This is a genomic window from Halomonas organivorans, assembly GCF_014192055.1.
GTDB lineage: Bacteria > Pseudomonadota > Gammaproteobacteria > Pseudomonadales > Halomonadaceae > Halomonas > Halomonas organivorans.
Genome location: NZ_JACHXM010000031.1, coordinates 1 through 41,866, shown reverse-complemented (window position 1 = coordinate 41,866; position 41,866 = coordinate 1). Strand labels below are relative to the sequence as shown.

Below are 41,866 nucleotides of genomic sequence, written 5' to 3'. Positions count from 1 at the left end.
GCTTCCAGCTTCCAGCTTCCAGCTTCCAGCTTCCAGCTTCCAGCTTCCAGCTTCCAGCTTCCAGCTTCCAGCTTCCAGCTTCCAGCTTCCAGCTTGCGTCCCCGTCGCGCAGTCTTTAGAATACTGGCGCCCGTTCGTCTGACGAACGGGCGCCGTGTATTTCGATAATCACCTCCTTGCTTCCCCTGGGGCGCGCATGCTGTCTCCACTGGAAGCTGTCAAACCGCAAGGAGAATCCATGCGTCACTACGAAATCGTCTTCATGGTCCACCCGGACCAGAGCGAGCAGGTTCCGGCGATGGTCGAGCGCTACACCAGCGTCGTCACCGAGAACGGCGGTACCGTGCATCGCCTCGAGGATTGGGGTCGCCGTCACCTGGCCTACCCGATCAACAAGATCCACAAGGCTCACTACGTGCTGATGAACGTCGAGTGCCGCGGCGAGACCCTCGAGGAAATCGAGAACATCTTCCGCTTCAACGACGCCATCATCCGCAGCCTGGTTGTGCGCTGCAAGGAAGCCATCACCGAGGCTTCGCCGATGATGAAGCCGGCGGAAGACAAGCGCGCCCGTCGTGACGAGAAGCCGTCACGTCCCGCCCAGTCCGCCTAAGCCACACATCGCACGTCTAAGGAGTCTTCCCCATGGCACGCTTTTTCCGTCGCCGTAAGTTCTGCCGTTTCACCGCCGAGGGCGTGAAGCAGATCGATTACAAGGATCTGGACACCCTCAAGGCCTACATCACCGAGACCGGCAAGATCGTTCCCAGCCGCATCACCGGGACCAAGGCCCGTTACCAGCGCCAGCTGTCCACCGCCATCAAGCGGGCACGCTATCTGGCACTGCTGCCCTACACCGATAGCCACCAGTAAGACGCTGGCGTGATGCTGCCCGTTGCCCGCTGGATGATGCGCGGCACGCCCCAGTCGGTCATCGGGGCGGCCGCCGCCACCCTGGTGCCCTGGCTGTTCTGGCTGGGGGCCGCCATCGCCGGCCTGGTCGCCCTGCGTCGGGGCCTGTCGCCGGCGCTGCCGGTGATCGTCGCCGCCGCCGTGCCCGCGGGATGGTGGTGGACTCGGGGCGACGTCATTCCGCTGGCCTGCATCCTGCTGGTCACGCTGATGGCGGTGGTGCTGCGCGCCCGGCTGCGCTGGAGCGAGACGTTGATCGTCGGCGCCCTTGCCGGGGCGGCGATGATCCAGTTGGGGATCTTCCTGCCCCCGGGCGGGGCCGGCCCGCTGCTGGAACAGCTCCGCCAGAGCTCGCCCGAGATCGCCTCGATGCTCGACGAGTTCGCGCGACAGGGGCTCGAGACCGAGCACCTCGCCGAATTGCTGATCGGCGGTGTCACCGGGCTGGTGGTGCTGCTGGCGGCGGTGGCCTGCCTGGCCCTGGCCAGGAGCTGGCAGGCGGGGCTGTATAACCCGGGCGGCTTCCGCGAGGAGTTCCACGCCCTGCGCCTGGCGCCGCGCGAGCTGCTGGTGCTGATGGTGATTCTCGCCGTCGGTGCGGTGCTGGTGTTGCCCGGCCTGGGCTTGATGCTCTGGGTGCCGCTGCTGGTGGCCGGCATCGCGCTGGTACATGGTGTCATCGGATTGAAGGGAATGAACGGGCTGTGGCTGGTCGCCTTCTATGTGTTGCTGATCACCACCTGGCCCATGATTCTCATCGTGCTGCTTGCGGCCCTGATCGACTCGTTCGCGGACTTCCGCGCACGGCTCGGCCGCAGCGACTGACAAGAGGTTTACGAGATGGAAGTCATTCTGCTCGACAAGATTGGCAAGCTGGGCGGTCTGGGTGACCAGGTCACCGTCAAGCCCGGTTATGGCCGCAACTACCTGGTGCCCTACGGTCTCGCCGTGCCGGCCACCAAGGACAACATCGAGGCCTTCGAGGCCCAGCGCTCCGAGCTCGAGGCCGAGGCCGCCGAGCGCAAGGCCGAAGCCGAGGCTCGCGCCGAACAGCTCAACGACATCGAGCTGTCGCTGGTCGCCAAGGCCGGTGACGAGGGCAAGCTGTTCGGTTCCATCGGTCCGCGTGACCTGGCCGACGCGATTTCCTCTGCCGGTATCGAAGTGGCCAAGAGCGAAGTCCGCATGCCGGAAGGTCCGATTCGCCAGACCGGCGAGTACGACATCGAGCTGCACCTGCACGCCGAAGTCGACGCGACCGTGCGCGTGGTGGTCGTGGCCGAATAAGCCCGAGCCCACCGGCTGCCAGGGGCGCGAGGAGAAATCCTCGCGCCCCTTTTTGCTGCCCCGTTTCCGGGCTTAGGCCTGGCGCTACCTTCGGGTAGAATGTGCCGGTCCATCGATTGCCCCGGCCAGCCGGGGCAATCGATGGCGGTACAGGGACATGTCGTCGACGGCCATCATGCCGTCGAGAGCCCTTGCCACGCCAGCGGATTCACACCTTGTTGCCGGCGTGGCTTGGGCAATGATCAAAGGGATCAGGGCGATCGTCCTTGATGGCCAGGTGAATAGCGGAGGTGCCTGTCACCATGAATGAACCCCTCGAGCTCGACCAGGAGACCGCGGCGCTGAAGGTGCCGCCGCATTCGCTGGAAGCCGAGCAATCGGTGCTCGGTGGGCTGATGCTCGACAATCAGGCCTGGGACAGCGTGGCCGACCGCCTGGTGGCGGGCGACTTCTATCGCTACGAACACCGGCTGATCTTCAACGTCATGACCGCGCTGGCCGAACAGGGCCAGCCATTGGATGTGGTGACCCTCTCCGAGGCGCTCGAGGGTCGCGATCAGCTGGAAACCGTCGGCGGCCTGGCGACCCTGGCGGAGCTGGCCCGCAATACGCCGTCGGCCAGCAATATCCGCGCCTACGCCGACATCGTTCGCGAGCGGGCCACGCTGCGCAAGCTGATCCATGCCGCCAACCAGGTCGCCGAGAGCGCCTTTGCGCCCCAGGGGCGACCGGCCGACGAGCTGGTCAACGAGGCCGAGCGTCTGGTGTTCCAGATCAGCGAGGAGCGCCCCAAGGAGGGCGGGCCCGTCGGCATGAGCGATCTGCTGGCCAAGGCAGTGGATCGCATCGACGAGATGTTCAACATGCAGGGTGAGATGACCGGCCTGTCGACCGGCTTCCGCGACCTGGACGACATGACCTCCGGCCTGCAGCCCTCGGACCTGGTGATCGTCGCCGGGCGCCCCTCCATGGGCAAGACCACCTTCGCCATGAACCTGGTGGAGCATGCGGTGATCTCCAGCGACAAGCCGGTGATGGTGTTCTCCATGGAGATGCCCGGCGAGTCGATCATGCTGCGCATGCTCTCCTCGCTGGGGCGCATCGACCAGACCCGAGTGAGGACCGGCCAGCTCGAGGACGAGGACTGGCCGCGGCTGACTTCGGCGGTCAACCTGCTCAAGGACAAGCAGCTGTTCATCGATGACACCGCGGCGCTGTCGCCCAACGAGATGCGCTCGCGTATTCGTCGGGTCGTGCGCGAGCACGGCAACCTGGCGCTGATCATGATCGATTACCTGCAGCTGATGCAGATCCCAGGCTTCTCCGAGAACCGCACCGGCGAGATCTCGGAGATCTCGCGCTCCCTGAAGGGCCTGGCCAAGGAGTTCGGCTGTCCGGTGGTGGCGCTGTCGCAGCTCAACCGCTCGCTGGAGCAGCGACCCAACAAGCGCCCGGTGATGTCGGATCTGCGGGAATCCGGGGCCATCGAGCAGGACGCCGACCTGATCGGTTTCGTCTATCGTGACGAGGTCTACAATCCGGATAACCCCGACAATCAGGGGCTGGCCGAATTCATCATCGGCAAGCAGCGTAACGGCCCCATCGGCACGGTGCATATGGCCTTCATCGGCAAGTACACCCGCTTCGAGGATCTGGCGCCTGACAGCTACGGCGAGGCCTTCGGCGAGTGACCCCTTGAGTGAGACGGTCGGCACCGTATAATCCCATCCCCCTGAACAGCACACTGGAGGAGCACCATGGCAGGCGGATTTCGGCGCGGTAATCGGCGGCGCACCCCGAAACTCGAGGCACGCGGCGAGTTGCAGTCCGCGGAGCGGGAAGGTCCGTTCAAGGAGTGGTTGGGCATGCCGGACCTCTATCGCTATCAACTGGTGGTGGATGGCGAGAACTACAGCTATCAGACTGAAGATGCCGAGTTGCCGGTGGCGATCGGCGATCGCGTGGTGTTTCGCTACAAGGAAACCAAGGCCGGCAAGTGGGTCGATCGCAACTCCCTGGGCAAGGCGATCGATCCCTCCGACTACCAGTAGCTCTCGAACGCAAGGAACCCAGGGGCTCCTTCATCGGTCATACGGTCGACACGGATTCGTCATCCGAGTGTCATCGGGCAGCGTCAGGCTGTGCCCGATCCACCCAGTGATCCCGAGATGGAGGGACCCATGGACTTCAACGACCTCAAGGCCTTCGTGGCCCAGCACGACAACTTCGAGATCCGCGTGATCGGCCATGCCGGCAGCCATTGCTACCAGGTCGAACTCGAGGACGTGGAGGGACGACGCCACATGTTGACCCGCAGCGGCAAGCCGATGCTGTTTCGCGCCCTCGACGACGTCTACCTGGAACTCAAGCGGGCCGGCATTCATCGGGCCTATCTGGTCCAGCAGGTGCCACACGACGAGGTGATCGGCCGCGACACCCACTATCGTGACCCGCTGGCTTCACGCATGCCGCTGGTCTTCTAGGTTTCATCCGCGCTACTTCGTCCGCCTTCTCAAGGCGGCCTTGAACGCTGACTGCCCCACCCAGGCGCTCGTGCGGCCTTCGCTTTCCTTCCCTCCTTATATTGGCGGACCATGACTCCGCCTCTTGCCTCAGTCGCTTTCTGCAGCCTCGTAGCCTGCGCTGTGTGCTCCCTGGCCGTAGGCCGGTTCGGTGTCGAGTGTAGCGAGGAAGGCCTCGGCTCGCTTTCTCAGTGCCGTTCGCCGGGCATCGGACATGCGAGCCAGGTTACCCAGGATGGGTTTCATGCGTGGGTTGTCGGCCAGGCGATCGGCGTGGCGTTCGATGAAGCGCCAATAAAGGCTGTTGAGGGGGCAGGCATTCTCCTCGGTGGACCGCTTGGGATCATAGCGGCAGCGCTGGCAGTGGTCCGACATGCGGTCGAGGTACTTTCCCGAAGCACAGTAGGGCTTGGAGCCCATCAGGCCGCCATCGCCGTGCAGTACCATGCCCAGGGTATTGGGCAGTTCCACCCATTCGCAGGCGTCGGCATAGACCGCCAGGTACCAGTCGCACAGCGCCGCGGGGGCCACGTCGCACAGCAGCGCAAAATTGCCGGTCACCATCAGCCGCTGGATGTGATGGGCATAGGCGTTGTCGCGGGTCATCTCGATGGCCCGTTTCAGGCAGCGCAGCTCCGTGTCACCGCTCCAGTAGAAATCGGGCAGGCCGCGCTGTCCGTCGAGGTAATTGGCGCGCTTGTAGGACGGCATGCGCGTCCAGTAGAGGCCGCGCACATACTCTCGCCAGCCGAGGATCTGGCGAATGAACCCCTCCGCTGCGTTCAGCGGTGCCTTGCCGTCCTGATAGGCCGCTTCCACGGCGGCGCATACCTCCTGGGGAGCGAGGAGCCCGAGATTCAGGGCGGCAGAAAGGCGCGAGTGGAACAGGAAGGGCTGGTCGTCGCTGATGGCGTCCTGGTAGCGACCGAAGTGGGGCAGCAGGTTGGCGATGAAGTGGCGCAGGTCGACCAGCGACTGGCGGCGTGTCACCGGCCAGTGGAACCCCTCGAGAGCGCCGAAATGGTCGCCGAAATGCTCGGCGACCAGGACCAGTACTTCACGGGTGGTGGCATCCCGGCGGTGGCATGGCGGCTCCGGCGCCTCGAGATGCTCGGGCAGCGGCTCGCGGTTGTCGTGGTCGAAGTTCCAGCGGCCTCCAAGAGGTGAGTCCCCCTCCATCAGCAGGCCGGTGTGGCGGCGCATCTCGCGGTAGAAGCCCTCCAGGCGCAGCGTGCTGCGTCCCCTGGCCCAGTCGGCGAACGCGTCCGGCGTGACGTAGAAGCGATCGTCCTCCACGAGGCGCCAGGGCAGGGCGGCGTCACGACGCTCTTGCATCGCCTGCCACAGCCGCCACTCTCCGGGACGTGTGACGCGAACCTCATCGCAGCCGTAGAGTGCGGCGAGACGTTCGGCCTCGCCGATCAGCGTCTGGACGTTGTCGGGAGCATCCAGGGCACTGTAATGGACCCGCCAGCCCTTGGCTCGAAGTTCCCCGGCGAAATGGCGCATGGCGGCGAGGATCAGCGCGATCTTCTGCGGGTGATGGGGCACGTAGCGGCCTTCTTCGGCCACCTCGCACAGGGCCACGACGGCCCCGTCAGGGGCATCGCGCAGGCTCGACAGGCTGTGGCTGAGCTGGTCGCCGAGCACCAGGATCAGGGGACACGACATGTTTCACCAAGAATTATACAAATGGAGCTGATAGTATAACTATATTCCGCGTGCTTGCCCGGGATGATAGGCTAAGGGCTGGATCATCCGACTCACGCCGATCACGGGGAAAGCGCGTCATGGCCGTCTTCAAGCACTCTTCCGATTCCGCACTGGTCGCCCCGGGCGAGGGCCGGCTTGGCCATGCGCCGCGAGGGCATCCTGCACTGCCCGAGGGTAAGGTAGGTGTGGTGCTGGCCAACCTCGGGACCCCGGACGCCACCGACTACTGGTCGATGCGGCGTTATCTCGGTGAGTTTCTCTCCGACCGCAGAGTGGTGGACTACCCGCGCTGGCTTTGGCAGCCGCTGCTGCAGCTGGTGATCCTGATCCGGCGCCCCTTCGTCTCGGGCAAGGCCTACCGCAGTATCTGGAATCAGGGGCTCGATGAGAGTCCTCTGCTGACCATCACCCGCGAACAGACCGCCAAGCTGGCGACCCGGCTCGAATCGGCCTTCGGGGATCGGGTCGAAGTGGATTTCTGCATGCGCTACGGCAACCCTTCCACCGATAGCGTGCTGCGCCGGCTGCAGGCCCGGGGGTGTGAGCGAATCCTGTTCTTCCCGCTCTATCCCCAGTATGGTTCGCCGACGACCGCCACCGCCTGCGATCAGGTCTTCCGTACCCTGATGACGCTCAAGTGGCAGCCCTCGGTGCGCACGGTGCCTGCCTATTACCGACATCCGGACTATCTCGAGGCGCTGGCCGGCTCGGTTCGAGAAGCCTACGAGGCTGCCCAGACAGCACCGGAGGTCCTGGTGGCGTCGTATCATGGCGTGCCCAAGCGCTATCTCGATGCGGGAGATCCCTACTATTGCCATTGCCGCCAGACCACGCGCCTGCTCCAGGAGGCGCTGGGGATGTCGGACGAGGCCATCGAGACCACCTTCCAGTCGAAATTCGGGCCCGAGGAGTGGGTGGGGCCGGCCACCGTCGAGCGAGTCGCCGCCCTGGCCCGGGAGGGGCGCCGGCACATCGCGGTGATCTCGCCGGCCTTCGCCGCCGACTGCGTCGAGACCCTGGAGGAGATCCAGCAGGAGATCCGCGATGCCTTCCTGGCGGCCGGCGGCGAGACCTTCACCTATGTGCCCTGCCTGAATGCCCGCGACGACCACGTCGCGGCGTTGGAAGCCATCGCCCGCCAGGAGCTGGCGGGCTGGCTCTAGTGCCCCGTTTCAAAGGTGTGACGAAGGGATGGCGGCTCAAGGGCCGCCAGCGAGTGTCGTGCCTACCGACTCACGCCGCGTCTAGTGACGTGACGAGCGTTTCTCGAGAGTGATGGGCGCGCGCTCCTCGGGGGTGCCATGCGGAACTGGCGTTTCGCCGATCTCCTCCTTGTGCAGCTCGACGGGGCGGCCGCGAGTCTTGTTGATGTACTCGAGTCGCAGGTGCAGTCCGGTCTTGGCCAGCAGGTGGGCGCTCACCGGCGCGGTGATGAACAGGAACAGGGCGATCAATACTTCCTGGATCACCGGCTCGTTGTCGGCAATGCCGAAATAGCACATCGAGCCGACCAGGATGCAGCCGATACCCATGGTGGTGGCTTTCGTCGGTCCGTGCAGGCGCATGTAGAAGTCCCGCAGGTGGGCCATGCCCAGAGATCCAATGAAGGCAAAGGCGCCGCCGGCGATCAGGAACAGGGAGATGACTCCCTCGAGAATCACGTAGAACGTCATGCCGATCGCCTCCTATTCGATGATATCGCCGCGCAGCAGGTACTTGCAGACCGCGACGGTGCCGATGAAACCGAGCATGGCGATCAGCACCGCCGCCTCGAAGTAGGTCTTGGTATTGAGCCACAGGCCGAGCAGCACGATCAGCGCGATGGAGTTCACGTACATGGTGTCCAGCGCCAGGATGCGATCGGGGAGACTGGGCCCTACCGTCAAGCGGTAGGCGTTGAGCACCAGGGCCGTCATCACCAATGTCAGGCTGATCTTCAACGCAATGTCTAGCATTCGTAGATCTCCTTGAGCGGGCGCTCGTAGCGTTCGCGAATCTGCTCGATCAACTGCTCGTCGTCCTCGGCGTCGAGCGCATGGATCAGTAGCGTCTTGCCATCCATGCGCAGGTTGGCCGACACCGTCCCCGGGGTGAGACTGATGGTGCTCGCCAGCAGCGTGATGGTGAAGCGTTCCTCCAGCATCAAGGGGTATTCCACGAAGTGCGGCCGCGAGCGCTGGCGGGGGTTGAGAATCAGCCAGGCGACCTGGAAGTTGGCGACCACGATGTCGCCGAGCACCCGCAGTATGTAGCGCAGCAAGAGCCCCGGGCGCTTGATCTGTGGCTGGACATCCCAGAAGCGATAGGTGAACAGTGGGATCGCGACGGCCAGCAAGCCGCCCAGCAGGAAGTGGCCGAAGGACAGGCTACGCACCAGCAGCAGCCAGACCACCAGCAGCAGCAGCGACAGCAGCGGGATCGGAAGCCAGGAACGGGGGCGGATCATGAGGCGTCTCCAGCATCGGACAGCAGGGTGCGAACCACGGCGTCGGGGTTGGCCAACTGTTCGGCGGTGGCGTGGGTATAGTCGCTGATGGGACCAGCCAAGGCCACTAACAGGGGAGAGGCGGCCAGCAACAGGCTGACGCCGATCCAGTGTTGACGGGGCAATGGTTCGCCGTCGCGCTCGCCCTGCTGGCTGCGCCAGAACAGCGTCGAGCCGGCCCGCGACAGCGCGATCATGGCGCTCAGGCCGCTGGCCAGCAGCAGCGGCCATAGCCAGGGCTGCTGGGCATGGGTGGCGGCATCCAGCAGCAGTGCCTTGCCGATGGCGCCGGACAGCGGCGGCAGGCCCGCCACGGCAATGGCGCCGCCCAGGAACAGCAGCGCCAGGGCACCGCCCTGGGTCAGTGGCCTGCCCTTGACGATGCGGGTACCGGCCTTGCCGCGTTGCAATCCGATCATCTCGGCGAGCAGGAACAACCCCCCGGTGATCAGGGTCGTGTGGACCAGGTAGTAAAGCAGCGAGGCGGTGGCCTCGACCGAGCCCATGCCGACCCCGGCCAGCAGCGTGCCCACCGAGACCAGCACCAGATAGGCGACCAGCAAGCGCAGGTCGCGTGCCGCCAGTACGCCGAGGGTCGCCACCGCCAGCGTTGCCAGCGAAAGCCACCACACCCAGGGTTGCTGCAGGGCGGCCAGGTCCCCGGCCTGTTCGCCGAACACCAGTGAGTAGACTCGCAGGATGGCGTAGACGCCGACCTTGGTCATGATGGCGAACAGCGCCGCCACCGGGGCCGGCGCCGCAGAATAGGCCCGAGGCAGCCAGAAATACAGCGGCAGTATGGCGGACTTGAGGCCGAACACTACCAGCAGCAGCAGGGCGCCGGCAGTCACCAGGCCGGTGCGCTCGGCGGGCAGCTCGCCCAGGCGCACCGCCATGTCGGCCATGTTGAGGGTGCCGGTGGCGCCATACAGGGTGCCCACGGCGATCAGGAACAGCGCCGAGCCGGCCAGATTGAGCACGACGTAGTGAACCGCGGCCTGGGTGCGCGACTTGCCACCGCCGTGAAGCAGCAGGGCGTAGGAGGCCAGCAGCAGCACCTCGAAGAACACGAAGAGGTTGAACAGGTCGCCGGTCAGGAAGGCGCCGTTGATGCCCATCAGCTGCAACTGGAAGAGGCCGTGGAAGTTGCTGCCCTGCTCATCGTCGCCGCCGCAGGCGAAGATCACGCAACCCAGTGCCAGCACCGAGGTGAGCAGGACCAGCAGCGCAGAGAGTCGGTCCAGGACCAGCACGATGCCGAACGGGGGCTGCCAGTCTCCCAAGGCGTAGTAGGCGATCTCGCCATCTGCCGCACGGGCCAGCAGCAAGGCGGATACCAACACCAGCAGAAGGGTGGCGCCTACGCCAAGCCTGCGCTTGAGGCGGGTGCCCCCGAGTCGCGAGCGCAGCAGTATCACGCCGGCGAGCAGCGGCAGGACGATGGGCAGGACGATCAGGTGTTGACTCATCGACGCCCCTCCTCGCGATCTTCGCGGGTACGGCCGTCGACATGGTCGTTGCCCATGTCGCCGCGGGCCCGCATGGCCAGGATCACCGCGAAGGCGGTCATGGCGAAGCCGATGACGATGGCGGTCAGCACCAGCGCCTGGGGTAACGGGTCGGCATAGTGCCGGTCACCATCGATGATGGCCGCGCCATGGGTGGTCAGCCCGCCCATGGAAAACAGGAACAGGTTGACCGCGTAGGACAACAGGGTCAGGCCCACCACCACGGGAAAGGTGCGGCCCCGCAGCATCAGGTAGAGGCCGCAGGCGCTCAGCACGCCGGTGGTGATGGCATAGAGACTTTCCATCAGCGTTTCTCCTTGCCGGTGGCGGTGTCGGCAGAGTGGTCGTCCTTCACCGGACGGTGCGCGGTGGTCACCTTGCCGAGGTTGGCCAGAATCATCAGGGTTGCGCCCACCACGGCCAGGTAGACCCCCAGGTCGAAGAGCAGGGCGGTGGCCAGTTCGAAGTCACCGACCAGCGGCAGGTGGAAATGGCCGAAGGCCGAGGTCAGGAAGGGATGGCCGAACAGCCAGCTGCCAAGCCCGGTCAAGGCCGCCAGGCCCACGCCGGCGATGGCCACCGGCTGGTACTGGAAGTCGAGGCGCGACTGGGCCCATTCCACCCCCCGGGCCATGAGCAGCAGGATCAGCGCCACGGCGGTGATCAATCCGGCGATGAACCCCCCGCCAGGCAGGTTGTGGCCGCGCAGGAAGATGAAGGCGGAGACCAGCAGGGCCAGCGGCAGCAGGGCCTGGGAGATGGTGGTGAGGATCATCGGATAGCGATCCGGGCACCATAGCCGCCCCTCGGCGTCGCTGTGCGGCATGAACAGCCGCAGGCGGTTGAGCAGCTTGAAGATGGCCAGCCCGGCAATGGCCAGTACGGTGATCTCGCCCAGGGTATCGAAGCCTCGGAAGTCGACCAGGATGACGTTGACCACGTTGTGGCCGCCACCGCCGGTCACGCTGTTGTCGAGGAAGAAGCCCGAGATGCTGCTGATGTCGCGGGTCAGCACGGCGTAGTTGAGGCTGGCGATGGTCATGCCCAGGGCGCTGGCCAGGGCGGCGTCGCGTAGGCTGCGCGGCAGCGAGGACTCGCGGGGCGTCTTCTGCGGCAGGAAGAACAGTGCCAGCATCAGCAGGATGATGGTCACCACCTCTACCGAGAGCTGGGTCAGTGCCAGGTCCGGGGCGGAGAAGCGCGCGAAGGTCAGCGATACCAGCAGCCCCACCATGGACAGCATCAGCAGCGAGATGAGGCGGTGGCGGTGGGTGATCGCCGTGGCCAGCCCGCTGAAGATCAGCAGTGCCGCCCCGGTCAGCAGCACACCGTCCACCGGTTGCTGGGGTTGGTCGCCGGCCAGGCTCGGCATCTGGCCCAGCCCCAGGGCGACGAGCCCCAGGGCCGCCAGCAACAGCAGCCCCATGTAGCGTTGCAGAGAGGCGTTGTCGAGGTGCCCCAGCAGGCGTTCGGCGTGTCGTGCCGAGCGCTGCATGGCGGCCTCGAATACCAGTCGCGCATCCACCGGCCGAAAGCCGCGCAGGAAGCGGCGCAGGTGAGCGTGGAGCAGGTAGAGGCCCACCCCGGCGACCAGGGCCACGGCACTCATCGCCAGCGGCAGGTTGAAGCCGTGCCAGATCGCCAGGTGGAACTCCAGCGGCACCAGCAGGACGGCGCGGGTGGCCAGGTCGAGCAGGCCGCCGGCCAGCGCCGAGGGGAACAGGCCGACCAGCACGCACAGCGCCGTCAGCAGCGCCATCGGCGCGCTCATCATGCGAGGCGGATCGTGCGGTGCCTTGGGCGGGGCCTGGCGCGGCGCCTTGAAGAATACGGCGTGGACCAGGCGCAGCGAGTAGGCCACCGACAGCACGCCACCGGCGGTGGCCAGCGCTGGCATCAGCCAGCTCAGGCCGCCCAGGACCGGCGTTTCCAGGGTTTCGGTGAACAGCATCTCCTTGGACAGGAAGCCGTTGAGCAGCGGCACCCCGGCCATCGCCGCGCCGGCGATGGCCGTCAGCACGGCGGTGAGCGGCATGACGCGCGCCAGCCCACCCAGGCGGGCCAGCTCGCGAGTGCCGGTCTCGTGGTCGATGATCCCCGAGCCCATGAACAGCGCCGCCTTGAAGGTGGCGTGATTGAGGATGTGGAACAGCGCGGCCAGCACGGCCATGGGGCTGCCGATGCCCAGCAGGACCGTGATCAGGCCCAGGTGACTGACCGTGGAGAACGCCAGGATGCCCTTGAGGTCGGTCTTCATCAGCGCAAACCAGGCGCCATAGAGCAGGGTGGTCATGCCCACCAGCGAGACCACCAGGGTCCATAGCTCGCTGCCGGCCAGCGCGGGATGCAGGCGAGCCATCAGAAAGATACCGGCCTTGACCATGGTCGCCGAGTGCAGATAGGCCGAGACCGGCGTCGGTGCGGCCATGGCGTGGGGCAGCCAGAACTGGAAGGGAAACTGGGCCGACTTGGCGAAGGCGCCCAGCAGCACCAGGGCGAGGATCAGCGGATAGCGCGGATCGGCGAGGATCGCGTCGCCGCTGGTCAGCACCCGGTCCAGGTTGTAGCTGCCGACGACATCGCCGATCAGCAGGAAACCGGCCAGCAGCGCCAGTCCACCGGCACCGGTGACCGCCAACGCCATGCGCGCACCCTTGCGGGCATCGCTGCGGTGGGACCAGAAGCCGATCAGCAGGAAGGACGACAGGCTGGTGAGCTCCCAGAACAGCCACAGTAGCAGCAGGTTGTCGGCCATCACGATGCCGACCATGGAGGCCATGAACAGGATCAGGTAGGCATAGAAGCGTCCGTAGGGTTCTTCCGGCGCCAGATAGTAGTGGGCGTAGAGCAGGATCAGCAGGCCGATGCCCAGGATCAGCAAGTTGAACAAGAGTGTCAGGCCATCGAGGCGGAAGGCCAGCTCCAGGCCGAGCGCCGGGATCCAGTCGACGGCGAAACGCAGCGTCTCTCCGTCGAGCAGTGCCGGCACTTCGGCCAGCGTCAGTAGCAGCGCCAGGGCGGGCAGGGCGGCGGTGGCCAGGGAACATTCGCGGCGTCTCAGGCTGGCGCCGAGCGCCGGCACCAGCACACCGAGAAGGGGTAGCAGCGCTATCCACAGCAAGGTCATCGGTCGGTCATCCTGCACGGTTGCGTTGGCTCAGGGCGTCATCATGCCGAGGGTGCGGCCGAACGCAAGTGGCAGGCGTCGCATCCGTCCCTGGGCGAGTCGTGCCCCATGAAGGCAATCGCCCCACACTGTACCGTAACAGGGCAGTGTCCGCGCGCTTCTTGGTCGCCGGCGGCCAGTCTCGACTAGAGTGGAAGGGAGCGTCCGTCGAATGGCCCCATGCCCGGGGGCCGGGGAGCGCGTCATGCAGGCGCTGGTATTGGGGGGCTTCGTGGTGTCGGGGGTGGCGCCCTGGCTGCATCGCCTCATGGGGGGGCGTGCTGCGCTGCTGCTGGCACTGTGGCCCGCCGCTATCCTGGCCTGGCTGCTGGGGCAGTGGTCTGGCGTGGTGGCCGGTGAGGCTCTGGTCAGCGAGTGGGCCTGGATGCCCGCCCTCGACGTCAGCCTGACGTTCCGCCTCGACGGCCTGGCGCTGCTGTTTGCCCTGCTGATCGTCGGCATCGGTGGTCTGGTACTGGTCTATGCCGGGGGCTACCTGCGAGGACATTCTCAACTGCCGCGCTTTCTGGTGCTCTTTCTCGTCTTCATGACGGCGATGCTCGGCCTGGTCCTGGCCGATAACCTGGTGGCACTGTTCGTGTTCTGGGAGCTCACCGGGTTGAGTTCCTATCTGCTGATCGGCTTTCGCCACACCGACCCGCTGGCTCGCCAGGCCGCACGGCAGGCATTGTTGATCACCACCGGCGGCGGGCTGGCGCTGCTGGTGGGGTTGATTCTGCTGGCCCAGGCCGGCGACAGCTGGTCGCTGGCCACGCTGGTGACCCGCGGCGACACGCTTCGCGCCCATCCGCTCTATCCATGCCTGCTGGCCGGCATACTCCTCGGAGCCTTCACCAAGTCGGCCCAGTTCCCCTTCCAGTTCTGGCTGCCCAACGCCATGGTGGCGCCGACCCCGGTCTCGGCCTATCTGCACTCGGCGACCCTGGTCAAGGCCGGTATCTACCTCATGGCGCGCCTGCACCCAGCGTTGGGCGGCAGCGTCGCCTGGACGCTGACCCTGGTGCTGGTCGGCGGAGTGACCCTGGTGCTGGGGGCGGTGATGGCGCTGCGCCAGACCAATCTCAAGCTGATGCTGGCCCACTCCACGGTGATGGCGCTCGGTGTCATGACGCTGCTGCTGGGCGTCGGCACCCGAACGGCGTTGACGGCCTGCCTGGTGTTCCTGGTGGCCCACGCCTTCTACAAGGGCGCCTTGTTCCTGGTCGCCGGGATCCTCGACGTCTCCACCGGGACCCTGGACATCACCGCCATGGGTGGCCTGCGTCACGCGTTGCCCGGCACCGCCCTGGTCGCCGCCCTGGCCGCGCTGTCGCTGGCCGGGCTGCCTCCGACCCTGGGCTTCGTCGCCAAGGAGCAGGTGTGGGCGACATTACTGACGTCGGATCCTTGGGGCGGGGTGGCGCTGGCGGCGTTGGTCCCGGCGGCCGGGCTGATGGTGGCGGTGGCCGCCATCGTTGCCGTGCGGCCCTTCTTCGGCCCTCCGGTCGCCACGCCGCGGGCGCCGCGCAGCCGGCCGTCGTCGCTGCTGCTCGGCGCAGCGCCGTTGGCCACGCTCTCGCTGCTGGCCGGGCTTGGGCCCGGGGTGCTCGATGGCCTGTTGAGCGCCGCCCTGTCGGCGATCGGGGCGCCGGGCGAGGCGCCGCATCTGGCGCTGTGGCACGGTTTCGGCTGGCCCTTGGCGCTGTCGCTGGGCGGGCTGCTGCTGGGATGGCTGGCCTTCCGCCACTGGGACCGGCTGCGCGGCTGGCTGGAGGTTGGCCTGGCGCCGTGGGTGGCGCGCGGGCCTGAGGTCTGGCATGCGGCGCTGGGCTGGCGGACCCTGCAACTGGCGGAGTGGCAGACCCGATGGCTGCAGAACGGTCATCTGCGCTCCTACCTGGCGATCATCCTGATGAGCTGGATCGGCCTGGTCGGACAGGCGCTGGTCGTCCATCACGGCCTGCCAGGGTGGCCGTCATCGGGCATTCAGGCCTTCGAGGGGATGGTGGCAGGACTGATGGCCGTTGCCGCCGTGACGGCCTGTCTGGTGCGTTCGCGGCTGGCCGCCGTGGCGGCGCTCGGCAGCATGGGGTTCGCCATCGCCCTGACCTTCGTGCTGTTCTCCGCTCCCGACCTGGCGATCACCCAGCTGTTGGTGGAAACGCTCACCGTGGTGCTGCTGGCCCTGGTGCTGTTTCGCCTGCCGCACTTCACCCGGCTGTCATCGTTCCGGCAGCGGTGGCGCGACCTCGGTATAGCCGGACTGGCCGGTGGCCTGGTAACCGCCCTGATGCTGGCCGTGCTCGACGGCGAGCGACTGCCGCGCATTTCCGACTGGATGGTCAGCCAAGGCCAGCCCCTGGGGCATGGCCGCAATCTGGTCAACGTCATCCTGGTGGACATCCGCGCCCTGGATACCCTGGGCGAGGTGTTCGTGCTGGCCCTGGCCGCCACCGGGGTCTACGCCATGCTGTGCCTGCGCGCCGAGGAGTCGTCATGGTCAAGTCCGGCACCCTGATCCTCGGCGTGGCCGCCCAGCTGCTGTTGCCCCTGCAGCTGTTGTTCTCGGTGTTCCTGCTGCTGCGCGGACATGATACGCCCGGCGGCGGCTTCATCGCCGGCCTGGTCGCCGCCGGTGGTTTTGCTCTTTACCTCTTTGCCCACGGTCGCCGAGCCCTGACCGCCCTGCTGAGGATCGCTCCCCGCGACATGGTCGGCCTGGGATTGCTGCTCGGCGTGGCGTCCACCCTGCCGGCCTGGTGGCGAGGCGAGCCGTTCTTTACCGCCCAGTGGTGGACGCTGCCGCCGTTCGGCGTAGCGCTGTCGACGCCGCTGCTGTTCGACCTGGGCGTCTACCTGGTGGTGCTCGGTGCGCTGTTGACGGCCATTACGGCTCTGGTGGAGATCGATCAGGACGACGTGCCGTCCTGAAGGAGGTGTCATGGAAGCCCTGCTCGCCGTGATCGTCGGCATTCTTTTCGCTGCCGCCGTCTACATGCTGCTGCGCCGCTCCATCGTCAAGCTGGTGATCGGCCTGATGCTGCTGTCCAACGCGGCCAACCTGCTGGTCTTCGTCACCGCCGGGCTACGCCGTGGGGCTCCACCGCTGGTGCCCGAAGGACTCGCGGCGCCGCCAAGTGCCGTGGCCGATCCCTTGCCCCAGGCGCTGGTGCTGACCGCCATCGTCATCTCCTTCGGCGTGCTGTCCTTTGCCGTGGTGCTGGTGCGTCGTGCCTGGGAGCTGGTGCGCACCGACGACCTGGACCGGCTGCAGGATACCGACCGATGACGCCCTCCCTGGCCCTGCCGCTGCTGGTTCCGCTGCTGGCCGGTACCCTGTCGCTGGTGGCCTGGCGATGGCAGGCCCTGCAGCGAGCGATTGCGGTGCTGGGGACCTTGACGCTGCTGGCCTGCGGGCTCTGGCTGTTGGCCTCGGTCTGGCAGGACGGCATTCGGGTGCTGCAGGTGGGAGGCTGGCCTGCGCCCTTCGGTATCAGCCTGGTGGCCGATCTCCTGAGCGCCCTGATGGTGGTGATCACCGGCCTGATCGGCCTGGCCGTGGCGCTGTACTCGCTGGCCACGACCGGGAAGGGCCACGAGGCCTTCGGCTACTTTCCGCTGCTGCACTTGCTGCTGGCGGGGGTCGTCGGGGCCTTCCTCACCGGTGATATCTTCAACCTCTATGTGTGGTTCGAGGTGATGCTGGTGGCGTCCTTCGCCCTGCTGACCCTGGGCGGCGAGAAGGCGCAGATGGAGGGCGCCATCAAGTACGTCACCCTCAATCTGCTGTCATCGGTGATCTTCCTGATGGCCGTGGGGTTGCTGTACGGCCTGGTGGGAAGCCTGAACATGGCGCACGTCGCTCGACGGGTGGCGACGCTGGACGGTGGTCCCATCGAGGCGCTGGCGCTGATGTTCCTGGTCGCCTTCGGCATCAAGGCCGCGGCCTTTCCGCTGTTCTTCTGGTTGCCGGCCTCTTACCACACGCCGCCGGTGGCGGTGTCGGCACTGTTTGCCGGTCTGCTCACCAAGGTGGGAGTCTATGCCCTGTATCGCGTCTTCACGCTGATTTTCCCGCTCGGCTCCGGGCAAGCCCAGCAGATCCTGCTGTGGGGAGCGGGGCTGACCATGCTGACCGGCGTGCTGGGCGCCATGGTGCAGTTCGACCTGCGGCGTATCCTGTCCTTCCACATCGTCAGCCAGATCGGTTACATGCTGCTGGGGCTGGCGCTGTTCACGCCCCTGGCGGTGCTGGCAGGGATCTTCTATATCGTCCACCACATCATCGTGAAGTCGAACCTGTTCCTGATCGGGGGCATCGTTCATCGCCTGCATGGCAGCTACCGGCTGGAGCATCTCGGCGGGATGTATCACCGCTCGCCCTGGATGGCGGTGCTGTTCCTGGTGGCGGCGCTGTCGCTGGCCGGCATGCCGCCGCTCTCGGGGTTCTTCGCCAAGTTCCTGATCCTTCGTGCCGGGCTCGAGGCCGGCGCCTTCGGCGTCACGGCCATCGCCGTGCTGGTGGGCCTGCTGACGCTGTACTCGATGCTCAAGATATGGGCCGAGGTGTTCTGGAAAGCGCTGCCGGAGGGCTCGCCCCGCATCGCGGTCCTCGCTCGCGGCGAACGGTGGCTGATGCTGTTGCCGGTCGTGGGGCTGGCGGTGTGCACGCTGCTGATCGGCCTGCAGGCGGGGCCCCTCTATGGCATCGCCGAGGCCGCGGCCCAGCAGTTGCTGGCGCCCGAGCGCTATATCGAAGCGGTGCTGGGGGAGGAGATGGTGCCATGATCGCGGTGGTCTGGACCCTGCTGCTGGGGCTGGCCTGGATGGTACTGAGCGGCGACTTCAGCGGCCCGAGCCTGTTCGCCGGGCTGCTGTTCGCCTATCTGGCGCTGGCGGTTCTCCAGCCAGGAGTGCCGGCGCTTGCCGGCCATGCGCGTCGGCTACCGAGGTGGCTGGCCTTCGCCGGCTTCTTCCTGCGTCAGCTGCTGCTGGCGAACCTGCGCGTGGCGTATGACATCGTTACTCCGCCCTGGTATATGCGGCCGGGAGTGATCGCCATGCCGCTCAGGGCGCGCAGCGATTTCGAGATTGCCTTCGTCGCCAACCTGATTTCCCTGACGCCGGGTACGCTCAGTCTGGATGTCTCTGACGATCGTCGCGTGCTCTACATCCACGCCATGTTCCTGGACGACGAGCCGGCTCTGCGACGCGGTCTGGCCGAGCTGGAACGTCGGGCGCTGGCGCTGTTCCGCTAGGCCGTGTCCGTTGCCGCGGGTCTCGACCGGGAGGAGACCATGTCACTGTTGCTGTCGTTGTGCCTGCTGGCCTTGACCGTCGGTCTCGCCATGGCGCTGGTGCGCTTGTGCCTAGGGCCCAGCCTGCCGGACCGGGTCGTGGCGCTCGAGCTGTTTGCGACCCTGGTGGTTGGCATGATCGGCCTGCTGGCCATTGCCTATGGGGTGTCGGCACTGCTCGATGTGGCCATCGTCATGGCACTGATGGGCTTCATGGCGACCATCGGTTTCGCACGCTTCCTCGAACGCGGAGGGCAGCGAGATGATTGAAGTGCTGGTGGGAAGCCTGCTGCTGGCCGGGACCGGTTTCATGCTGGTAGCCGCATTGGGGGTGTGGCGCATGCCCGACCTGCTGACGCGCCTGCATGCCACGACCAAGGCGGCGACCCTCGGGGTGGCGTTGATCATGCTGGGAGTGGCTCTACACTTCGGCGAGGCGGGCGTGGTGGCTCGCGCTCTGGGCGTGGTGCTGTTCGTGATGCTGACCGCGCCGGTGGCGGCCCATGCCATCGGTCGAGCCGGTTATTTCGTGGGGGCGCGACCCTGGAGCGGCACCGTCAAGGACGAGCTCAGGCCCCACTACGATCCGCTGAACCATCGCCTTCATAGTGGCGTCGAGGAAGAGAGCGGGGGCCCGAGCGACCCGCCCCGCAACAGTTCCGACGTTCCTTGAGCGTCTCCGCCGGTCCCGGCGGACTTGCGTTCGCGTTCATTCGCTATATCCTGTACATTTATTGTACGACTTTTTATGCGTGTCCATGATTGGTGCCATCATGCGTCGCAAGGCCGATCTGCCCGCCAAGACATGTCCGACCTGCAGTCGTCCCTTTAGGTGGCGTCGCAAGTGGGCGCGCTGCTGGGAAGAAGTGCGCTACTGCAGCGAACGCTGTCGACGCGAGGCGCATCGTTCGGCGCGAGCCGGGAGGCAGGCATGAGCGTTGATCTGGTCTGGCTGCGCCAGGACCTGCGCCTGGCCGACAACCCGCTGTTCGGCGGTCCCCTCGACGAACACCTGCTCTGCGTCTACGTCCTCGACGAGCGCTGGCTGGCGGACGGTCGGCTGGGGTCGGCTCGTCTTGGTTTCCTGTGGCAGTGCTTGATCGAATTGCGGGGTTGCCTGCTCGCGCAGGGAAGCGACTTGCTGGTACGACTCGGCGATCCGGCCGATGAGGTAGCCAAGCTGGTCGCCTCGGAGGGGGCTGGACGCGTGCGGGTGCGTCATGACCCCGGCTGGGAAGAGGTGCGGGCGGTCGACCGCTTGCGCCACCGCCTTGCGAACGAGTGTCGGGTGGAGGTGCTGGAGAGCGGCATGCTGTTCTCGTCGGCCAGCCTGCCATTGGCCATCGAGGCACTGCCGGCCGGTTTCTCGGCGTTTCGCCGGAAGATGCGAGAGATGGTGCCCCAGCGTGGCATTCCGGCACCGGTGACCCTGCCGCCCTGGCCCCCTTCGGCGCCGCGGGGACTTCCGGCGCTTCGCCGCGTGTGTCCTCGTGCAGATCGCTGGCGCGCCTCGCCCCGGGGTGGCTTTCGCTTCACCGGCGGCGAGGCGGCGGGGCGCGCGCGGTTGGACGATTACCTGTGGGGCAGCGGGGCCGTGTCGCACTATGCCCACACCCGCAATGGCCTGGTGGGGGCCGACTTCTCCAGCCGTCTCTCGCCATGGCTGGCTCATGGCTGCGTGTCTGCCGCCCAGGTCAATGATGCGTTGCATGCCTGGGAAACGGAGCACGGCGATAGCGAGTCGAGTCGCTGGCTGCGCTTCGAGCTGCTATGGCGGGAGTATTTCCATTGGGCGGCCCGGCAGGACGGTCGCACCCTCTACGGGCGCGAAACGGCGCCGCTCGGCGGAGACGCCTTCGCGGCCTGGTGTCGAGGCGAGACCGGTCTGCCGTTCGTCGATGCCGGCATGCGCGAGCTTGCCGATACCGGGTGGCTATCGAACCGGGCACGACAGAACGTGGCCAGTTTCCTCGTGCATGACCTGAACGTCGACTGGCGACTGGGCGCCGCCTGGTTCGAGCGCTGCCTGATCGACTACGACGCCGCCAGCAACTGGGGTAACTGGGGCTATATCGCGGGCCGCGGGCGACACGTCAGGGCGCACCGCTTCGAGGTGCTCGATCAGGCCGAGTGCTACGATCCTCACGGCGACTATGCGGTTCGATGGTGTCCCGAACTGTCGAGCCTGCCCGCGGGGGAAGCCCGTCATCGGCCCTGGCGACATGCTCCTGCCACCTTTCCACCGCCGTTGGCACCGTCGACCCGATAGCGCCCGACGCGATGCGCGCTGGGTCCTTCGATCGTCTGCCTGATCCTGACGTATGCCACCCGGGTTCGAGGGTAGCGCTTGCCGCGACTGGTCTGAGCGTTCGATCTGGGCGATCATCGGGGCCTGTTTTCGCCAAGGAACGTCGTTGACATGCTGCCCCCGCTCTTGTTTCTCGTACTGCTGTGCGCCAGCCTGGCCGGCTGCCAAGGCCTTGCCACGCCCCATGCCGAGGCCGCTTCGCAAGCCCCTGCGTCAACCGGTACCGGGCCCGATGATCGGATCGATCGTCCTGAACAAGCGCGGGATTTCGCCGCCTGGCGGCGCGACTTTCGGCGTCTGGCTCAAGAGGAGGGCGTCGGCGCGTCGACCCTGGCGTACCTCGACGAATTGCATTATCTCCCGCGTGTCATTGAACTGGATCGGCGCCAGCCAGAGTTCGTACGCCCGATCTGGGAGTATCTGGATGGGGCGATATCGGCGAACCGGGTGAGTGCCGGCCAGGCCCGGCTCGCCGAACATCGCCAGGCGGCGCGACAAGCGGCCGAGCGATTCGGCGTGCCTGCCGAGGTGCTGGTCGCCATCTGGGGGATCGAGAGCAGTTACGGCGGCTATCAGGGCGACTTTTCTACCCTCGATGCCCTGGCGACCCTGGCCTTCGACGGTCGACGCCGCGAGTTCGCCCGCGGCGAGCTGTTGGCGGCGCTGCGTATCCTGGAGGCAGGCGACGTGCCCGCCGAGCGTATGGTGGGGTCGTGGGCCGGCGCCATGGGGCATCCGCAGTTCCTGCCGTCGAGCTATCTGGCTCACGCGGTGGACGGCGACGGTGACGGCCGACGCGACATCTGGGGCAGCGTCCCCGATGTCCTGGCGTCGATCGCCGGCTATCTCGACGAGGCCGGTTGGCGGTCGAGCGAACCCTGGGGAACCGAGGTCGTGCTGCCGGCGGACTTCGACTATTCGCTGACCGAGCCGACGATTCGCCGCACCTCCGCCGAGTGGGCCGCCGTCGGCGTGCACCCGCGGGGCGGCGGTGCCCTGCCGTCGCTGGACGACGCGGCTGTGATCGCCCCGGCGGGGGCGCGAGGGCCGGCCTTCCTGATTGGCCACAACTTCCGGGTCATCCTGCGCTACAACAATGCCACCAGCTATGCGCTGGCGGTGGCCGTGCTGAGCGACGCCATCGCCGGTCGCCCCACCATCCGCGGCGACTGGCCGCGTGGAGAGCCGCCACTGCGGCGCACCGAGGTCCGTGATCTGCAGCGCCGGCTCAATGCGCTCGGCTTCGACGTCGGTGAACCGGACGGCATCCTCGGTCCCAATACCCGGCGCGGGCTGCGGGGCTTCCAGCGTGAGCTCGGCGTGATCCCGGACGGCTTTGCCACCCGGGCCCTGCTGGAACGGCTGCAGGAGGTGACGCCATGAGGCGCATGGCGTGGCTGTTGGCGGCGGCACTGTGGCCGACACTGGCGGCCGCCGAGGCTCCCGAGCGCGTGGTGGGCTGGGTCGAGCCGGTGACCCTGATGCCTTGGGATCTGCCCTTCGAGGCCAAGCTGGACAGTGGCGCCTTGACCTCGTCGCTGGATGCCCGCGACATCCGCGCCTTCGACAAGGCGGGCGAGCCTTGGGTGCGCTTCCGGCTGCAGCTCGAAAACGACGCCGAGGGCGAGACCTTTGCCATGACCCTCGAGCGCCCCCGCGCTCGGCGCATGGTGGTGCGCGGCGCCGGCGGACGCGATGAGCGGCCGGTGGTGTTGCTCGATGTCTGCGTGGGCGGCGTGATCTACGAGGAGGAGTTCAGCCTTCGCGACCGTTCGTCCATGAACTATCCGATGCTGCTGGGGCGGCAGACCATCGGCCACCTGGGGCGCCTGGACGTGGCACGCACTCACCTGACCGAGCCGCGCTGCGACGGCAGCGCCCCGCGGGTGCCCCATGCGCCTGAAGGTGGTGACCCGAACGATCAGGGCGACCACGACGCATCAGAATAGGCGTGCCAGCAGGGCGGTCACGGCGGTCTCCACCCGCAGGATGCGCGGGCCCATGTGGATACCGCGGCAGCCGGCCTCGAGCAGCCGCTCTACCTCCCAGGGGATGAAGCCGCCCTCCGGGCCGACCACCAGCAGCGTGTCCTCCCCGATGCCGCGGGGGCAGGCCTCCGGCATGCCCGGGTGGGCCAGCAGGCCCCGGCGGTCGGCCAGCAGGCCCGGTAGCGCATCCTCGACGAAAGGTCGAAAGCCCTTGGCCAGCGTCACCCTCGGCAGCCGAGTATCCCGGGCCTGCTCGAGCCCCAGCACCAGGTGGCGATAGATTTTCTCCTCGCCAAGCTCCGGTGACTGCCAGTAGCTCTTCTCCACCCGCCGGGTGTTGAGCAGCGTCAACTCCTTCACGCCCAGCGCAGTCACGTGTTCGAGGGTGCGGGCGAGCATCCGTGGGCGGGGCAGGGCCAGCACCAGGTGCACCGGCAGGGCCGGCGGCGGTGCCTGGTCGAGTCCGGACACCTCGAAGACTGCCTCTGTCTCACTCAGGCTCAGCAGCTCGCCGCGCCCCAGGGTGCCGCCTTCGATGCCAAGCGTCATCGCGTCGCCGGCCCGGGCCCGATGGACCTCCCTGAGATGCACGAGCCGACGAGGGTCTCGGACCCGGGCCAGGCGGTCGTTCTCGATGTCGTCGGGCGAGAGCAGGATCAGGTTCATGTGGCCTCGGTAGTGGGCTATCGGCGTCGGGCGTGGCGGCGCGAGCGTGGCATTAAATCCGCCTTTCCCTTGCATGGGAGGTGGGGCGGTGCACAATACCTGCATAAGGAGGCGTCCGCCTACCCGAATCGAACAAGGAGCAGCGCCGTGCGCGTGATTCGCAAGTATGCCAACCGCCGGCTCTATGATACCGAACAGAGCCGCTATGTGACCCTCGAGGACCTGCGCAAGCTGATCCTCGACGAGGTGCCCTTCCGGGTCGAGGACGCCAAGAGCGGCGAGGACCTGACCCGTACCATCCTGCTGACCATCATCATCGAGCAGGAACAGGCCGACGGCGACGCCCAGGTGTTCTCCAACGACCTGCTGGCCCAGTTCATCCGGGTCTACAACATGGCCCAGCCGCTGCCTCTGGCGCGTTACCTGGAGCAGGGCACCCGGCTGATGATGGAGCAGCAGAAACACATGCAGGATCAGTGGCAGCAGGCCATGCGCCATACTCCCATGGAACTGATGCGCGAACTGGCCGAGGAAAACATGCGCTTCTGGCAGCAGAACCTCGGCGGCCAGGCCGGCAAGGGCCGCAAGGACGACGACGACGCCTGACACAGGCGTTGCCCGAAGGCGAGGGCTGCGGCTGCCTCCCGGCAGGCCGGCCACGGATAGACCGCGTCGCTTCGTCAAGCGACGCGGGATACCGGAGGGCCACGTCGGGACTGCATCGGAGAGCAGGCCATGGCACCCACGCGACGGCCTGTCCTCGGCAGGGGCTAGTCTTCCAGGTGTCCAGGTGTCCAGGCGTCGGCTGGCTTGCCCGAGTTTCCCCCAGGGCGGCGTCAGCGGCCGCTTTCTGACATAATGCCGCGACGTTTTCCCCGTGTTTCCCGTGTAGTGAGGTAGAGCAGCGGATGAAGGTTCTGATCATCGGCGGCGGTGGCCGCGAACATGCCCTGGCCTGGAAGGTCGCCCAGTCGCCACGGGTCGAGACCGTCTACGTGGCACCGGGCAACGCCGGCACCGCCCGGGAGCCCGGCCTCGAGAACGTGGCCATCGGCGCCGAGGACCTGGACGGCCTGGTCGCCTTCGCCAGCGAGCAGGCCATCGACCTGACCATCGTCGGCCCCGAGGCCCCGCTGGTGGCCGGCGTGGTCGACCGCTTCCGCGATGCCGGTCTGGCGATCTTCGGTCCCACCGCCGGCGCCGCCCAGCTCGAGGGGTCCAAGGCCTTCACCAAGGACTTCCTGGCCCGCCATGCGATTCCCTCCGCCGAGTACCGTACCTTCGTCGCGGTCGAGCCGGCCCTGGCCTATCTCGCCGAGAGGGGAGCGCCGATCGTCATCAAGGCCGACGGCCTGGCGGCCGGCAAGGGCGTGATCGTGGCCATGACCCTCGAGGAAGCCGAAGCGGCGGTGCGCGACATGCTCGAGGCCAACGCCTTCGGCGATGCCGGTGCGCGGGTGGTCATCGAAGACTTCCTCGACGGCGAGGAGGCCAGCTTCATCGTCATGGTCGACGGCGAGACGGTGCTGCCCATGGCCACCAGCCAGGACCACAAGCGCGCCTACGACGACGACCAGGGCCCCAACACCGGCGGCATGGGCGCCTACTCCCCGGCGCCGGTGGTCACCGAGGAGGTCTTCGAGCGCATCATGGCACGCGTCATCCAACCCACGGTGCGTGGCATGGCCGAGGAAGGTCACCCCTACACCGGTTTCCTGTACGCCGGGCTGATGATCGACGCCGAGGGCAATCCCCGAGTGATCGAGTACAACTGCCGCTTCGGCGATCCCGAGACCCAGCCGATCATGATGCGCCTGCAGTCCGACCTGGCCGAGCTGTGCCTGGCCGGGGCCCGCGGCGAGCTGGCCGGCCATTCCTGCGAGTGGGATGCCCGTGCCGCGGTCGGCGTGGTGCTGGCCGCCGGCGGCTATCCCGGCAGCTACCGCAAGGGCGACGCCATCGAAGGGCTCGACGCCGCCGAGGCCGCCGGCAGCAAGGTCTTCCATGCCGGCACCGCCGAGGGCGAGGCGGGCGAGGTGCTCACCGCCGGCGGCCGCGTGCTGTGCGTTACCGCCCTGGGCGAGGGTGTCTCGATGGCCCGCGACCTGGCCTACCGCGGCGTGGAAGAGATCCGCTGGCCGGACGCTTTCCATCGCGGCGACATCGCTCACCGTGCCATCGCCCGGGAAGGCGGCAAGGGCTGAGCGGCCGGACGACATGCATCACGAGGAGGCGGCATGGAGCGCGTGAAACTGGTCTTCCCCGAAGCGGACCTCTGCCATCGGCATCCGTTGTCGGTACGCATCACCGACATGAACTATGGCCGGCATCTCGGCCATGATGCCGTGGTGTCGCTGATGCACGAGGCCCGTGTTCATGCGCTGGACGCTCTGGCACTTGCCGAGGGCGACATGGGGGGCTACCCCTGCGTGGCGGCCGACCTCGCGGTGCAGTATCAAGCCGAATCACGCTGGCCCGAGGCGCTGGTCGTCGAGACCGCCATCCCGGCCCCGGGGCGCCGCGCCATCGCCGTCTACCATCGCATCCGCCGGGTCGCGGACGAGCGCACCGTGGCCACGGCGCGGATCAACCTGATGCTGGTGGATCCCGCCACCGGGCGCCCGGTGGCGGTGCCCGATCTCGTCTGCGAGCGCCTGACGGGGAGAGCCTGATGTCACGAGAGTACCCGATCATTGCCGTGACCGGTTCATCCGGGGCCGGCACCACCACCGTCAAGCGCACCTTCGAGCGCATGTTCGCCCGCGAGGACGTGCATGCCGCCTTCGTCGATGGCGACGCCTTCCATCGCTATACCCGCCAGGAGCTGGCACGCATCTTCCGCGAGGAGCCCGAGCGCAAGGACGAGCTCTCTCACTTCGCCGTGGAGGCCAATCTGCTCGACCGCCTGGAGGAGCTTTTCCAGGAGTACGGCGCGCACGGCACTGGCACCTATCGCCACTACATCCACGCCGAAGACAAGTCGATGATCGAGGCCGGCTACCAGGTGGGCACCTTCACCGAGTGGCAGCCGTTGCCCACGGGCACCGACCTGCTGTTCTACGAGGGGCTGCACGGTGGCCTGGTGACGGCCGAGCATGATATCGCCCGTCATGCCGACCTGCTGGTTGGGGTCGCGCCGACCATGAACCTGGAATGGATCCAGAAGATCGATCGCGACATGCGCTATCGCGGCTATTCCCAGGAGGCGGTGATCGATACCATCCTGGGCCGCATGGACGACTACGTGCGCTACATCCAGCCGCAGTTCTCGCGCACCCATATCAACTTCCAGCGTGTGCCCACGGTGGACACCTCCAACCCCTTCGAGGTGCAGGACATCCCCGCCGATGCCGAGTCCTTCGTGGTGATCCGCTTCCGGGATCCCGCCACGGTGGACTTTCCCTACCTGCTGGCGATGATCCACGAGTCCTTCATGAGCCGACCGCATACCCTGGTAGTGCCGGGATCGCGCATGTCGCTGGCCATGGAGCTGATCCTGGGGCCGCTGGTGCGCCACCTGCTGGCCCAGCGGCGTTTCCGCTGAGTTCTTCACTCCATTCCCTGTTCGTTATCCGTCGAGGAGCACGCCCCCATGGACTGCCTGTTCTGCAAGATCATCGACCGCGAGATTCCCGCCGAAATCGTCCATGAAGACGATGAAGTGCTGGCTTTCAAGGACCTCAATCCCCAGGCCCCGACCCATGTGCTGATCGTGCCCAAGCGCCATATCGCCACCCTCAACGATATTCAGGAGGACGGTGACCTGGCGCTGGTGGGGCGGCTGCAGTTCACCGCCGCCAAGCTGGCCAAGCAGGCTGGCTTCGCCGAGGACGGCTACCGGGTGGTCATGAACTGCAATGAACAGGGCGGCCAGACCGTCTATCATATCCACATGCACCTGATGGGCGGTCGACGCTTTACTTGGCCGGCTGGGTAGTCGGCAAGCGGCGCCTCGCCGCTATTGACGCGGTGTTCGACGCATCAGGTGCTGCCCGTGGCCATTCCCTTCGGATCGCTTTCCCCGCGCCGCTGCCTTCCGGCGGCGTGGCGTCGGGGAACTGCCCGCGCCAGGACGGCTCGGTTACAATGAGGCCATCATCGATTCAGGGGGTGTCATGAACCGTCAGTATTCCCGTGCCGATCACCTGGTGCGTCAGGGCGATGCCGTGCTGCGCACCCTGCTGCCCGGAGCGGCCCAGGCCTCGCGTCCTTCGCCGGCTACCCCGGAGGTGCGCGATGACGCGCTGGACGAGGCCGAGCGTCGCCACGCCGAAGGGCTGATGCGCATCAATCATACCGGTGAGGTCTGTGCCCAGGCGCTCTACCAGGGCCAGGGGCTGACCGCCAAGCTGCCCGAGATCCGCGAGCAGATGGAAGCGGCCGCCCAGGAGGAGATCGACCACCTGGCCTGGTGCGAGGCGCGTCTCACCGAGCTCGACGGCCACACCAGCCGCCTCAACCCGCTGTTCTACGCCGCTTCCTTCGGCATGGGCGCATTGGCCGGGGCGGTCGGTGATCGCGTCAGCCTGGGCTTCGTCGCGGCCACCGAGGAGCAGGTAGGTCGCCACCTCGATGCCCACATGGACGAGCTACCGTCCGGGGACCATCGCTCGCGAGCGGTGCTGCGCCAGATGGCCATCGACGAGGCCCATCACGCCGAGCAGGCGCTGGCGGCCGGAGGCGCGCGTTTCCCGGCACCGGTGCAGGCCGGCATGCGCCTGATGTCCAAGGTGATGACCAAATCGGTCTACAGGCTCTAAGCTGGAAGTGTGAAGCCGTAAGCTGGAAGAAACCCCAAGAAGCGACCCCCACCCCGAGCTTGCCAGGGTGGGGGTCGCTTTTTCTTTCAGCTTCAAGCTTACGGCTCCGCCGCGCGGCGGCGGGCTAGTCCATGTTGCGGGAGTAGAAGATCTCCAGCATCTCCTTGCGCAGCCGGCTCTCGATGTCCCGGGCCTCCTCGAAGCTGATGTCGCGCCGGGAGGTGCCGAACAGGTAGTTGTCCAGCTCGAAGTCCTTGAGCAGCATCTTGGTGTGGAACATGTTCTCCTGATACACGTTCACGTCCACCATCTGGTAGGCCCGCTTGGTGTCCTCGGCCAGGTAGTCCTGGATGGAGGTGATGTCGTGGTCGATGAACAGCTTCTTGCCGTCCACGTCACGGGTGAAGCCGCGCACCCGGTAGTCCATGGTCACGATGTCGGAATCGAAGCTGTGGATCAGGTAGTTGAGCGCCTTCAGCGGGCTGATCTGGCCGCAGGTGGAGACGTCGATGTCCAGGCGGAAGGTGCTGATGCCGTTGTCCGGATGCGACTCGGGGTAGCTGTGCACCGTGACATGGCTCTTGTCGAGGTGGGCGACCACGGTCTCCGGCAGCGGTCCCGGGCCGGGCTCCATCTGCTCGGGGTCGGCCTCTTCCAGCTCGTGCTCGGCGATCAGGATGGTCACGCTGGCCCCGTGGGGCTCATAGTCCTGGCGCGAGATGTTGAGCACATGAGCGCCGATGATGTTGGTGACGTCCTTGAGGATCTGCGTCAGGCGCTCGGCGTTGTAGAGCTCATCGATGTAGTCGATGTAGGCGCGGCGCTGCTCCTCGGTCTTCGCGTAGCAGATATCGTAGATGTTGAAGCTCAGGGAGCTGGTCAGGTTGTTGAACCCGTGGAGTCGGAGATTGTCGGTCATGTCCGAACCTCCCAAAGTGGCAGATGTTGTCATCCCGACGGTGGCGCCGGAACCCCTGACGATCGAAAGGCGCGTATTATGCACACCCCATCGTGACGGCGCACCCGCGACGGCGGATTTTTTTGCCGGCGTGGCCATCGGGGCGGAGCGCCGAACCGCCCACCCCGGCGATGAGCGAGCGGTGCGGCGTCAGTCCTCGACGATCGTGAAGGAGTGCGTCACTTCCACGCCGCCCTTGGCCAGCATGATCGAGGCGCTGCAGTACTTGTCGGCGGAGAGCTCCACGGCGCGCTTGACCTGCTTCTCCTTGAGCCCCTGGCCGCTGACCGTGAAGTGAATGTGGATCCTGGTGAATACGCTGGGCACGCTGTCGGCGCGCTCGGCCTCGATGCTGGCCACGCAGTCCGACACCGGGGCGCGGGACTTCTCGAGGATCTCCAGCACGTCGAAGGAGGTGCAGGCGCCCATGCCCATCAGCAGCATCTCCATGGGGCGCGGGCCGGTATTGCGGCCGCCGTGATCGGGCGGACCGTCGATGACCACGCTGTGGCCACTGCCGGCCTCGGCGACGAACTGGCGACCATCGGTCCATTTGACGCTGGCTTTCATAAGCGGAGTTCCTTCCTGTTGGTTAAACGCGCGGCTCCACCGTGGCCGCTGCCGGCTTTCCATCCCCCCTGGCGATGAACTGACGACCATCGGCCTATTTGACGCTGGCGTTCATACGCAGGGTGTCCTTCTGGTGTGGGGAATGGGCGGCTCGGCAGCATATCAGCTGGCGGCGCTCGACTCAGCCCGGCCGTGCCCGCAGGGCTCGATCCAGGGCCTCGAGGCGGGCCGGGGTGCCGACATCGACCCAGGCGCCGCGATGATGGTGGCCGGCGACCCGACCCGCGTCCATGGCCGCGCGCAGCAGCGGGGCCAGGGCGAAGGCGCCGTCGCCGTGGTCCGCGACCAGCGCCGGGTCGAGCAGCGCCAGGCCGGCATAGGTCAGGCGCGGCTCGCCGGTCGGGTGGACGCGCCCGGCGGCGTCGAGGCGGAAGTCACCGTCCGGATGATGGTCGGGATTGTCCACCAGCACCAGGCGGGCGAGGTCCTGGCCCAGTGGCGCGAGGGTGTCCGGCGCGATATCGCACCAGACGTCGCCGTTGACCAGCCAGAAAGGCGCATCCCCGAGCAGCGGCAGGGCCCGGCGGATACCGCCGCCGGTCTCCAGCGGCGCCTCCTCGCGGCTCCAGGCGATCGTCACGCCGAACTCGCGGCCGTCGCCCAGCGCCTCGATGATCTGCTCTGCCCGGTAGCTGACGTTGATCACCACTTCCCGTATGCCGGCGGCCGCCAGGCGCTCCAGATGATGAACGATCAGCGGCTTGCCGGCCACCGGCAGCAGCGGCTTGGGGCAGTGATCGGTAAGCGGGCGCATGCGGGTGCCGAGCCCGGCGGCCAGGATCATCGCCTTCATGCTGTGCCCTCCCGATCGAGGCCGCTTTTCGCCAGTCGCGCCGCCAGGGCGGGGCGGAAGGCGTCGGCGAGCCAGGTCTTGAAGGCGTCGTGGCCGTCGAGGTCGGCAAGCGCATCCTCGAGATGAGTGAGGAAATGCGGCAGGCGGGCGAGATAACCTTCGCGATGGTCGCGCAGCGTCAGTCGGCAGAAGATGCCCAGCACCTTGAGCGCGCGCTGGGCGGCCATGGCGGCGACCTGGGTCCGGAAGGCCTCCGCGCCGACGGTCGGCTCGAGCCGGCCGTCGGCCACGGCGCGGCGTCGAAAGGCCTCGATCCACTCGGCACGCCGGGCGGCCTCGAAGCGGCAGTAGCGGCCGTGGAGCAGAGAGATCAGGTCGTAGCTGAGCGGGCCGGCCACGGCGTCCTGGAAGTCGATCAGGTAGAGGGCCTCGTCCACCACCATCAGGTTCATGGCGTCATAGTCGCGGTGCACGGTGACCGTCGGCTGGGCCAGGGCGCTCTCGATCAGCGACTCGCGAAGCGACGTCCAGCCGGACGGCGGTGAGGTCTGCAGCCAGCGTTCCAGGCACCACTCGGGAAAGAGGTCGAGTTCGCGGCCGAGCAGGGCGGCGTCGTAGGTCGGCAGGTCGTCCGGGGTGGCGCGGTTCTGCAGCTCATGGATGAGCGCCAGAGCGGCGTCGTGCCAGGCCAGGGTGGCCGGATCGTGCTCGTCCTCGAAACGGGTCTGCAGCGGCGTGTCGCCGAGGTCGTCGAGCTCCAGGAAGCCGGCCTCGAGATCCACGGCGTGCAGCTTGGGCACCGGAAGCCCGGCCGCCGCCCAGGCTCGGTCGATGGCCACGAAGGGAGCGCTGTCCTCGCGCTCCGGCGGGGCGTCCATCAGGATGCGGGTGGAGGCGTCCGGCAGGGTCAGCCGATAATAGCGACGGAAGCTGGCGTCGCCGGCGGCCAGTCGCAGGTTCACGGCCTGCAGGGCGAGTCCATGGTGCTGGGCGGCCCAGTGGCGCAATTGCGTCTGGCGGGCGAGGGCATCGGCCTCTGGCATCTTCACCTCTCGATGTCCGGTGGTGGGGCGCCGGTTGACGGCCCCGGAGCGTCGCCGCATGCTGAGGCCCGACGTCGTCGGCGTGACAGGGGCTCGTCGGCGGGACAGGTCGCATGGGGCCTGTATAATACCGATTCACTCCACCAAGGACATCGTGGAACATGGCCAAGCGACCCTCCCGGACGGCCCTGGCAGGCCTGGTGACCTCGAGCCTGATCAGTGCCCCCGTGCTGGCGGCGCCCCCCGAGCCGCTGCCGGCCGATCAACTGGACTGGCAGCCTTGGGGGGACGACCGTCCCGCCGGCGCCGTGTGCCGGGGGCGCTATGTGATGCCCGACTATCGTCTGGCGCTGCCCCCCGAGGGACAGGTCTCCAGCGAGGCGGACAGCGGCGAGTATGGCGCCGAGGGCGGGACTCGGCTCAGCGGTGAGGTGGTGCTGCGCCGTGGCGATACCCAGCTCGAGGCGCCCCGCGTCAACCTGCCTGCGGCCCGCGACCGGGTGCTGGCCGAGGGCCCGGTGGCGCTGCGCGACCGCAACCTGCTGGTGCGCGGCGATGCCGCCGAATTTTCGCTGGAGAACGACGCGGCGAGCATCGACAGCGCCCACTACGTGGCCCATGAACAGCGAGTGCGTGGCGACGCGGTACGCCTGGCGCGCCTGGAGGATGGCCGCTACCGGCTTCGCGAGGCGAGCTTCACGAGCTGCGAGCCGGGTAGCGAACTGTGGCGGCTGGTGGGTAACGACATTCTACTGGATCGCGCCAATGGGTTCGGCACCGCCAGGCATGCGCGCCTGGAGGTCGGCCACGTGCCGGTGTTCTACTGGCCCTGGGTGCGCTTCCCCCTCGACGATCGCCGCCAGACTGGCTTCCTGTGGCCGGTGATCAGTGCCTCCGGCGATGGCCTCGACTATGCCCAGCCCTTCTACTGGAATATCGCGCCCGATCAGGATGCCACCCTGACGCCGCGCTGGATCAGCGATCGCGGCTGGCTGCTGGGCGGCGAGTATCGCTACCTCTTCCCGTCCGATGCCGGCACCCTGGAAGGCGCTTACATGGCCGACGACCAGCGTGCGGGACAGGAAGCCTCGGACGGCTCCGCCCTGGAAGATGGTGACGATCGCTGGTACCTGGATTTTCGCCATGCCGGTCGCTTTGATGCGCGCACCGACTATCGTCTGCGCTACGGTGCCGCCAGCGACGGTGCCTACTTCGACGATTTCGGGCAGGACTTCGCCGAGCGGGATACCAACCACCTGTCACGCCTGGCACGGCTCGACTATCGCGGCGACGTCTGGCGCCTGCAGGCCAAGGCCCAGGGGTATCAGAGGCTCGATGATCCGCTCAAGGAGGGCGACAAGCCCTTCTACCGCCTGCCGAGCCTGGATGCTCGTGCCCGCTGGTCGCAGAACAGCGGTTTCTATCAGGAGTGGGCCTCCAACCTCACCTATTTCTGGCGTGATATCGAGGGCGACGAGAATGGGGTCTACGATTTCAAGGACGGTCAGCGCACCATCCCGGTTCGCGAGGCGGCCAACGGGGCCCGGCTGCGGTTGACCCCGGCCGCCGGCTGGCGCTTCGATGACAGCTGGGGCTATCTCGAACCGCGCTTCGAGCTCGCTCACCTGTCCTACGACCTGGACTACGGCGATCGTGAGACCGAACGTGGCACCACGCCTTCGCTGACGGTGCCGGTGGCCTCCGTCGACGGCGGCCTGGTCTTCGAGCGCGATCTGAGCGTCGGCGGCGATGCCTACCGCCAGACCCTGGAGCCGCGGCTCAACTACGCTTACGTGCCGGGCCGCGACCAGACGGAATTCCCGGACTTCGACACCGGTGAGCGCAACTTCTCATGGCAGCAGCTGTGGTCGCCGGATCGTTTCACCGGCGGCGACCGGGTGGGCGATCTCAATCGTCTCTCCTATGGCGTGGAGAGCCGCCTGCTCGAGGACGCCAGCGGCCGCGAGCGCCTCTCGCTGGGCCTCGGCCAGGCGTTCTACTTCGAGGATCGTCACATCGACATGGCCGGGGATCCCGATACGCTGCCGGCGGATCGCGACTCCTTCGACTATTACGCCGCCACCCGCGAGCGCTCGCCGCTGGTCACTCGCCTCGACTGGCGACTGAGCGATGCGTGGCGGACGCGCTGGGAGTGGCTGTATGACGACCATCGGTCGCGCACCGAGCAGGCCAGCTGGGACCTGCAGTATCGAGCCGAGGCTGGCCACGTGCTCAACCTGGGCTACCGCTGGGAGATCGAGGGCTTCGATCTGTCCGAGGAAGATGCCGAAGACGTGCGCGGCTACAACCGCGAGGAAGTCGACGTCTCCGGGGCCTGGAAGGTCACCCCGCGTGTCGACCTGATTGGCCGAGTGGTCTACGACCACACCAATGACCGGACCCTGGAACAGCTGGCGGGTGTGCAGTGGAACGACTGCTGCTATGGTCTGCAGCTGGTATGGCGCAAGTGGATCGACGACGAGGACACCGCCAACACCATCGCCGATGACACCACCGATCGCGGGTTCTTCCTGCGCTTCGTGTTCAAGGGGCTGGGTGGCGTCGGCGGCGAGGCCGCGAGCTACTTCGATGGCAGCGTGCCAGGGTATCGCGGCGCCGCCCTCGAGCGGCGTTGAGCGCTATCCGGCGACGCGACCAACCGGCCGAATTCCGGCCTCGACAGGCAAACCGATACCGAACGAGAGGAAACACCGACATGCGCAGCCGACAACTCGCCACCCTGCTGCTCGCCCTGCTGCTGGCGGCCACGCCCCTGACCGGGCTGGCCCAGCAGGTGCGACAGCCTTTGGATCGCATCGTGGCGGTAGTCAACGAAGGCGCCATCATGGCCTCGCAGCTCGAGGACCGCTTTATCCAGACCAAGCGGCAGCTGAGCGCCCGGGGCGTCGAGCTGCCGCCGGACGACGTGCTGCGCCAACAGGTGCTGGACCGCCTGGTCGTCGAGGAGATTCAGCTGCAGATGGCGCGAGAGGCCAATCTGAGCGTCGACGATACCGAGCTCAATCGCCAGGTGCGTGCCATCGCCCAAGGCAACAACATGACCCTTGACCAGTTCGCCGATGCCCTGGAGGCCGACGGCCTGTCGCTCGGCGTCGTGCGCGACCAGGTGCGCCGCGAGCTGCTGATGCGCGAGATTCAGCAGCGCCGCGTCGGCAGCCGGGTCAGCCTCTCCGAGCGTGAGGTCGATCGCTTCATCGAGCAGCAGGGCGGAAACATGAGCCGTGACCAGGCCCGCCAGGCGCTGTTCCAGCGCAAGGCCAACGACGAGATGGAAGACTGGATCCAGGAGATTCGCAGCGAGGCCTTCGTCGACGAGCGTCTCGAGCCGGGCGCATGAACGATGCCCCGGTCATCGCCCTGACCACCGGGGAACCGGCCGGCATCGGCCCGGAGCTCGCGGTGATGCTGGCCGCCGATGGGCCGGTCGACGGGGCGACGAGCCACCGACGGGTGGCGGTGGGCGACCCCGAGCTGCTCGCCGAGCGTGCCGCGTCCCTGGGACTTGCCCTGGAAATCGTCGAGCTGGCCCCGGGGGAGCCGGTGCCGGAGACGCAACCCGGCGTGCTGCCGGTGTGGCCGGTGGCGCTGGCGGCTCCCTGCCGCGCCGGGGTGCTGGACACGCGCAACGCCGACTACGTGCTCGAGACCCTGGACCGGGCAGTGTCGGCCTGCCGCGCCGCCGATGCCGCCGGGATGGTCACCGCGCCGCTGCACAAGGCGGTGATTCGCGAGGCCGGTCACGTCGGCTTCACCGGCCATACCGAATATCTGCGCGACGCCTGTGGCGTCGACGAGGTGGTAATGATGCTGGCCACCGATCGGGCGCTGCACGCCGTCGGCCCCGACGGGAAGGGCGCGTCGGCGCTGCGGGTGGCGCTGGCCACTACCCATCTGCCGCTGCGCGAGGTGAGTGATGCCGTGACGTCCGAGCGTCTGACGCGTATCCTGCGCATCCTCGACGCCGACCTGCGGCGCTGGTTCGGCCTTGAAGCGCCGCGTATCGCCGTGTGCGGCCTCAATCCGCACGCCGGCGAGGGCGGTCACCTGGGCCGCGAGGAGCTGGAGGTGATCGCCCCGACTCTCGCGGCACTGCGTCATGAGGGCTTGACCCTTGACGGGCCGCTGCCGGCCGATACCCTGTTCACCCCGCGCCACCTGGCCGAGGCCGACGCCGTGCTGGCGATGTATCATGATCAGGGCCTGCCGGTGCTCAAGTATGCCGGCTTTGGCCGCGCCGCCAACATCACCCTGGGGCTGCCGCTGGTGCGCACCTCGGTGGATCACGGTACCGCCCTCGACCTGGCCGGCCGCGGTCTCGCCGATCCCGGCAGTCTCATGGTCGCCGAAGCGCTCGCCGCCGACATGGCCCGTCGAGGCAGCCGCGGCTGAACGGCCTCCCGATTCGAACAGAAGGACAGAGTGCATGGCATCCCGCCCCCAGGGTCATCGCGCCCGCAAGCGCTTCGGCCAGAACTTCCTGCGTGACCCCGGCATCATTTCACGACTGGTGCGCGCCATCGGCGCCCGCCCGGGCGAGCGGCTGGTGGAGATCGGCCCCGGCCAAGGCGCGCTGACCGAGCCGCTGCTGGAGGCGGCCGGCGATCGCCTCGAGGTCATCGAGCTGGACCGTGACCTGATTCCGGGGCTACGCGTGCAGTTCTTCGACAAGCCTGGTTTCGTCATTCACGAGGGGGATGCCCTCAAGGTCGATTTTCGCGAACTGCGCGGCGAGGGCCCGCCGCTGCGGGTGGTGGGCAATCTGCCCTACAATATTTCCACGCCGCTGATCTCCCACCTGCTTGAGGCCGGTGATGCCGTGTCCGACATGCATTTCATGCTGCAGAAGGAGGTGGTCGAGCGCCTGGCGGCGCCGCCAGGCGGCGGCGAGCGGGGCCGTCTCTCGGTGCTGGCCCAGTACTACTGCTCGGTCGAATCGCTGTTTACCGTGCCACCGGAGGCGTTCGTGCCAAGGCCCAAGGTGGAATCGGCCATCGTGCGGCTGATGCCCCATGCCCAGATACCACACCCGGCGCGGGACGAAACGCTGCTGTTCACCGTGGTGCGCGAGGCCTTTGCCCAGCGCCGCAAGACGCTGCGCAACAACCTCAAGACTCGGCTCGACGCCGAGGCCATCGAGGCGCTCGGCATCGAGCCGAGCCGGCGGCCCCAGACCCTGAGCGTGGAGGAGTTCGTGCGCATCGCCAACTACCTGGCCGAGAAGGGAGACGCCTCATGACGGCAACGGCCCTGGGCGAGGAGATTCACGTGGACGTGGAGCCGGCCTTCCGGGAGGATGAATCTGCCCCTGAGGAGGACCGCTTCGTGTTCAGCTATACCATCACCGTGCACAACCACTCCGGCCACAGCATGCAGCTGCTGGCGCGCCACTGGAAGATCACCCAGAGCAGCGGCGAGATCCAGGAGGTGCGCGGCAAGGGCGTGGTGGGGCAGCAGCCGCTGATCGGCCCCGGTCAGACCTTCCGCTATACCAGCCGGGCGATCCTGGATGGTCCGGTGGGGGTGATGGAGGGCGCCTTCACCTGCGTCGATACCGCCTCCCAGCGTCCCTTCGAGGTCGCCATCGCCCCCTTCCGGCTCGCCGGTCCCAACCAGGTTCACTGATCACCGCATCGCGCACGAGGAGCGTCATGACCACCTACGCCGTCGGCGATCTCCAGGGGTGTCACGAAGAGTTCGTGGCCCTGCTCGAGCGCCTCGACTTCGACCCCCGCCGCGACGAGGTATGGCTGGCCGGTGACCTGGTCAATCGCGGCCGCGGCTCGCTGGACTGCCTGCGCGAGGCGATGGCCCTGGGCGATGCCGCGCGGGTGGTGCTCGGCAACCACGACCTGCACCTGCTGGCGGTAGCGCGAGGCGGGGCACGGATCAAGCGCAAGGATACCCTGGACGCCATCCTGGCAGCGCCGGATCGCGAGCGTCTGCTCGACTGGCTGCAGAGTCGCCCGCTGGTGGTGCACCAGGGCGACACCCTGATGAGCCACGCCGGACTGCCGCCGCACTGGAGCCCGGAACAGGGCGAGGCGCTGGCCGAGGAGGTCGCAGAGCGGCTCGGCAGCGAGCGGTCCGGCGCCTTCCTCGAGGGCATGTACGGCAACGAGCCGGCCCGCTGGCGTGACGACCTGGATGGCCTCGATCGGCTGCGGGCCATCGTCAACACCTTTACCCGCATGCGTTTCATCGCCGCCGACGGCACCCTCGACTTCAGCGCCAAGGAGGGGCTCGACAGCGCGCCGCCCGGCTTCGCCCCCTGGTTCCAGTATCCGCGCGACGACGATCCGCGGCTGCTGTTCGGACATTGGGCGGCCCTGGAAGGGAAAACGCCCGGCAGCCGGGTGCGGGCCGAGGCCCTGGATACCGGCTGCGTATGGGGCGGTGCACTGACCGCCCTCGATCTCGAGACCGGCGAGCGGGTCAGCGTGCCCAGCCGCCACTGATTCCTTCTTTTTCCCCGGAGGCCCGATGACTGCCGCGACCTTCCAGCACCTGGACATTCCCACCCTGGCCGAGTGGCTCGATGGCGACGCGCCCCTGACCCTGGTCGATATCCGCGACCCGGCGAGCTTCGCCGCCGGGCACATTCCCGGCTGTCGCCACCTGGACAACGACAGTGTGCCGGCACTGCTGGCCGAAGCGCCTCGCGAGATACCGCTGGTGGTGGTCTGCTATCACGGGCACTCCAGCCAGCAGGCCGCCGCCTGGCTGGCCGGGCAGGGCTTCACCGACGTCTACAGCCTCGACGGCGGCTTCACCGACTGGCAGCACCGCCTTCCCGAGCGGGTGGAGGCCTGAGCTTGGCGACCTGCCGCGACCCGCGGTTGACCGGTTTGACCGTCTATCGGGTCGGTGGCGCCGTGCGTGACGCTCGGCTCGGCTGGCCGGTCACCGACGTCGACTGGGTCGTGGTCGGTGCCACCCCCGAGGCCATGACGAAGCGCGGGTTTCGCGCCGTGGGGCGCGATTTCCCGGTCTTCCTGCATCCCGAGACCCAGGAAGAGTTTGCCCTCGCGCGTACCGAGCGCAAGTCGGGGCATGGCTATACGGGCTTCGAGGTGCATGCCAGCCCCGAGGTCAGCCTTGAACAGGACCTGGCGAGACGTGACCTGACCATCAACGCCATGGCGGAATCGCCGGAGGGCGAGCTGGTCGACCCCTACGGGGGAGAGGCCGACCTGGAGGCTCGGGTGCTGCGCCATGTCTCGCCGGCGTTCGTCGAGGATCCGCTGCGGGTGCTGCGCACCGCACGCTTCCTGGCCCGCTATGCCGGGCTGGGCTTCGTGATCGCCCCGGAGACGCGAGAGCTGATGCGACGGCTCGCCGCCAGCGGTGAGCTGGGTCACCTGGTGGCCGAGCGCGTCTGGACCGAGACAGAGAAGGCCCTTGGCGAGCCATGGCCGGACGTCTACTTCCAGGCCCTGCACGACTGCGGGGCCCTGGCGGTGCTGTTGCCGGAACTGTCCGCGGACGCCGAGGCGCTGGACGAGGCCCTGGGACGGCTGGCTCGGTTGCCCGAGGATATTCCAGCCGATGAGGAGGCGTGCTGGCGCTGGGCGCGCCTGGTCGAGCATCTCGACGTCGACGCGCGCCGGGGGCTGTCCGAGCGCCTCAAGCTGCCCAAGGTGCCGCGCAGGCTGGCCGCCCAGGCCGCGTTGACCCGCCGCCTGGTAGAGGAGGCGCGCTCCGAGGAACTGGATGGCGCGCACGTCATGGCCTGGCTCGACGGCATTGACGCCTGGCGCCACGCGGAACGGGTGGCGCCGCTGATCAGCCTGGTGAGCATGGAAGAGCCGGCGCTGGCTGAGGACCTGGCGCTGGCCTGGCGGCTGGCGGGGCAGATCCTGCCCCGTGGGCTGGTCGAGGAAGGCTATCAGGGCCGGGCGCTGGGCGAGGAACTGGCTCGGCGCCGTCGCGGCGCCATCGACGAGGTGCTGGCGGCCTGAACCTCAGGCCAGCGGCAGGTGATGCTCCCGCCATACGAACTCCACCGGCCACAGGGCCTGGTCGTCGGCGTCGAACGCCGCCCACAGCTCGGCGTAGCGGATCTCGTCCAGCGGGTGGCGGGCATCGGGCAGTAATTCCGCCAAGGGTTTCAGCACGAAGGCATGATGGCGGATCTCGGCGCGCGGCAGGGCGATCCCGTCGTGCTCGCCGCACAGGTCGCCGACGGTCAGCAGGTCGACGTCCAGGGTCCGGGGGCTGAACTTGGGGCTGTCCGGACGGCGGCCGTTGGCGAATTCCAGCCGCTTGCACCAGGCCGCCAGCTCGCCCACCGACCAGTCGCTGTCGAACGTCGCCACCAGGTTGTAGAAGTTGCGGCCGTCCTCGAAGCCTACCGGCTCGCTTTCGTAGACCCGCGACAGGCGCAAGGCGTCGAAGGTGTCTGCCAGCGCGTCGAGGCAGGCCCGCACGTGGCGTTCGCGCTCGATGTTGCTGCCGATGCTGACGGTGACGCGAGCCATCAGCTTGCGCTCCGTTCGCCACGTTCGATGCTGACGCCCACGGCGGTCGCGGCGGGCACTGCTCCGGGTTTGCGCAGGGTCAGGCGCAGCCAGGGGATGCCGAACTCGCGGCGCAGCGTGTCGGCCAGTCGTTCGGCAAAGGTTTCCACCAGCTCGAAGCTGTGCTCGGTGCCGAAGGCCTGGACGCGTTCGCTGATGGCCGCATAGTCGAGGGTCATGGCAATGTCGTCATTCGCCGCCGCGGGGCGGATATCGGTGGCCAGTGTCAGGTCGAGTACCAGGGTCTGGGTGATGGTGCGTTCCCAGTCATAGACGCCGATCACGGTGTCGACCTTCAGCGCTTCGATCAGTACGAGATCCATCGATAGGGTTCCGAGCCGTTGGAAGGGCGGCGGCAGTGCCGGATTGGGCGGCGATTGTACGATAGCGAGACGGCCGGTGACAGTGTCCTGCGCTGTTCCCGTCCCTTCATGGCTGGCAGAATCGGTGCCTCATCCCTGTGAGGCCAGGCCGTGCTGTCTCAACTCGAACTCGTGCTGCCGCTGATGGCGCTGGGCTATCTCAGCGGCACCTGGCTGGGGGCGATCACGGTGTGTCGCCTCGCCGGGCGGAGTGATCCCCGGCTGGCCGGCTCCGGCAATCCCGGCTTCTCCAACGTGTTGCGCCTGCACGGCAGTCGGCTGGCCTTGGCCACGCTGCTCGTCGATGCCGTCAAGGGCATGCCAGTGCTGGGGCTGGCAATACTGCTGGGCTTGCCGCCTTGGGGGCAGGGGCTGGTAGGGCTCGGCGTGCTGTTGGGCCACAGTTATCCGGTGTGGTATCGCTTCCGTGGCGGCAAGGCGGTGGCCAGCGCCTTCGGCGTCATGCTGTTGCTGACGCCGGGAGTGGCGCTGTGCTGCGCCGCCCTGTGGAGCCTGCTGGCCTGGCGGGTGCGCACCGCGGCGGTGGCCTCGCTGGCCAGCGCGGCCATGGCCCCGCTGGCGGCGATCTGGCTGGCGCCGGAGTACGTGCCGGTGGTGATCGGCTTCACGCTGCTGGTGCTCGGCCGCCACGCGTTGAACATACGGCGGCTGGGGCGCGGTGACGAGCCGGGGCTGTAGCCGGGCTTCGCCCGGAGCCGGAAGATTGTCCGCTACGCGGACGTAAGCTGGAAGAGCCGGGCTTCGCCCGGAGCTGTAAGCTATAAGCTTGAAGCTGGAAGAAAACGCTTGACCCCATGATGTCGGGGCCCATGCTGGCTTCCAGCTTCCAGCTTCCAGCTTCCAGCTTCCAGCTTCCAGCTTCCAGCTTCCAGCTTCCAGCTTCCAGCTTCCAGCTTCCAGCTTCCAGCTT

Annotated in this window: 48 protein-coding genes; 34 read left to right on the top strand and 14 right to left on the bottom strand. The window is 67.4% G+C overall.

The genetic code is table 11. The features are described 5' to 3' along the window. The first annotated feature begins 238 nt into the window (after positions 1–238). The 7 genes from rpsF (at position 239) to FHR96_RS19245 (ending at position 4,682) form a co-directional block, all read left to right on the top strand. Positions 239–613 (top strand): 30S ribosomal protein S6, encoded by a 375-nt coding sequence (gene rpsF / locus FHR96_RS19275; protein WP_183389350.1) that lies wholly within the window; start codon positions 239–241, stop codon positions 611–613. A 32-nt stretch (positions 614–645) separates the two neighbouring features. Next, on the top strand, positions 646–873 hold the full coding sequence (gene rpsR / locus FHR96_RS19270; RefSeq protein ID WP_016853668.1) for a 30S ribosomal protein S18: 228 nt from the start codon (positions 646–648) through the stop codon (positions 871–873). A gap of 12 nt (positions 874–885) precedes the next feature. Continuing rightward, complete coding sequence (locus tag FHR96_RS19265) at positions 886–1,737, top strand: hypothetical protein (protein WP_183389354.1); 852 nt, start codon at positions 886–888, stop codon at positions 1,735–1,737. 15 nt (positions 1,738–1,752) lie between these two features. After that, on the top strand, positions 1,753–2,199 hold the full coding sequence (gene rplI, locus FHR96_RS19260) for a 50S ribosomal protein L9 (RefSeq protein WP_183389349.1): 447 nt from the start codon (positions 1,753–1,755) through the stop codon (positions 2,197–2,199). A gap of 302 nt (positions 2,200–2,501) precedes the next feature. Further along, complete coding sequence (dnaB, locus tag FHR96_RS19255) at positions 2,502–3,890, top strand: replicative DNA helicase (RefSeq protein WP_183389348.1); 1,389 nt, start codon at positions 2,502–2,504, stop codon at positions 3,888–3,890. Between the two features lie 66 nt (positions 3,891–3,956). Beyond that, on the top strand, positions 3,957–4,250 hold the full coding sequence (locus FHR96_RS19250; protein WP_183389347.1) for a hypothetical protein: 294 nt from the start codon (positions 3,957–3,959) through the stop codon (positions 4,248–4,250). Between the two features lie 129 nt (positions 4,251–4,379). Continuing rightward, positions 4,380–4,682, top strand: coding sequence for a DUF6482 family protein (locus FHR96_RS19245; RefSeq protein WP_183389346.1), 303 nt, complete (start codon positions 4,380–4,382; stop codon positions 4,680–4,682). Positions 4,683–4,811: 129 nt separating this feature from the next. Here the strand turns inward: FHR96_RS19245 and FHR96_RS19240 are convergent, their stop codons facing one another. Continuing rightward, entirely contained in the window at positions 4,812–6,392 is a 1,581-nt protein-coding gene (locus FHR96_RS19240; RefSeq protein WP_183389345.1) for a cryptochrome/photolyase family protein, read from the bottom strand. A gap of 119 nt (positions 6,393–6,511) precedes the next feature. On the opposite strand from FHR96_RS19240, the gene hemH reads away from it, so the two are divergent. Further along, positions 6,512–7,597: a ferrochelatase gene (hemH, locus tag FHR96_RS19235; RefSeq protein WP_183389344.1), complete on the top strand. Its 1,086-nt coding sequence runs from the start codon at positions 6,512–6,514 to the stop codon at positions 7,595–7,597. 81 nt (positions 7,598–7,678) lie between these two features. Here the strand turns inward: hemH and FHR96_RS19230 are convergent, their stop codons facing one another. The 6 genes from FHR96_RS19230 to FHR96_RS19205 are packed head-to-tail and all read right to left on the bottom strand — an operon-like array spanning position 7,679 to position 13,554. Continuing rightward, positions 7,679–8,107: a Na+/H+ antiporter subunit G gene (locus FHR96_RS19230; RefSeq protein ID WP_183389343.1), complete on the bottom strand. Its 429-nt coding sequence runs from the start codon at positions 8,105–8,107 to the stop codon at positions 7,679–7,681. A 12-nt stretch (positions 8,108–8,119) separates the two neighbouring features. Further along, on the bottom strand, positions 8,120–8,389 hold the full coding sequence (locus tag FHR96_RS19225; RefSeq protein ID WP_183389342.1) for a K+/H+ antiporter subunit F: 270 nt from the start codon (positions 8,387–8,389) through the stop codon (positions 8,120–8,122). Beyond that, positions 8,383–8,880, bottom strand: coding sequence for a Na+/H+ antiporter subunit E (locus FHR96_RS19220; RefSeq protein WP_183389341.1), 498 nt, complete (start codon positions 8,878–8,880; stop codon positions 8,383–8,385). Before FHR96_RS19220 ends, FHR96_RS19225 begins: the two co-directional genes overlap by 7 nt. Beyond that, positions 8,877–10,388 (bottom strand): monovalent cation/H+ antiporter subunit D, encoded by a 1,512-nt coding sequence (locus tag FHR96_RS19215; protein ID WP_183389340.1) that lies wholly within the window; start codon positions 10,386–10,388, stop codon positions 8,877–8,879. The genes FHR96_RS19220 and FHR96_RS19215 overlap by 4 nt, the downstream gene beginning before the upstream one ends. After that, entirely contained in the window at positions 10,385–10,732 is a 348-nt protein-coding gene (locus tag FHR96_RS19210) for a Na+/H+ antiporter subunit C (RefSeq protein WP_183389339.1), read from the bottom strand. The genes FHR96_RS19215 and FHR96_RS19210 overlap by 4 nt, the downstream gene beginning before the upstream one ends. Further along, positions 10,732–13,554: a monovalent cation/H+ antiporter subunit A gene (locus tag FHR96_RS19205; RefSeq protein WP_183389338.1), complete on the bottom strand. Its 2,823-nt coding sequence runs from the start codon at positions 13,552–13,554 to the stop codon at positions 10,732–10,734. Before FHR96_RS19205 ends, FHR96_RS19210 begins: the two co-directional genes overlap by 1 nt. Before the next feature lie 244 nt (positions 13,555–13,798). Here FHR96_RS19205 and mbhE point away from each other — a divergent pair, with 244 nt between their 5' ends. The 11 genes from mbhE (at position 13,799) to FHR96_RS19150 (ending at position 23,147) form a co-directional block, all read left to right on the top strand. Continuing rightward, complete coding sequence (mbhE, locus tag FHR96_RS19200; protein ID WP_183389337.1) at positions 13,799–16,111, top strand: hydrogen gas-evolving membrane-bound hydrogenase subunit E; 2,313 nt, start codon at positions 13,799–13,801, stop codon at positions 16,109–16,111. Beyond that, positions 16,090–16,524, top strand: a complete 435-nt coding sequence (locus tag FHR96_RS19195) for a Na+/H+ antiporter subunit B (RefSeq protein WP_183389336.1) — start codon at positions 16,090–16,092, stop codon at positions 16,522–16,524. The genes mbhE and FHR96_RS19195 overlap by 22 nt, the downstream gene beginning before the upstream one ends. Positions 16,525–16,534: 10 nt before the next feature. Continuing rightward, the gene (locus FHR96_RS19190; protein WP_183389335.1) at positions 16,535–16,882 is read left to right on the top strand and encodes a Na+/H+ antiporter subunit C; all 348 of its coding nucleotides are present in this window, start codon (positions 16,535–16,537) and stop codon (positions 16,880–16,882) included. Next, complete coding sequence (locus FHR96_RS19185) at positions 16,879–18,381, top strand: Na+/H+ antiporter subunit D (protein ID WP_183389334.1); 1,503 nt, start codon at positions 16,879–16,881, stop codon at positions 18,379–18,381. Before FHR96_RS19190 ends, FHR96_RS19185 begins: the two co-directional genes overlap by 4 nt. Beyond that, entirely contained in the window at positions 18,378–18,851 is a 474-nt protein-coding gene (locus tag FHR96_RS19180; RefSeq protein ID WP_183389333.1) for a Na+/H+ antiporter subunit E, read from the top strand. Before FHR96_RS19185 ends, FHR96_RS19180 begins: the two co-directional genes overlap by 4 nt. Positions 18,852–18,890: 39 nt before the next feature. Further along, on the top strand, positions 18,891–19,160 hold the full coding sequence (locus FHR96_RS19175; RefSeq protein ID WP_183389332.1) for a monovalent cation/H+ antiporter complex subunit F: 270 nt from the start codon (positions 18,891–18,893) through the stop codon (positions 19,158–19,160). Then, positions 19,153–19,563: a monovalent cation/H(+) antiporter subunit G gene (gene mnhG / locus FHR96_RS19170; protein WP_183389331.1), complete on the top strand. Its 411-nt coding sequence runs from the start codon at positions 19,153–19,155 to the stop codon at positions 19,561–19,563. The genes FHR96_RS19175 and mnhG overlap by 8 nt, the downstream gene beginning before the upstream one ends. A gap of 85 nt (positions 19,564–19,648) precedes the next feature. Further along, entirely contained in the window at positions 19,649–19,825 is a 177-nt protein-coding gene (locus FHR96_RS19165) for a DUF2256 domain-containing protein (RefSeq protein WP_343066384.1), read from the top strand. Beyond that, entirely contained in the window at positions 19,822–21,159 is a 1,338-nt protein-coding gene (locus FHR96_RS19160; RefSeq protein WP_183389330.1) for a DASH family cryptochrome, read from the top strand. Before FHR96_RS19165 ends, FHR96_RS19160 begins: the two co-directional genes overlap by 4 nt. A gap of 150 nt (positions 21,160–21,309) precedes the next feature. Beyond that, a complete protein-coding gene (locus FHR96_RS19155; protein WP_183389329.1) occupies positions 21,310–22,581 on the top strand; it encodes a lytic murein transglycosylase in 1,272 nt (423 codons plus the stop codon). 5 nt (positions 22,582–22,586) lie between these two features. Then, positions 22,587–23,147 carry an ATP-dependent zinc protease family protein gene (locus tag FHR96_RS19150; RefSeq protein WP_379685228.1) on the top strand — a complete coding sequence of 187 codons (561 nt, stop codon included), beginning with the start codon at positions 22,587–22,589 and terminating at the stop codon, positions 23,145–23,147. Here the strand turns inward: FHR96_RS19150 and FHR96_RS19145 are convergent. Continuing rightward, positions 23,139–23,852, bottom strand: a complete 714-nt coding sequence (locus tag FHR96_RS19145) for a 16S rRNA (uracil(1498)-N(3))-methyltransferase (protein ID WP_183389327.1) — start codon at positions 23,850–23,852, stop codon at positions 23,139–23,141. The two genes, FHR96_RS19150 and FHR96_RS19145, sit on opposite strands and share 9 nt — an antisense overlap. Positions 23,853–23,999: 147 nt before the next feature. Between FHR96_RS19145 and phaR the strand changes: the two genes are divergently transcribed. The 6 genes from phaR to coq7 all read left to right on the top strand — a co-directional run bounded on the left by phaR (position 24,000) and on the right by coq7 (position 28,612). Then, positions 24,000–24,458: a polyhydroxyalkanoate synthesis repressor PhaR gene (gene phaR / locus FHR96_RS19140; protein WP_183389326.1), complete on the top strand. Its 459-nt coding sequence runs from the start codon at positions 24,000–24,002 to the stop codon at positions 24,456–24,458. Between the two features lie 302 nt (positions 24,459–24,760). After that, entirely contained in the window at positions 24,761–26,056 is a 1,296-nt protein-coding gene (gene purD, locus FHR96_RS19135) for a phosphoribosylamine--glycine ligase (RefSeq protein ID WP_183389325.1), read from the top strand. Between the two features lie 33 nt (positions 26,057–26,089). Continuing rightward, positions 26,090–26,524 (top strand): acyl-CoA thioesterase, encoded by a 435-nt coding sequence (locus tag FHR96_RS19130; RefSeq protein ID WP_183389324.1) that lies wholly within the window; start codon positions 26,090–26,092, stop codon positions 26,522–26,524. Next, positions 26,524–27,396, top strand: coding sequence for a phosphoribulokinase (locus FHR96_RS19125; protein WP_183389323.1), 873 nt, complete (start codon positions 26,524–26,526; stop codon positions 27,394–27,396). The genes FHR96_RS19130 and FHR96_RS19125 overlap by 1 nt, the downstream gene beginning before the upstream one ends. Positions 27,397–27,444: 48 nt before the next feature. Then, on the top strand, positions 27,445–27,789 hold the full coding sequence (locus FHR96_RS19120; RefSeq protein ID WP_183389322.1) for a histidine triad nucleotide-binding protein: 345 nt from the start codon (positions 27,445–27,447) through the stop codon (positions 27,787–27,789). Between the two features lie 178 nt (positions 27,790–27,967). Beyond that, the gene (gene coq7, locus FHR96_RS19115) at positions 27,968–28,612 is read left to right on the top strand and encodes a 2-polyprenyl-3-methyl-6-methoxy-1,4-benzoquinone monooxygenase (protein ID WP_183389321.1); all 645 of its coding nucleotides are present in this window, start codon (positions 27,968–27,970) and stop codon (positions 28,610–28,612) included. A 124-nt stretch (positions 28,613–28,736) separates the two neighbouring features. On the opposite strand, the gene speD is transcribed toward coq7, so the two are convergent. The 4 genes from speD to FHR96_RS19095 form a co-directional block, all read right to left on the bottom strand. Next, positions 28,737–29,531 carry an adenosylmethionine decarboxylase gene (gene speD, locus FHR96_RS19110; RefSeq protein WP_183389320.1) on the bottom strand — a complete coding sequence of 265 codons (795 nt, stop codon included), beginning with the start codon at positions 29,529–29,531 and terminating at the stop codon, positions 28,737–28,739. Positions 29,532–29,720: 189 nt separating this feature from the next. Continuing rightward, complete coding sequence (locus FHR96_RS19105; RefSeq protein ID WP_183389319.1) at positions 29,721–30,140, bottom strand: OsmC family protein; 420 nt, start codon at positions 30,138–30,140, stop codon at positions 29,721–29,723. A 181-nt stretch (positions 30,141–30,321) separates the two neighbouring features. Then, complete coding sequence (gene murU, locus FHR96_RS19100; protein ID WP_183389318.1) at positions 30,322–30,993, bottom strand: N-acetylmuramate alpha-1-phosphate uridylyltransferase MurU; 672 nt, start codon at positions 30,991–30,993, stop codon at positions 30,322–30,324. Continuing rightward, a complete protein-coding gene (locus FHR96_RS19095; RefSeq protein WP_183389317.1) occupies positions 30,990–32,036 on the bottom strand; it encodes an aminoglycoside phosphotransferase family protein in 1,047 nt (348 codons plus the stop codon). Before FHR96_RS19095 ends, murU begins: the two co-directional genes overlap by 4 nt. A gap of 161 nt (positions 32,037–32,197) precedes the next feature. On the opposite strand from FHR96_RS19095, the gene FHR96_RS19090 reads away from it, so the two are divergent. The 8 genes from FHR96_RS19090 to FHR96_RS19055 all read left to right on the top strand — a co-directional run bounded on the left by FHR96_RS19090 (position 32,198) and on the right by FHR96_RS19055 (position 40,015). Further along, positions 32,198–34,672, top strand: a complete 2,475-nt coding sequence (locus FHR96_RS19090; protein WP_183389316.1) for an LPS-assembly protein LptD — start codon at positions 32,198–32,200, stop codon at positions 34,670–34,672. 80 nt (positions 34,673–34,752) lie between these two features. Next, a complete protein-coding gene (locus tag FHR96_RS19085) occupies positions 34,753–35,394 on the top strand; it encodes a SurA N-terminal domain-containing protein (RefSeq protein WP_183389315.1) in 642 nt (213 codons plus the stop codon). Then, on the top strand, positions 35,391–36,446 hold the full coding sequence (gene pdxA / locus FHR96_RS19080; protein ID WP_183389314.1) for a 4-hydroxythreonine-4-phosphate dehydrogenase PdxA: 1,056 nt from the start codon (positions 35,391–35,393) through the stop codon (positions 36,444–36,446). Before FHR96_RS19085 ends, pdxA begins: the two co-directional genes overlap by 4 nt. A gap of 34 nt (positions 36,447–36,480) precedes the next feature. Then, positions 36,481–37,293 (top strand): 16S rRNA (adenine(1518)-N(6)/adenine(1519)-N(6))-dimethyltransferase RsmA, encoded by an 813-nt coding sequence (gene rsmA, locus FHR96_RS19075; RefSeq protein WP_183389313.1) that lies wholly within the window; start codon positions 36,481–36,483, stop codon positions 37,291–37,293. Next, positions 37,290–37,679 carry a Co2+/Mg2+ efflux protein ApaG gene (gene apaG, locus FHR96_RS19070; RefSeq protein ID WP_183389312.1) on the top strand — a complete coding sequence of 130 codons (390 nt, stop codon included), beginning with the start codon at positions 37,290–37,292 and terminating at the stop codon, positions 37,677–37,679. The genes rsmA and apaG overlap by 4 nt, the downstream gene beginning before the upstream one ends. Positions 37,680–37,705: 26 nt before the next feature. After that, positions 37,706–38,512, top strand: coding sequence for a symmetrical bis(5'-nucleosyl)-tetraphosphatase (locus FHR96_RS19065; protein ID WP_183389311.1), 807 nt, complete (start codon positions 37,706–37,708; stop codon positions 38,510–38,512). A 25-nt stretch (positions 38,513–38,537) separates the two neighbouring features. Beyond that, complete coding sequence (glpE, locus tag FHR96_RS19060) at positions 38,538–38,867, top strand: thiosulfate sulfurtransferase GlpE (protein ID WP_183389310.1); 330 nt, start codon at positions 38,538–38,540, stop codon at positions 38,865–38,867. A 2-nt stretch (positions 38,868–38,869) separates the two neighbouring features. After that, complete coding sequence (locus FHR96_RS19055; protein ID WP_281378422.1) at positions 38,870–40,015, top strand: tRNA nucleotidyltransferase/poly(A) polymerase-related protein; 1,146 nt, start codon at positions 38,870–38,872, stop codon at positions 40,013–40,015. A 3-nt stretch (positions 40,016–40,018) separates the two neighbouring features. On the opposite strand, the gene folK is transcribed toward FHR96_RS19055, so the two are convergent. Both folK and folB read right to left on the bottom strand, forming a co-directional pair. Then, positions 40,019–40,534: a 2-amino-4-hydroxy-6-hydroxymethyldihydropteridine diphosphokinase gene (gene folK, locus FHR96_RS19050; RefSeq protein WP_183389309.1), complete on the bottom strand. Its 516-nt coding sequence runs from the start codon at positions 40,532–40,534 to the stop codon at positions 40,019–40,021. After that, positions 40,534–40,896, bottom strand: coding sequence for a dihydroneopterin aldolase (folB, locus tag FHR96_RS19045; RefSeq protein ID WP_183389308.1), 363 nt, complete (start codon positions 40,894–40,896; stop codon positions 40,534–40,536). The genes folK and folB overlap by 1 nt, the downstream gene beginning before the upstream one ends. Positions 40,897–41,046: 150 nt before the next feature. On the opposite strand from folB, the gene plsY reads away from it, so the two are divergent. Further along, positions 41,047–41,634 (top strand): glycerol-3-phosphate 1-O-acyltransferase PlsY, encoded by a 588-nt coding sequence (gene plsY / locus FHR96_RS19040; RefSeq protein ID WP_343066383.1) that lies wholly within the window; start codon positions 41,047–41,049, stop codon positions 41,632–41,634. The last annotated feature ends 232 nt before the right edge of the window (positions 41,635–41,866 follow it).

Excerpts from the sequence above, each read along its gene's own strand:
- FHR96_RS19130 (WP_183389324.1), top strand. The coding sequence starts at position 26,090 with ATGGAGCGCGTGAAACTGGTCTTCCCCGAAGCGGACCTCTGCCATCGG.
- FHR96_RS19065 (WP_183389311.1), top strand. The coding sequence starts at position 37,706 with ATGACCACCTACGCCGTCGGCGATCTCCAGGGGTGTCACGAAGAGTTC.
- FHR96_RS19145 (WP_183389327.1), bottom strand. The coding sequence starts at position 23,852 with ATGAACCTGATCCTGCTCTCGCCCGACGACATCGAGAACGACCGCCTG.
- FHR96_RS19120 (WP_183389322.1), top strand. The coding sequence starts at position 27,445 with ATGGACTGCCTGTTCTGCAAGATCATCGACCGCGAGATTCCCGCCGAA.
- FHR96_RS19210 (WP_183389339.1), bottom strand. The coding sequence starts at position 10,732 with ATGGAAAGTCTCTATGCCATCACCACCGGCGTGCTGAGCGCCTGCGGC.
- FHR96_RS19195 (WP_183389336.1), top strand. The coding sequence starts at position 16,090 with ATGGTCAAGTCCGGCACCCTGATCCTCGGCGTGGCCGCCCAGCTGCTG.
- FHR96_RS19220 (WP_183389341.1), bottom strand. The coding sequence starts at position 8,880 with ATGATCCGCCCCCGTTCCTGGCTTCCGATCCCGCTGCTGTCGCTGCTG.
- FHR96_RS19160 (WP_183389330.1), top strand. The coding sequence starts at position 19,822 with ATGAGCGTTGATCTGGTCTGGCTGCGCCAGGACCTGCGCCTGGCCGAC.
- folB (WP_183389308.1), bottom strand. The coding sequence starts at position 40,896 with ATGGATCTCGTACTGATCGAAGCGCTGAAGGTCGACACCGTGATCGGC.
- FHR96_RS19215 (WP_183389340.1), bottom strand. The coding sequence starts at position 10,388 with ATGAGTCAACACCTGATCGTCCTGCCCATCGTCCTGCCGCTGCTCGCC.
- FHR96_RS19090 (WP_183389316.1), top strand. The coding sequence starts at position 32,198 with ATGGCCAAGCGACCCTCCCGGACGGCCCTGGCAGGCCTGGTGACCTCG.
- FHR96_RS19085 (WP_183389315.1), top strand. The coding sequence starts at position 34,753 with ATGCGCAGCCGACAACTCGCCACCCTGCTGCTCGCCCTGCTGCTGGCG.
- rpsF (WP_183389350.1), top strand. The coding sequence starts at position 239 with ATGCGTCACTACGAAATCGTCTTCATGGTCCACCCGGACCAGAGCGAG.
- apaG (WP_183389312.1), top strand. The coding sequence starts at position 37,290 with ATGACGGCAACGGCCCTGGGCGAGGAGATTCACGTGGACGTGGAGCCG.
- FHR96_RS19205 (WP_183389338.1), bottom strand. The coding sequence starts at position 13,554 with ATGACCTTGCTGTGGATAGCGCTGCTACCCCTTCTCGGTGTGCTGGTG.
- folK (WP_183389309.1), bottom strand. The coding sequence starts at position 40,534 with ATGGCTCGCGTCACCGTCAGCATCGGCAGCAACATCGAGCGCGAACGC.
- FHR96_RS19225 (WP_183389342.1), bottom strand. The coding sequence starts at position 8,389 with ATGCTAGACATTGCGTTGAAGATCAGCCTGACATTGGTGATGACGGCC.
- coq7 (WP_183389321.1), top strand. The coding sequence starts at position 27,968 with ATGAACCGTCAGTATTCCCGTGCCGATCACCTGGTGCGTCAGGGCGAT.
- FHR96_RS19250 (WP_183389347.1), top strand. The coding sequence starts at position 3,957 with ATGGCAGGCGGATTTCGGCGCGGTAATCGGCGGCGCACCCCGAAACTC.
- FHR96_RS19175 (WP_183389332.1), top strand. The coding sequence starts at position 18,891 with ATGTCACTGTTGCTGTCGTTGTGCCTGCTGGCCTTGACCGTCGGTCTC.
- FHR96_RS19105 (WP_183389319.1), bottom strand. The coding sequence starts at position 30,140 with ATGAAAGCCAGCGTCAAATGGACCGATGGTCGCCAGTTCGTCGCCGAG.
- mbhE (WP_183389337.1), top strand. The coding sequence starts at position 13,799 with ATGCAGGCGCTGGTATTGGGGGGCTTCGTGGTGTCGGGGGTGGCGCCC.
- dnaB (WP_183389348.1), top strand. The coding sequence starts at position 2,502 with ATGAATGAACCCCTCGAGCTCGACCAGGAGACCGCGGCGCTGAAGGTG.
- FHR96_RS19245 (WP_183389346.1), top strand. The coding sequence starts at position 4,380 with ATGGACTTCAACGACCTCAAGGCCTTCGTGGCCCAGCACGACAACTTC.
- FHR96_RS19265 (WP_183389354.1), top strand. The coding sequence starts at position 886 with ATGCTGCCCGTTGCCCGCTGGATGATGCGCGGCACGCCCCAGTCGGTC.
- FHR96_RS19240 (WP_183389345.1), bottom strand. The coding sequence starts at position 6,392 with ATGTCGTGTCCCCTGATCCTGGTGCTCGGCGACCAGCTCAGCCACAGC.
- FHR96_RS19185 (WP_183389334.1), top strand. The coding sequence starts at position 16,879 with ATGACGCCCTCCCTGGCCCTGCCGCTGCTGGTTCCGCTGCTGGCCGGT.
- rplI (WP_183389349.1), top strand. The coding sequence starts at position 1,753 with ATGGAAGTCATTCTGCTCGACAAGATTGGCAAGCTGGGCGGTCTGGGT.
- glpE (WP_183389310.1), top strand. The coding sequence starts at position 38,538 with ATGACTGCCGCGACCTTCCAGCACCTGGACATTCCCACCCTGGCCGAG.
- mnhG (WP_183389331.1), top strand. The coding sequence starts at position 19,153 with ATGATTGAAGTGCTGGTGGGAAGCCTGCTGCTGGCCGGGACCGGTTTC.
- FHR96_RS19190 (WP_183389335.1), top strand. The coding sequence starts at position 16,535 with ATGGAAGCCCTGCTCGCCGTGATCGTCGGCATTCTTTTCGCTGCCGCC.
- rsmA (WP_183389313.1), top strand. The coding sequence starts at position 36,481 with ATGGCATCCCGCCCCCAGGGTCATCGCGCCCGCAAGCGCTTCGGCCAG.
- murU (WP_183389318.1), bottom strand. The coding sequence starts at position 30,993 with ATGAAGGCGATGATCCTGGCCGCCGGGCTCGGCACCCGCATGCGCCCG.
- pdxA (WP_183389314.1), top strand. The coding sequence starts at position 35,391 with ATGAACGATGCCCCGGTCATCGCCCTGACCACCGGGGAACCGGCCGGC.
- FHR96_RS19095 (WP_183389317.1), bottom strand. The coding sequence starts at position 32,036 with ATGCCAGAGGCCGATGCCCTCGCCCGCCAGACGCAATTGCGCCACTGG.
- hemH (WP_183389344.1), top strand. The coding sequence starts at position 6,512 with ATGGCCGTCTTCAAGCACTCTTCCGATTCCGCACTGGTCGCCCCGGGC.
- FHR96_RS19165 (WP_343066384.1), top strand. The coding sequence starts at position 19,649 with ATGATTGGTGCCATCATGCGTCGCAAGGCCGATCTGCCCGCCAAGACA.
- FHR96_RS19125 (WP_183389323.1), top strand. The coding sequence starts at position 26,524 with ATGTCACGAGAGTACCCGATCATTGCCGTGACCGGTTCATCCGGGGCC.
- purD (WP_183389325.1), top strand. The coding sequence starts at position 24,761 with ATGAAGGTTCTGATCATCGGCGGCGGTGGCCGCGAACATGCCCTGGCC.
- FHR96_RS19150 (WP_379685228.1), top strand. The coding sequence starts at position 22,587 with ATGGCGTGGCTGTTGGCGGCGGCACTGTGGCCGACACTGGCGGCCGCC.
- FHR96_RS19155 (WP_183389329.1), top strand. The coding sequence starts at position 21,310 with ATGCTGCCCCCGCTCTTGTTTCTCGTACTGCTGTGCGCCAGCCTGGCC.
- FHR96_RS19180 (WP_183389333.1), top strand. The coding sequence starts at position 18,378 with ATGATCGCGGTGGTCTGGACCCTGCTGCTGGGGCTGGCCTGGATGGTA.
- speD (WP_183389320.1), bottom strand. The coding sequence starts at position 29,531 with ATGACCGACAATCTCCGACTCCACGGGTTCAACAACCTGACCAGCTCC.
- FHR96_RS19230 (WP_183389343.1), bottom strand. The coding sequence starts at position 8,107 with ATGACGTTCTACGTGATTCTCGAGGGAGTCATCTCCCTGTTCCTGATC.
- rpsR (WP_016853668.1), top strand. The coding sequence starts at position 646 with ATGGCACGCTTTTTCCGTCGCCGTAAGTTCTGCCGTTTCACCGCCGAG.